23 protein-coding genes are annotated in these 44,242 nt (G+C 60.4%); 6 read left to right on the top strand and 17 right to left on the bottom strand.

What is annotated here, in order from left to right; all coding sequences use genetic code 11:
- From K2Z83_RS02640 to K2Z83_RS29715, 4 genes are all read right to left on the bottom strand, one after another.
- Positions 1–867, bottom strand: an 867-nt coding sequence (locus K2Z83_RS02640; RefSeq protein WP_220593640.1) for an NAD(P)H-dependent oxidoreductase subunit E, incomplete at its 3' end; no start/stop codon positions are given.
- 6 nt (positions 868–873) lie between these two features.
- Positions 874–1,401, bottom strand: a complete 528-nt coding sequence (gene hoxE / locus K2Z83_RS02635; RefSeq protein WP_220593639.1) for a bidirectional hydrogenase complex protein HoxE — start codon at positions 1,399–1,401, stop codon at positions 874–876.
- A gap of 1,104 nt (positions 1,402–2,505) precedes the next feature.
- Positions 2,506–6,372 (bottom strand): substrate-binding domain-containing protein, encoded by a 3,867-nt coding sequence (locus K2Z83_RS29720; protein ID WP_220593638.1) that lies wholly within the window; start codon positions 6,370–6,372, stop codon positions 2,506–2,508.
- A gap of 45 nt (positions 6,373–6,417) precedes the next feature.
- Positions 6,418–7,923: an RRXRR domain-containing protein gene (locus K2Z83_RS29715; protein WP_220593637.1), complete on the bottom strand. Its 1,506-nt coding sequence runs from the start codon at positions 7,921–7,923 to the stop codon at positions 6,418–6,420.
- A 265-nt stretch (positions 7,924–8,188) separates the two neighbouring features.
- Here K2Z83_RS29715 and K2Z83_RS02620 point away from each other — a divergent pair, with 265 nt between their 5' ends.
- Positions 8,189–8,677: a helix-turn-helix domain-containing protein gene (locus K2Z83_RS02620; RefSeq protein ID WP_220593636.1), complete on the top strand. Its 489-nt coding sequence runs from the start codon at positions 8,189–8,191 to the stop codon at positions 8,675–8,677.
- A 616-nt stretch (positions 8,678–9,293) separates the two neighbouring features.
- Here the strand turns inward: K2Z83_RS02620 and K2Z83_RS02615 are convergent.
- The 5 genes from K2Z83_RS02615 to K2Z83_RS02595 all read right to left on the bottom strand — a co-directional run bounded on the left by K2Z83_RS02615 (position 9,294) and on the right by K2Z83_RS02595 (position 24,533).
- The gene (locus K2Z83_RS02615) at positions 9,294–12,206 is read right to left on the bottom strand and encodes an NACHT domain-containing NTPase (protein WP_220593635.1); all 2,913 of its coding nucleotides are present in this window, start codon (positions 12,204–12,206) and stop codon (positions 9,294–9,296) included.
- A gap of 50 nt (positions 12,207–12,256) precedes the next feature.
- Positions 12,257–18,760: a CHAT domain-containing protein gene (locus K2Z83_RS02610; RefSeq protein ID WP_220593634.1), complete on the bottom strand. Its 6,504-nt coding sequence runs from the start codon at positions 18,758–18,760 to the stop codon at positions 12,257–12,259.
- Positions 18,761–18,769: 9 nt separating this feature from the next.
- A complete protein-coding gene (locus tag K2Z83_RS02605; RefSeq protein ID WP_220593633.1) occupies positions 18,770–19,978 on the bottom strand; it encodes a restriction endonuclease subunit S in 1,209 nt (402 codons plus the stop codon).
- A complete protein-coding gene (locus K2Z83_RS02600) occupies positions 19,975–21,678 on the bottom strand; it encodes a class I SAM-dependent DNA methyltransferase (protein WP_220593632.1) in 1,704 nt (567 codons plus the stop codon). The genes K2Z83_RS02605 and K2Z83_RS02600 overlap by 4 nt, the downstream gene beginning before the upstream one ends.
- Positions 21,679–21,761: 83 nt before the next feature.
- The gene (locus tag K2Z83_RS02595) at positions 21,762–24,533 is read right to left on the bottom strand and encodes a DEAD/DEAH box helicase family protein (protein ID WP_220593631.1); all 2,772 of its coding nucleotides are present in this window, start codon (positions 24,531–24,533) and stop codon (positions 21,762–21,764) included.
- A gap of 377 nt (positions 24,534–24,910) precedes the next feature.
- Between K2Z83_RS02595 and tcmP the strand changes: the two genes are divergently transcribed.
- Positions 24,911–26,092 carry a three-Cys-motif partner protein TcmP gene (gene tcmP / locus K2Z83_RS02590; protein WP_220593630.1) on the top strand — a complete coding sequence of 394 codons (1,182 nt, stop codon included), beginning with the start codon at positions 24,911–24,913 and terminating at the stop codon, positions 26,090–26,092.
- Between the two features lies 1 nt (position 26,093).
- Here the strand turns inward: tcmP and K2Z83_RS02585 are convergent, their stop codons facing one another.
- Both K2Z83_RS02585 and K2Z83_RS02580 read right to left on the bottom strand, forming a co-directional pair.
- Entirely contained in the window at positions 26,094–27,203 is a 1,110-nt protein-coding gene (locus K2Z83_RS02585) for a spore photoproduct lyase family protein (RefSeq protein ID WP_220593629.1), read from the bottom strand.
- A gap of 143 nt (positions 27,204–27,346) precedes the next feature.
- Entirely contained in the window at positions 27,347–28,327 is a 981-nt protein-coding gene (locus K2Z83_RS02580) for a tyrosine-type recombinase/integrase (RefSeq protein ID WP_220593628.1), read from the bottom strand.
- A 483-nt stretch (positions 28,328–28,810) separates the two neighbouring features.
- Between K2Z83_RS02580 and K2Z83_RS02575 the strand changes: the two genes are divergently transcribed.
- From K2Z83_RS02575 to K2Z83_RS02565, 3 genes are read left to right on the top strand one after another with little or no spacing between them, the layout of a single operon-like run.
- The gene (locus tag K2Z83_RS02575; protein WP_220593627.1) at positions 28,811–31,414 is read left to right on the top strand and encodes a hypothetical protein; all 2,604 of its coding nucleotides are present in this window, start codon (positions 28,811–28,813) and stop codon (positions 31,412–31,414) included.
- Positions 31,392–33,323 (top strand): transposase family protein, encoded by a 1,932-nt coding sequence (locus K2Z83_RS02570; RefSeq protein ID WP_220593626.1) that lies wholly within the window; start codon positions 31,392–31,394, stop codon positions 33,321–33,323. The genes K2Z83_RS02575 and K2Z83_RS02570 overlap by 23 nt, the downstream gene beginning before the upstream one ends.
- Before the next feature lie 50 nt (positions 33,324–33,373).
- Positions 33,374–34,423: an ATP-binding protein gene (locus K2Z83_RS02565; RefSeq protein ID WP_220593625.1), complete on the top strand. Its 1,050-nt coding sequence runs from the start codon at positions 33,374–33,376 to the stop codon at positions 34,421–34,423.
- A 54-nt stretch (positions 34,424–34,477) separates the two neighbouring features.
- Here the strand turns inward: K2Z83_RS02565 and K2Z83_RS02560 are convergent, their stop codons facing one another.
- The 6 genes from K2Z83_RS02560 to K2Z83_RS02535 form a co-directional block, all read right to left on the bottom strand.
- A complete protein-coding gene (locus K2Z83_RS02560) occupies positions 34,478–34,987 on the bottom strand; it encodes an NUDIX domain-containing protein (RefSeq protein WP_220593624.1) in 510 nt (169 codons plus the stop codon).
- Between the two features lie 161 nt (positions 34,988–35,148).
- The gene (ppc, locus tag K2Z83_RS02555; RefSeq protein WP_220593623.1) at positions 35,149–38,004 is read right to left on the bottom strand and encodes a phosphoenolpyruvate carboxylase; all 2,856 of its coding nucleotides are present in this window, start codon (positions 38,002–38,004) and stop codon (positions 35,149–35,151) included.
- 100 nt (positions 38,005–38,104) lie between these two features.
- Entirely contained in the window at positions 38,105–38,734 is a 630-nt protein-coding gene (locus K2Z83_RS02550) for a histidine phosphatase family protein (protein ID WP_220593622.1), read from the bottom strand.
- Between the two features lie 131 nt (positions 38,735–38,865).
- Positions 38,866–40,581: a bifunctional diguanylate cyclase/phosphodiesterase gene (locus tag K2Z83_RS02545; protein WP_220593621.1), complete on the bottom strand. Its 1,716-nt coding sequence runs from the start codon at positions 40,579–40,581 to the stop codon at positions 38,866–38,868.
- A gap of 79 nt (positions 40,582–40,660) precedes the next feature.
- Positions 40,661–41,740 carry a hypothetical protein gene (locus K2Z83_RS02540; RefSeq protein WP_255603174.1) on the bottom strand — a complete coding sequence of 360 codons (1,080 nt, stop codon included), beginning with the start codon at positions 41,738–41,740 and terminating at the stop codon, positions 40,661–40,663.
- 197 nt (positions 41,741–41,937) lie between these two features.
- On the bottom strand, positions 41,938–42,345 hold the full coding sequence (locus tag K2Z83_RS02535; protein WP_255603172.1) for a MarR family winged helix-turn-helix transcriptional regulator: 408 nt from the start codon (positions 42,343–42,345) through the stop codon (positions 41,938–41,940).
- A 353-nt stretch (positions 42,346–42,698) separates the two neighbouring features.
- Here K2Z83_RS02535 and K2Z83_RS02530 point away from each other — a divergent pair.
- The coding region (locus K2Z83_RS02530; protein ID WP_220593619.1) for a helix-turn-helix domain-containing protein at positions 42,699–44,242 on the top strand (1,544 nt) is incomplete at its 3' end.

The raw sequence follows: 44,242 nt of genomic DNA, 5'->3' as shown, positions 1-44,242 counted from the left end.
GGTCTCCTCGCCGCAGACGAAGGCCCCCGCGCCGACGCGGATGTCGACCCGGAAGTCGAAGGCGCTATCGAAGATCTGGCTGCCGAGCAGGCCGAGCTTCTTCGCCTGATTGATCGCCTTCTGGAGGCGCTGGATGGCCAGCGGGTACTCGCCGCGCACGTAGATGTAGCCCTGGTCGGCGCCCACGGCGTAGGCCGCGATGCTCATGCCCTCCAGCACCAGGTGCGGGTCGCTCTCCAGGACGCTGCGGTCCATGAACGCGCCGGGGTCGCCCTCATCGCCGTTGCAGACGACATACTTGCGCTCGCCGCGGCTCTTAGAGACCGTGGCCCACTTCAGGCCGGTGGGGTAGCCGGCGCCGCCGCGCCCGCGCAGGCCGCTGCGGGTGATCTCATCGATCACATCGGCGGGGTCCAGCTCATTGATCGCCCGGTAGAGCGAGCGGTAGCCGCCGGCAGCGATATACTCCTCGATCCGCTCGGGGTCGATCTTGCCGCCGTTCTTGCGGACGATCGCGTACTGGCGGGCGAAGAAGGGGTGGTGCAGGTCGCCGCGCTCGGCGTCGCACACGCCGCCGTTGATCGCGGCCACGATGCCCGGCGCGTGCTCGGGGCGCACGTGCTCGTAGAGCACATCGCCCGGCTCGACCGTGACCATGGGGCCCTGGCCGCAGAAGCCCATGCAGCCGACGCCAGACACCTCGACGTCGCTATCGAGGCCGGCCTCGGCCACGGCCTCGTCCAGACGGCGCTTGATCTCAAGCGCGTCGGAGGCCTGGCATCCCGAGGATGTGCAGCAGTGGATGCGGATGCGCTGGCGCCGCTCGCGCTCGCGGCGTGCGATCTGCTGAAGTTCTTGAAGGTCCATGCGGTGTTAATCCTCTGATGGGGCTGTCAGCAGGGCTGTGAGCCGCGCGGCGAGATCCTCGGGCGAGGCGTGGCCGGCCACCACGCCATCGATGATGATGGCCGGGGCGATTCCGCAGGCGCCGAGGCAGCGGGCGCTGGCCAGCGAGAAGCGGCCGTCGGCGGTGGTCTTCCCCGCGCCCACGCCGGCGGCGGCCTCAGCGGCGGCCATCAGGTCGCCCGCGCCGCGCACATAGCACGCGGTGCCGAGGCAGATCGTGCAGGTGTGCTCGCCCTGGGGGGCCAGCGAGAAGAAGTGGTAGAAGGTGGCCACGCCGTAGACCCGGCTGGGCGGGAGGCGGAGGCTGCGGGCGATCGAGGTGAGCAGGGCCGGTGAGAGGAAGCCGTAGAGCTCCTGGGCCTTGTGCAGCACCTCAATCAGCGCGTCGGGGCGGTACTGGTTTCGCTTCATCGTCGCCTCAAGGATCTTGAGGCGATTATCGCCGCCGTTGGCGGACGCGCCACGCGTGCGCGGCGAGAGAGGGGGTGTAGCCATAGCGATGCCTGCTCCGTTCACAGCGAAGTTTCACCGCAGCTATGGTAGCACCCGGTTACACTTGAGTCGGAAAGGTTTGGCTACACCCTGTGAAGGTGATGCTATTATTCGTGAAAAAGATCTCGATCCACATGACAGGGCGAGCGACAGCGGTCAGCGGCATGCCGAGATCACCTCAGCGGCGCTAGGTCATCGTTGATACAGGTGAGTATTCTTAGACATTTCAGTATTAGTATTTTTAGACATCGCGCTGAAGGTCTTCTGGAAGGCCAATGGCTATTATGCTGACGCTCGTAAGTCTTTACATCTCTGCCTCTGACAGCCTCCGCGTTTTTTCTTTCTGGATGCTGTGATTCTGCATTTTTCTGGATGGCTTGGCAATCACTTAGTCGCTTATTTACACTAAGCTAAGCTAAGCAGAGACAAAGAGACAGCCTGCGGAAGCGCAGGCTGTCTCGAGAAGTTTCCAAGTCTTACTTTCAGTCATGGTCACACACGCTTTGGCGGCTGCAACCGCTGCGGTCGATGGTTTAAATACCCCTCCTCTGCAACCTTCAGTCATCACTACACGCTTTGGCGGCTGCAACCCTGGGATCTCGCCGCATCAGGAAGCCCTAAATGCGTGGCCTCAGGGGCAGAATCCTCGCAAACCGTTCCTTGCTGAGTGAGCTCAGGCTACTTGCGAAGCACGCCTTGTTTGCATGTCATCCGGCCCATGGCCCTGGATGTTCGCAGTCCCTAACCTGCCCGATAGGGATGCACGGAATGGAAGGTTACTCATCCGTGCGTCCAGTATATCTTGCCGAGCCTCCTTTGTGAAGATCTCTGTGTCCTCAATGAAATGAGAACATAAGCACTAAAATCCCTCTAGGGATATTGGGCGACGGCCTCAGTGTGCAGCCTCCAGATGGTCACGTGACAATGCATTTCGGCAGATTTCGACAGCGCCCGACCAGCGCGCGCCTGCCTTGAATATCACGTCGCCCGGCCCATGGCCCTGGGCAGTTATGGCCATTTTTGCCTGCCCTAACGTTCTCGATAGGGAGGCACCCCTGCGGGAGGTACGCACAGGGGGATGCTAAAAGCTCTGTCGATAAAAACAGCTCAGGTGGCTTTCGCCATCTGCTCACGGTATCGGCGTATAAGCTGCTCTCGCCCTAGCCGAGCTACGACCAGTGCCGTGTTGTGAGTGGCGCGCAGGCGTGTCCGGCACCGCCGGCAGTGCATAACAAGCTCCTTCTCCTGACCACACTGCGCCTCTTGTCTATACAAGGGCGGAAGCAGTCCAGCGATTACTGTTGCTGAAAGCTTTGCTTCACGAAACTGCCCTCGCCAAGCGCGGAAACATGCCGAACTGATTGTCGGCCCATTTATCCAGAGGTTGCTGATATAGCGTGGGCTGGCCTTTGCTTCGTCGCTTGTCGTGACCTGAGGCTCTGGCAGATCGTGTCGCCACTGATGCCAGGGAAGTCCATTTGCGGTGATCGCCTCAAGTCGTTTCTGCACCTCCTCCCCGACATGAGTTGTCAGAGGAATATAACTTGCCGGTAGATTCTCTCCACCTGCTACTGCCGTTAGTCCTAAGGCGATCTGTCGCTCGTCATGAGCTCGCCAGAGACTCTGGGGGTTGCATCTGATATAAGCCCAGGTTATGCCAGTGAGCGGGTATACGAGATCGGACTTTATGGGCAAGCTGGGCAATATGAATGCGCGTGTTGCCGCGCTCTGCAGCGTCTCTATCGATGGCTTAACGAAGCGTCCGCTGTCGCTCTGTAGTACGGCAGTTGGCAAATGCGCTGCGCGGGCCGCTGCCAAAGTTACACACGCGATTGTATCCGGCTCACTAAGCACGCGCCCAACGGTCTGGCGCTCCAAGGCCAGGCCTGCGTCAGGTTGGAGCACCAATGCCCCCTGATCGATACGAGCTCGCCAGAGAGGGCCTGCTTCCCGTAGGTAGGCCCGGAGGATATAGGCTGCCCGTTCATCATCAGTCTGGAAGATAACCTTGATTGGCTTGGTGTAACCAGCGAGCCACGGGTTGTCTGCTACGAGTCGCAGGTCATCCCACCACACAATACGGCGAGCGAACATATCGGCTACAACGTCAGGTGTGAGCTGCAATCGTTCTGTACCTGGTAGGTTGTACACCAGCGCAGCAGCGTCGAGCAGGACTGGCACGCCGATAAAGTCGTCTGGGCGGCAATTTGGGCAGGCGTGTTCCTCCTGATGGATCTGAACATCGCCTGATCGGAGGTGATGCCCGCACTCCGCACAGGCATTTGACCATGCCACGCCTCGAGTGATATGCGGTTCGGGTAGACCTGCAAGCATTGCTTTGTCGGTGAGTACCTGCTGAACACGTTTGATTGGCAGCGCAAAGTTTTGCCGGTTCACCTTGCGAGAAGCATCAGCTTCCTGTGTGAGGTAGAACAGATCCTCGATCACAATGAATGCTCGGTGTCGCAATGCGAGCCTTACGAGTATGCTAGCCATCTGGTAGACATATTCGTCGCCGTACTCCGGTTGGTCAGGGTCGATCCGCAGGTTGGTTGGCAACGGTACATCGCCAATCTCAACACCTTCCCCTGCAAAGGTGATAACGGCATAGGACATACTGCCATCCCTTCGCATATGAATGCCGATAATATTTTCTAGGCCATCAATAACCGGGGGAACCTTGTGAGACAGCTGGAGGTGAAGAAACAGCCGTGCATTTTTTCTGCCACCTGGCTGGCTTACCACGTGGGCGTTCGCAATTGCTGCTTTGGGAAGGCATTTATGCAGGGGCTTCTCTGCATAGTGGAAACGAGGTCTACGTTCAAGATGGTCCGGCCCTCGGCGCACACTTTTGCGGCGGTTCTTTTTGCGCGTGCGTGTCCAACGCACTAGCCGGCTACGGTAGGATGATCTGCGACCAGGGGTGCGCCGAGGGGAATTCCACCGCTCGTAGGCCATTTTCTGCGCTGCATACTGTTGAGCTAAAATCTCATTCAGCAACTCTGCAAGACGTGTTCCGCAATCTATAGGGAATACGATATGGGGCAAATTGCTCGAAAGTTCGTAGGACGTATACGGCGCATTCAGATGCTGGAAAGTATGCGCTTTCTCAGGATGGAGAGTGAAATTCGCGTCTGATGGTGATTTGGCCTCCTGACTAGCAACAATATCCGCTGTAGCGACTTGCCGCCGTCGTGGAGGGGTACGGTTATGTGGCTTGTCGAATGCATATCTTCCGTGGAGTGTGATCACCAACTCGTAGCGATATAATCGGCCGCGTTGCATATCGAGGTCGACACGATGCTGGCGGATTGGATCGGGAAGGAAGCTGTAGCGTTTCAGGAGCGCCTGCTCATTTGGTAGCTGCTCGTAGAAAATGATCGAGAAGTCACGTAATTTTGCGCCCGAGTCGCTGCTCGGCTTCATGGCACGTAAGTACGTCAGCGGATGCAATGTGTGCTTACCCTGAAGTTGCGCTGCGCGAAGCCACTTTGCACGAGCGTTTGCCTCAAATTGTAGCAACTCATCAGGCTTATAGTGATGCCAGGTTGCCCAAGGCGCGTTGGTAGGGAAGGGGTCATCAAACCAACCGAGATCGGTGCGATATACGGTTAGTCGCTCTCCTGGGGAGTTGGGTGTTATTCGGGGACGACGTGGAAATCCGGGTGGCTTGAGTCGCAGAAAGGTTTCGATGTCCTTGCGAACGATATCATATTGCTTATGAAGCGCCAGGAGGTCGCTAAGCTCGCGATCAAGCATTGTTAACTCGAAGTCGTCAAGCTCGTGTAACAGGATCGGACGAAACCAGGTAGGGTCAAGCTGGCTGCGTGCCATCACACCAGACCGAACGCGGCGCTCTTTCTGCCGCGTCTGTTGCCGGTAACGTCGTCGTCGTTTCCAGGGATGCTCCAATGCACCGGCCGCCTCAATCTCGCTGGGAAGGAAAGACTTCGGATTAAGCAGCTTTTTTATCGCCTCGCGGACTCGTTCAATCACAGAGCTTGGTGGAATGCGCTTCGCCAATTGCCGGACGGTGGCCTTGCCGACTTGTGCCAGTGTTTTTCCTTCATGAGGCTTGAAAGGCACTACCCGGCTTGATGCCTGCTGATACAAGCTGTCCAGGTATGACCAGAGCTTGATCGTCTCCGTGAGTACTATGTAGTAGTTACGCCCTCGGATGATCGTGTCGTTAACCTCTTGATCCAACATGTCATCTTCGGAACCGTTGCGAGCATCTCCTTCCCCTGGCTCGGATTCGATCTCAGCCGGTTCCTTACATGTAGGCGCACGGTCTTGCGCTCCTGTCAGTGTCTCCTCATAGAGCACGCGGCGGTAAACTATACACAGCCAGGCCCAGTATAGCCCTTGTACTGCCTTGGCCGCAGGCTCAGGGCCATATACTCGACGAGCGTGGCGATCTACGATATAGACAGTGGAGATAATCAGGCGGAGATGTTGAATAGTAAAATCTCTCCAATCTTCTTGTGCCTTTTGCTGCCATTTGTAATGGACAGCCCAGATCCAAAGAAGAATTCCCTTAGCTGCCATGCGCCAGATATCTTCGCGCAAGGTCGCATTTAGCGGAATATTCCGTTCACTAAAGCCCGGTCGCCTGGAGAAGTAGCGCGAGATGAAGTTGGACAGCGTGCGCTGAGGCTTCCCTCGTAGCCATGGGTGATCGCCCTCTTTTTCATATATCTGCTGGACATGGGTAAGGAAGCCGTCTGGCTGTGGCTTTTTGAGGTCAGACCAGATTACTTCCCACGCCGCTCCCGTTCCATTGGTCTTTGTTACCTGTGCCCAGATCGTTTCTGTCTCCTTCTCACGGGAGGCGCGTAGCGCACAACGTTCGGTCAGGTAGAGCTGTTTAGGGCGCCCAAAGCCGGCGATGAAAGCGACGGACTCGGCGCAGAGCTCAGCGCTGATCTCTTGCCAGGGCTGTCCTGATCTGGGCGGCTCTTCTTGTTTTAGCACGAGGTACGCCTTTCGCATGAATATGGGGGAAGGTCTGACAGTGCGTTAAGTAGGGAGAGAACTACTGGCCGATGATGAGTTTGCTGCCTTTTCAGGCGGTCCCGGCAAGAAAATAACCCTGTCGTTAGACAGAACCTGTAGCTCCTGGCGAGGACTCACAACTACGCGCTTCCAGGTGATGCGGTTCGTATCTGCAGCGGCAATTGTGAGCAGAGTAAGCCTGCCCAGAGAATGGACTGCGCTGACGATCCCGACTACGCGCTGGCCAGATCTGCGAGCTGCACAGAGCAGGCCCAGTCGAATGAGGCGGTGTGAGGGGGCGTTAGAGGATATGTTGCTTCCTAGCTCGCCTGCACTGATAACCCGAATGCGTGTGGGCTTTGTAGACGAGATAAGTAGCCCGGTGTTTACTCGGGTTCGCTTTTTGACTACATTGCCGACACGCTCAATACCCTGTCCTAGCGGCGTGTTCTGCGACAGGTTGCGTGCGGTATAGACCTGCTTGCGCTGGCGGCTGATTGGCTTCGCGACAAAGGTTGGAACTCTGCCACTCTTCCCCGTGTTAGGTGTCGGGTTGGGAGTAGTCGCTGTTGGCTCACCCACTGCTACCTGCGCAGGAGCGAGCGCAACATTGTTCAATCGATCGCGGAGAAGGCGGCTTGTCCAGTAAAGGTAAGGGTTAGTGCGGCGAGGGGAGGCAGGTAGGCGGCTAGGATCCCAGATCAAGCGCATCCCTGCCTCTTTGGGTGTGCGGCTGCCTTTACGGCGGTTACAAGATTTGCAGGCGAGAGTGAGGTTTGACCAGGCGTCAGTGCCACCACGGCTTATAGGCAAGATATGATCGACCTCGATGGAACCAGCGCTTGTCCCGCAGTAGCCGCACCGTGGCACGCGCCGGCCTGGGCTTACCTCGTGACCATATGCATTAATGAGAGCCTCTCGCCGCTCGGCAGGCGTCAAGTTGGAGATTCCGCTGAGCCTGCCAATAGTGCGATCTCTGATCTGCACATGGCTAATAGGGATGTAGCGGCGCAGCGCAGCAACAACCCGATCAATGGCTTCAACGCGCCAGCGGATAACAGCTGATGGCTTTGCTGCTGTAGCAGGGCTTTCTTCAGGACGGATCCTCCGATGTATCGCACCCCAGGTAGAGCGGCGCAAGTTGGGCCGACGCAGCCTGTAGGGCAGACCCTGCCGCCGTACTACTCGATAGCGGCCGCGCAGCCGACGGCGGCGGCGATGTGCCGCACGTCGACGCAGCCGCGAGGGTAAGTCCGTTTGGAGATCGACGAGAATGCGAAGGAGCGTATGAGCCTGTTTGGGGCCTACTGTAACCAACAGCAACTCGGCAGTGGCGAGCTGGATGCTGATATCGAGCGTGATCGGGCGGAGATCAGGGGATGCAACGGGCTGGGTAAGCTGGATGACAAAGAACGCGTGATGCGTCACACGACGCGCCTTGCTGCTACGCAGAAGCTTACGAGCGTATGCGGCACCCATTGGCATGAGTGGCCTCCCCTGAGTATCCAGAACAAACACGGGGCTGGACATAGGCACTCCCCGAATGATGGGGCTTGTCCAGCCTCGAAAAGAGGCTACTCTCCGTCAGGAGGTGGGGTGATTGTGAATCGCGGCGTGCGAGGGCGGCTATGCTACAATGCGCCAGCGCTATCAGAAACGCAGCGAGACCTTCCATGAGCTGAGCTGGGGAGCCTGCAGGATGGAAGGTTCTCGGCCACGTGCTGGTTATAACCAACGGTCACAGTATAGCGCACGTCCGTTCACGATGTCAAGTGGCTCCCTCCCTTGGGAGCTTATGCCAGGTCGGTTCGCCGGCAAGCTCACTGCATTGCGTATGCTCCGTGGTCTCAGCAAGTCTGAGCTAGCCCGGCGGCTCGGTCTTGCTTCTCATACGTACATCAGCCATTTAGAGGCGGAACGGAAACCGCCCTCGCTGGAGCTTGTAGTGCTCCTGGCGGCTGTACTTGGCACGACCACAGAGTATCTGCTTCGCGAGCAGACGCCTATTCAGCCACCTGTGCTGGTCGTGCCACTGTCACGAGAGACTGTAGCGCCCTGGGGTGAGGCATTTGCCAATCGAGTGCGTAAGCTGCGCCTGGAGCACGATATGACCCAGGCGGAACTTGCGAGCCGCCTGGGTCTTTCTGCAAACGCCCATATTAGCTTTATTGAGGGGGGGCACAAGACGCCATCGATCGATTTGGTGGTGCGCCTCGCCGATCTGTTTGCTGTAACGACTGACTACCTCTTACACAGCGAAGACTCCGCCGACTTATCGGCGTGAGTGCTCGGAGCGAGTTCGTTGTCGTCGCGATAACGGAAGTAGAGGAATGCTGTGAGGTGATGCACCGATCTCCCTCTGAACGCCGCGGGTGCGGCGCCACCATGAGGGTTGAGGGTACCTCAAAAAGAGGCGCTCTCCGCAGAGGGAGGTTGAAGTTGCGTCTAGGGGATGATTATGGGCCGCACACGCCTGGCGCTGTTTGCCGCTGTTGCCAACGATTTACCTTCCCCTGTGAGGGGCGAGAGTCCTGGCCGCCAAGTTTAGCCGGTTCACGGCTGACGCCGACACCGCGCCTGGCTTTCTGAAGCGTCTCCACAATCGTAGCGCACGAGCGCGGTGCGCTGGCCCGGGTGCCCTGGCGGCGGTACGCCGTCGTGACACAGAGACAGGTTGTGGGCAGAGCGTAGCATTGACGTGCGGCGCTGTCAATTTTGAAGCCGATAATGCTTGCTGATGCGCTGTAACCTGTCTCTTTGGTTACAGGATGAGCTCGGTAGCTATCGGCAGGCGCCAATGTAGGTAGGTTCATTGAGAGGCCCTGATCCGAAATATTGGATCAGGGCCTCTTGCTATACCATTAATCATCCGCTGCGGGTTGAGGTGTTGTCACACCCCATCACGACGACAAGGATAACAAACAGGCAAGACGAAACCCATAACGGCTGGATGCACTAGTAGGATGAATATGAGCACGAAAGGCGCAACAGGCGCGATCAACATCGGTGTTCCACGCGCCACCGCGGAGTACATATAAGCTACTAGTTTGTCTGTTTGCTATATAGATACTTTCCGCGCCCACCTCTTGCTCAATCGGATAGGTCAGCTTCGGGGTGCTGCACCACTCCCAGACATTGCCAGCCAGATCCTCTGCTCCACAAGCCGCCGCACCGTGGGGGAAGATTCCTAGAACAGATGCACCCCTAATCGTGCTTTCTCTGGTATTGGCCGGTGTCCTAGCACTTATTACATGTATCGGTGCTGTCACATTGGGCGAAGTGTCCCAGGGATATAAGCTTCGTCCAGCACGAGTATCCGCCGTGTGTAGCAGCATCGGTGGGTAGGCCGCAGCGCGTTCCCACTCAGCTTCGGTTGGCAGATGCAGTGCCTCTTCTGGCGTGAGCACGCCAAGGGCGTGCAGCCAAGCATCAGCCCACCAGGCGAACGCCGTAGCTGCATACCAGGTCACGCCAACTACCGGATAGTTGCCCTCACCGGTGCGGTAATGCGCACCGGGCCAATAGCGTGGGTGAAAATCTTCTGGCGTTTGTTTATGCTGTTCCATTAACTGTAAGAGCTTTTGAGCCGCTGCTCTGCTCTCGGTAGAACCACGTCCGGCCAGAGCCTCGACAAAGAGCAGATACTGACGGTTGGTCACCGGGAATCGGGCTAGGGCATACGGCTGGGAGATAACGTAGTCAAACTGTGGCTTTTCATCATCCCATTTCCCGTTGTTGTCACCCATACTAAACTTTCCCGGCTCGATCCGGGTTGCCCAATAGTCGGCTCTGGTCAGGTCGAGGCCAGGGCGCTCGTTGTCCGCATTGTGGCGATCGAGCATCGTTGCAGCGCGATTACGCAGCATCGGATCGGGATGGGCTATGCTGGCCCAATCTGTACTCAGGCCAGCGAGATTGCGCAGACGTGCTATGGCTATACGGCGCACTGGTGCCAGATCTGGCACACGACTGGCATCCGCATCGTTGAGCGCATCGCCGACGAGCAACAGGGCGTCGACCTCGTTCGTGTCAAGCAGGCCACGCAGCAATACCCGTGCTTTCTCCGTCACACCGCTCGTAACCCAGTGGCCGATAGCCAGTAGGATCGCCTCTTTCCATCGGGCCTCAGTTCGGAGTGCTAGAAGCTGATCAATACCGTCGGGGCGCTGATCATAGTCACGAGCTGTCAAGTATTCCTGGAGCGTATAGTGTGTAAAACTAAAGCCGGCTTCCCGCCGTTGCAGGATGCCGCTATCGAGTGCCAGTGAGTCGAGCAGCTTTGTCACGTACGCTTGGGACTCCTCGGTGTTCCATTCCATATCCTCGGCATACTGCGGTGCAAGCCAGATGGCGATTTCGTCCTGGGTCGCCTCGCGACGCTGCTCTGTCTGCATTCTGGCAGCGAGTTGCTGTAAGCGGCGCTGTACACTGCTCACGCTCTCGCCAAAAAGCACCGGCCGTGCAGTTTGGCTCTCAGGTAGACGCCCGCCACTCAACTGGAGCACGCGCCAGGTCTCCAGTAGCAAATAGACCAACCGATTGTAGAGCTCAGCGCGCTCACGCGGTAGCCCAACTCCGGTATAGACGAGTAACGCCACGCTGGTGAGCAATAGCGGATTAGTACACATGTCGAACAGGCGCGAATTCTGTTCCAGGATGGCCCAGAGATAGTCGACCTCTTCGCTGACGCTACGTTGGCGGTAGTGGTTAGGGTCATTTTGGTAGGCTGCTCCGAACCACTTACCCAACAATGACTGGATCTCGCTACCATTAAGAGGACTCAGATGACGCTCAGCAAAGCCGGCGATCTGAATACCCTTGAAGGGGCGGGTAGCGACCAGATAGCGGTTGTTGGGACAGGACTGAGCCAAATCAGAGATCCAGCGTTGCATCTCACTGCGGCGTGGTGCGTCACCTGTCTCGTCAAGTCCATCGAGGAGTATTAAGCAGCCGCCAGATCGAATGATTGCTGAGAGTGGTATGGTATCTATCGCTGCCTGCCAGTCAGCTGGTGCTGGTATCACTGGCTCATTGGGAAGGGGAGGTGTGGATTCTGCTGCACGCAAGGTCAGAAATCTCCCAATTTGGGGTACTACCTGGCTATCAAGCCAGTCGAGCATTGGATTAGCTGACGTCGTGAATTGCTGACCATCTTGCTTCTCTCGTAACCACTTCATCACGAAGGTTAGACGAATGTAGATGGGGAAAGGTAGTGGGTCGCTGATAAGGTTAATGCGTTTGCGCACACTAGTAGCGTCATCATGCAGGAGTGCATCAACTAGGGTCAGAGCGCCATAATGCAGTGTCGTCGTCTTTCCACTGCCGGCGTCACCAATCAGTAGCATGCGCTCAATTCGCGACTGTGTAGTGCGACGGATCTTGTATGGAGCAATACTAGATGGAAGATCACTGAAGAAGGTATAAGCCCCTTCACTTCGCATCTTGTATGGAGCAATACTAGATGGAAGATCGCTGAAGAAGGCAAAAGCCCCTTCACTTCGCATATGACGCCCGCGATCAGACTCGAATTCATCCTTTGCTAGCGGCTGAAATGCCTCGATTTGAGCTCGTTCGAGCATGCGCATGCGCATACGATGCTCACGATCAGACCCGAACTCGCCCTTTGTAATACGCTCAAATGCCTCGCTCTGCGTTCTCCCAGTAACGCGTAGTTGCACATAGACATCTTCGAGTGGTAGACGTGCCGTGCGATCTGCCGCCTTAATCGGGATCACTGGTAGTAGCTGAATCTCGCTGCGAAGCCAGGTGAGATAGGCGGTACGAATAATGGTGTTTGCATCTTTCAGCTTCATATGACAGCTCTACCACTGAGCCCTATCAGCTGGGCATCCAGCTACAAGGCTCACTCATCAAGAGGCTCCAGCCGACGCATCAGTCCATTATTGGCGCCCATCTCGCGTAACCGGGTCAGCAGCTGGCGACGCTCCGGTTCTAGCTCAGGCACACGCCCGTCGAGGGCCTCACACAAAGCCTCTGCGGCCAAAATCGTGCTCTCCTCGCCATCGGCCAACAGCCGGGAGAACAGTGGCTTGAGTATACGTGGATTGTTTGTGGCTTGGTAGCCAATTGCCAGCATGATCGTAGTGCGCCAGCCTGCCTCGGCGCGTTTCTCAAAGAGCCGATCAGCCATGTCGGCGGAGTATGCGAGGGCTTGGGCCGCCAGGTAGTCGCGAAAGCCATAGGTAAACCGATAGCGCCCACGATTCTCGGTTAGCAGCCCAGTATGGCGCACGACCGAGCGCAGTAGGCGATCCAGTACATCGGCATCGGGCTTGTCCTGAGGGTCGCGATCAGGCAGGATATCAAGGCATGCTCCACGCACAAAGGCTTCGAGAGTTAGTTCGTCACGTCCCAAGGCCAGCATACAGGCTGCCAGTTCAGCCAACCGGCTAAGGGCAGCACGATGCGGGATTTCAGCAAAGAGGCTGGTGCGATCCTCTACGCGCAAGCGATTGCGGCGCCATTCGAGCAGTAGATCGACAATCTGCTCGTACTTCTGCACGCGCAGGCGGGGCAATCTAAGCTGGGACAGAGCCATACGGGCCATTGCTGTCAGGAAGAGTGGATTGGGCGCCATCGGCGCGAGATCTGGATCGTGCAAGATTGTCGCAAGGAGACTGTCGGCTTGTGCGGCAATCTGGTGTTCGACCTCAGGCAACAGCCGCCCGCGGCCATACTCGGTGCGGTGCCAATGAACCAGAATATTGCGCATCTGGTCGGGCTGGAGTGGCGCCAACTGGCGTTCAACAAAGCCGGCAGCGCTAAGGGAAATGTCCGGCAAAGGGCGGCTCGTCACAAGATACATGTGCTCCGGTCGTTCGTGCTGGAGCGCAACCAGCGCCTGCTGGATATCATGGCGCTCCCGATGATCGTCTATCTCATCGAGCCCGTCGAGCATGAATAGGCAGGGCTGGCCCGAAGTTGCGGCTAGCGAACGGAATAGTGTCGCGGGCAATGGCTCATCATCGCTGGCCAGCCGGCAGAGGTGGTAATCGATGAGGCGCAGTAAGGTGGGCCGCTTATCTGGCTCAGCCCGGTGCAGTTCAGCTCGGCAGCGTGGCAGATCCTGCAGCTGTACATAGATCGGCAGCAGTGGCGCACTGAGATCGAGGCCGAGGTCGTCGCGAAGCTCTGGTGCGATCATCGGCCAGGCGTGAGCCAATACCAGTGCAGCATAACGTAGAGTATGTGACTTACCGCTGCCCGCCTCGCCGACGAGAATCAGGCCAGCGGGTCGCCTCAAGGCATCATGCTCCGTGAGCGCAGCGAAGGCGGGCTCAGCAGCAGCGTCGCTCCTGACTTGCAGTGGCACATAGGCTCGCGTATCAGCCCATGCATAGGCGTTTGGAATGGGCACCACGTCAGTATGCGCCAGTTCGCTCTGTAACCGCGCGAGGTAGGTAGGAACAGCCTGTCGGAGATCTGGCATGGCGGCGGAAACAGTCGGTATTAGCGGGAGGGGCGGAGATTCGTGGATATGAACCACCTGTGCAAAGATCCCCTGGCGCTTGTCAATGTTGCCCTCTGCATAGTCGCCGCCATCTGTTTTGATGATGTGTACAGCTGGCGATACAACGCTGGCAGTCCCTTCCTCCCACACCCTCCCTCGGAGCAGCCGCGTGTAAAGTACCGGCATCCACCAGTCAGGGCAATCCTGTACCGCGAGCCTGGCCACTGCCAGTGCTCGGTCGGCCAATCCATCACGCAGTAGCTCGCTAAAAAAGACAGGCGCAAACCGCTCGACAGTGGCCATTTGCACCTTGCCCTGCATCGCCAGCACTGCCGGCACGCCTGCCTGGGCAAGCAGTGGTCCCAGGGCGGCCAGTGCATCGGCGTAGCTGTTGCCAGCACTCTCACATGAGGCCAGCACGATCAATCGTGGGCGGCGATCATCGAGGTTGCGGATCAGCTCAGCGAGCGTGTTGCCATCTGTCACCACAACTTTGCCGCTGGCGTCTTCCAGGTAGAGATGGGGAACGCCGTGGGTATATGCGCCGTGGGCAACCAGGTAGAGAATATCGTAGCCTGCGCCGACACGCAGCGCGTTGCCGAGGGCATTCAGTATGCTGTCTTTCCCTGTAGCCGGTAATGGATCTACGGCAATATCTTTTAGAGCCACGTTCACGCGTGAAATCTCGGCTGGTGCATCGATTGTCGCAAGGTCGAACTTACCCAGATTCGTCGGGGCGGCGACGGCGATGAGGGCGCGCAGATCGCCACGGGGGCGCAGCCTTACCTCACCTCGCCGCTCGGCACTCACATAGCGCGTGACAAGCAGCCGCGAGTCGAGTGCCAGCGGGCGCTGCGTGGTCGGGTCGTGAAGTAGTTCCCAGCGTAGCGCGTGGAGACCAGGGGCGCTGAGATGCAGCCTCACGCGTAGGTTATAGCCGGCCTCAAGGGCACTGTCGCATCGGCTGATGAATTCCTGGCGGGCTGTCTGGTTGGCAAGGAGTTGTGCCGTTAGCTCGGCGCCGTAGGCTTTGGGATCATTTTCCAGGGCGATCAAGCGTTCCTTGTCCAGGTTTACTGGGAAGGGGCCAGGCAGATCTTCACCTTTGTCGTCCGGACGGCTATAGCGCAGCGTTAACCCGAGCCTGCCGCCTAGCGGGGCGAGGTTTAGCTCCAGGTTGGCCGTAGCGGCAAGATCTTGATTCAGGTAATTAGATAAGTTGTCCTTATCTTTGGCATAGGGTCGGTGTACATCCTGAACAGAGTGCAGGTTGCTGTTCTCTGCCAGCTTAACAATCTCATCCGGCTTAGGAGGAATCCAGGTGCTGCGTTGGGCCTGCTCACGTGCTCCAGCGAGGAGCCGTTGTAGCCAGGTGAGATCAGGAAGTTCTCGTATAACCCGCTGAATCGCTTGTACTGCTGCGGGAGTGCCTCTGGCTTGAAGGTGGGTGAGGAGGCTTTGTTTCCACATCTCAATGTGATCACGATCAGTGAAGTCACGAGGGCCAATAGCAAAAACTTCCTTGTCGTAGGGAAACTGTCGCTCAAGCCAGATAGAGAGGTTGGCCAGTTGCTCTTCAGTGAGTTGGCTTCCGTGAGTCTGCCTGCTTGGTTGTGCGGCAATAAGCGTCACCACCTCCTTACCGAACTCAGGGTCGTGCTGGAATATTGGCCAGAGCATGTCCCAGGCACTATCGTTGGTCTGCTTGAAGAGAAGCCAAGCGGCAAAAATCGCACGCTTGCGTACGATTTGCTCTTCAGGGCTGGGAGTGACGACTAACTTTTCTGCATAAGCACGGGCCTCCGGCGCCTCGTATGTAAAAAGGTGCTCCAGAATGATGCACATGCTCGCGGGTGTCAATGTCTCATCTGCCAGTTTGTCCAACAGCACCTGGGCAAATTGCTCATCCCAACACAAGTCAAAGTTGTTCAGAATGAAAACTGCGCCGTGGATGCGATTTTCGTTGTCAATGGAGTAGAGAAGGTGCTCTATGGTAATCGCAGGTGCATTCTTGTACGCCTGCGCTACAAGTTTCCGATGCAGCTGAGGAGCATCTGAACTATTAGAGTGAGAGTGCATGGCAACAATAATCGGCGCCCAGCGTTGCCAGACATGAGTCGGAAGATTATCGATTTGCTCTGGCATGATGCGCTGGATAAGGCGAAGGGCACGATAGCCAGCGTAGGCAGGTAGCGATATAACAGATTTGCCTAGCCACTCCTCAGGATGAGACTCCTGAGTCTCAAGATATTGGGCAGCAGCCAATATTATTCGTCTGCGCGTGGCTTCGTCACTCCACTGCCAGCCAGGTAGAAGTGTAAGATCCGTTTCATGATCAAAGTGAGTGGGTCTACCGTTAGGGCCACGTCGCATAAGGTCATTGAGGCGCCACCACTCAATAGTTTCACCTGCTTCAATCTTGTCTAGCCAGACCTCTAATCTTTGAACTATGGTCTGACGTTGGACTTCAGGGTCGACTTCTTCCTGGGTTGCTTTGAGCTGTTCTTTATACCCTGCACGCCGGATACGGGCATCCGGCGACGCGAGCAGAGTCGGCTCAAATAGGGACGACCAATAGCTAGCGAGATCGGGAAAACGTTCGGTAGCCGGATAAAGCAGATTAAGGTGCTCTGTGCTTTCGTTGTTGTAAAGCCGCCATATAAGCTTTGCAATGACCCCACGCTCTTCTGGATCAACAGCCCTCTCAAGTTGCGTCAGTAACCACTCAAGGTCATTTGAAGTAAGCAGTGATGGCTGTGAAAAGACAAGCCATACTCCTTCATCTGGTTTACTAACTAGCAGAGGAATGATAGCTTGCACGACTTTACGACGGATTGATACAGCTTTCTCAAAGGCTTGGTGAAAAGCCGTTTTGGCGGTTTGGTCGATACCGATTGCTTCGCCAAAAATCCTGCCCCGCTCACGCGCACGTACTGGAAGCACCCGCGCAAAAGCAGCTAGGGTCGCAGGGTCATCCAGATGTTCCCAGGCTCGGAGAAAGATGTTACCTGCAAGTTGGTCGAATGCCCGCCATTTAGGTTCTTCTGGTTCGAGTGCCTGTTGCTCAACCCAGCCAAGTGCTACTGGGAGATGTTCAGGCCATAAATATTGCGCCAATTCATGTTCAATAAACATCCAATACTGGGTGAGGGCTTCTGGATTCTTTGGTGGCGCTAGAGTAGCGAAAAGATCAGTGGCGCTGATTGAGGCGGGCCATAATCCGCGTAACACGGCGCCCTTTAGTTCATCTGAAGGGTCATCTATACCAGGTGTCAGTATTGCCCTAAGCGCATCCTTGTCATCCGGGCTTCCAATACGCGCTGCCATAGACGCGGCATCGACACGCAGCGGATACGGTTCATCGTTGTTCAAGGCAATGGCGACCAGATCAGAGCCTAATTCCATTAACGCGCATGCTTCGGCAATGTCAGTTGCTAGACGACGAACACTAGTGTTGTTTGTCTCGTTGCGGAAATACGCTTGCAGTTGCTCAGCCAGATCAGGGTGTGTAAGTCTTTTGAGGCTGCCAACGACGATATCGCTGGTCTCCTGGTGCTCGTCACGCTGGAGCGATGCGAGCAGTGCATCAACCAGGTCTTTGCGCTGCTCTGATCTCAAACCAGACAAATCGCTCCGTAGCAATACCTTGGGGTCGTGGCGTAAAACAAACTCGTAGACATCCGGGTTGACGCTACATAGGCGCGCTGTCACTTCCCGAAGTTGCGGCACGATCCTATTTTCGTAGTCGTCACCGCTAGTGATGAGGCTGAGGATTTGGGGTAGTCTTACCTGATGCTCCGTGAGATATTGAACCGCGAGGTACTCAGGGTAGGTCTGATGAGACCAACCGAGACGACCGGGGCCGCGTGACGAGAAGAGTGCAGTCGAGAGCGTTTCTTCGATCAAGGGCTTGGGGAAGGGCGACTGATCATCATCACTTGATATCAGAGACTGGACACTCACATCTTCAGGCATCACATCGCCATGAATGCGATCAGTCCAGATCGTCGCACGCTTTGTGAAGATGGTAATGGCTGCAATACGTTTTGCTGCTGAGAGTCGCTTCTCCGCAGTATAGGAACCCACTCTGCCCATTTCGCGGCGATACGAGTTTTGCTCCTTGCACAGTTCACAGTAGCCCTTTTCATAAAGCTCTGCTTTCGTGTCTGGAAAGTGCCCTCCACCATGCCTGAATGTGTCTAGGAGAAACCTCAGCGTGATCGGCTTAATAGCGAGTGGCACCACATCAGCTTGATCAACTGCTTGCAGGAATGCATCCCTATCAAAGCCGTTTGCCGTAGCTGCTACCGCAACATCAAGACGCCGTAGCGGGGCCAGTTCATAGATGTGAACTGCCTGCTTGCCCCATTGTAGTTTAAGCTGCTCTCCGAGGCTCACTTCTGGCCAGTCTGCACTGCGACAGGCAATCCGCAGGAGAAGGCGTTCGGCTGGATAGTTTTGGAACTCATCGACAAGCATCCTGCCAACCGTAGCGACCGGCATCAGCGTCTCGTCAAGGCTATCGAGGAATAGGTGAAGGCGAAAGCTTTCTTCTTTCCAGCGTTGCAGAATGCGATTATCGAAAAGTTTATGGTAGAGGGTATTGTCGGTTGGACAATCTGCTAGGTTTACAAGCAGCAAGCGATCATCTGTCGCTGCAATCTGGCGTTCCGTATGTGCTTGAAAGGCTTTGAGTGCAGTGGACTTGCCAATACCTGGCTCACCAAGCAGCACGAGGCATGGCACGTCGAAGAGCGCCTCTGAGGGCACGGGCTGTGGGGCATAGCTAAGTGGCCTGGATATATCAGGGTCACGCAGATACCCGCCGTCTGAAATATCGACGGGTTCACCCTGGGGATACCAGAAGCGTTTCCATTGATAGGCTGGCTTGCTCAAAAGCGATACCTACATTCTTACTGCCAAGCTTTCTATCGCCCCCGCCGCCTCGCCCAGCTCCCCCCGGAACGCCTGGCCCAGCAGCGCGTCGAAGAGCTGCTCCGCCTGGCGCAGCGCCTCCCGCTGCTGCCCGCGCAGCCGCTCGTGCCGCCGCGCGATGGCCGCGAAGCGCTCCTGGAGGGCGAGGGGAGGGAGAGGTACCTGCAATCCAGATATCTGCTCAGCATTTACATTGAACTGCACAGCAGTACGACGAGCTTGGCGCATAAAGCGCGCTCTGCCGCCATCGGTACGCAAGAATGTGGCGAGGTAAAGATTGATCAGACGAGAACTATCTGTCCGTAAACGCATCACATGCGAGTCGAAAATCACATCTTCTAATATCTGGGGTACTAGAGACAGCTTTCCAAGATGATCTTCGCTGGCAATCGCTCTTGCTAACAGGATGTCACCTGGTAAGGCTTGGAACCTCCGTAGCTCGCGTCCTTGAAGCGAAACGAACTGACATTTTTCAAGCTCTACAAACCAAGATCCAAGCTCGCCAACTCGTATGCAGCGTTGTAAACCGGTGTCCTGTGCTGGCTCAATCGTTCCAATATGTGGCTCTAGGGCAAGTGCATCACCAAGAGATACATCTGACCAATTCTTGGGATTGGTGAAGGGCTCCCCAAACATCTCCACGAACACCGCCTGGAGGTAGCCCGCGCTGAGCTCCAGCGCGTAGCGCCGCAGCCGCCGCGGCCGGTCGGCGCGGGCCAGCACCGCCGCGATGCGCCGCTGCTCGGCGAGGGGGGGCAGGGGAATAGGATGATCTGCCAGGAGCTTGGGGTCAATACGAGGCAGGTTGGCACCAGAGACGCTCTCAGAAGCCCAACTTACAAATTCAGGCGAGAGCAGATATGCCCACAGGTAGGCTCTATCTAGCTTTCGCTCATTCGGCAAGATCGGCAAAATCTCTGTTGTACACACACCGTCAAATGAGGGCAGCAGAACTTTGTTCAGGTAGGGCCTGAGCTTGCCATAGAGCACATGCTTGGGCGTGAACCGGAACTTGGTTGCCAGCAAAGCTTCAGGTCGAGGCTCATACCCAGCGGCAAAATGTCCTGTATCTTTCTCAATATGCTCCAGGCCAATATATGGCAGCTCGGCGCACTCTTTAGCGCTCGCCGCCGAGCGGTCAATCTTCGCGACTTCGCCTAGCTCGATATAGTCGATCACAGGAGTCCCTCAAGGGCAATCATCTCTTCCCCCATCGCCCGCTCTAGCTCGCGCAGCCGCTCCAGCGTGAGCTGGGGCGACGCCTGGTAGGGCTCGTCGCGCTCGACCTGGCGGTAGCGGCTGGCCGAGAGGTCGTAGCGGTTCGCCGCCACCTGGGCCTTCTCGACCCAGAACTGCCGGCTCAGCCGGTTGATCTGGCTCTGCAGCGGGGCCAGCCGCGCCCGCAGCGCGTCAATCTCGGCCTGGGCGCGCTCCAGCGCGGTGCCCGCCGTCGCGTCGCCCTCGGGGGCCACCGCCCGCGCGAACTTCAGGCGATCCAGCTCGGCCTCCAGGCGCAGCCGCTCGACCTTCAGCGGCGCGGCCTCGGCCCGCAGCCCGGCCAGCTCGGCCTGCCGCGCGGTGTCGAAGGCAGTGTCCTTGCGGCTGGCCCAGCAGGCCAGCAGGTCGGCGATATCGTTCTCCGCCGTCGGCAGGCGCTTGTCGTCCAGCGTAAAGCCGTCGTGCTCCATGTCGTAGTACCAGATCCGCCCGGTCGTCGCGCCCCTGGTGAAGAGCAGCACCGCCGTCGAGACCCCGGCGTAGGGCTTGAACACGCCGCCCGGCATCGAGACCACCCCGTCGAGCCGGTGCGACTCGACCAGCAGCTTGCGCAGGGCCACGTGCGCGCCGCTGGAGCCGAAGAGCACGCCGTCGGGCACGATCACCGCGCAGCGCCCGCCCTGGTCGAGCGCGCGCAGGATCAGGTGCAGGAACAGCAGCTCCGACTTGGTCGTCGTGCTCGGCAGGGTCGGGCTGACATCGCCCTTGTCCACCGCGCCCTTGAAGGGCGGGTTCATCAGGATGACATCGTAGTCGCTCGCCTCGCGGAACTCCTTGCCCAGCGTGTCGAAGTAGAAGAAGCGCGGCGACTCGATCCCGTGCAGCATCAGGTTCATCGAGCCGATCCGCAGCATGGTCATGCCCGAGTCATTGTCGTAGCCACGGAACGCCTGCTCCTGGAGGAAGCGGCGCTGCTCGTCGGTGAGCAGCTCGCCGGTCGCCCCGTGCGCCCAGCCCTCCTCGTCGTACTGCAGCTGCGCTTGCGGGGTGGCCTGCTCCAGCAGGTGCTGGTAGGCCCCGACCAGGAAGCCGCCCGTGCCCGCCGCCAGATCGCCGATCCGCTCGCCCGGCTTCGGGTTGAGCATCTTGACCATCATGCGGATGATATGGCGCGGCGTGCGGAACTGACCGTTGCGCCCGGCGGTGTTCAGCTTGCTCAGCAGATACTCGTAGAGGTCGCCCTGCACATCCTGGTTCTGCTCGGAGATGCGCATGGCGTCGATCGCATTCACCGCCTCGACCAGCAGGCTGGGCTTGTTGATCTTGAACTCGGCGCTCTGCATATAGCGCTCGAAGGAGCTGCCCGAGACGCCGAGGGTGCGGAACCAGGGGAAGACCTGATCACGCACGTGCGCAAGCATCACGCCGGCCTGGTACTTATTCCAGGCGTCCCAGCGCATCGGCTCGGGGATACGCGGCGTGAAGCTCTGCTTGCGCATCGTGGCCAGGCGCTGGCGGCGCTGCTCGGCCTCGTCGAGCTGCTTAAGGAAGAGCAGGTAGGAGAACTGCTCGATCGCGTCGAGCGGATTGGTCAGCCCGCCAGACCAAAACTTCTCCCAGAGCTGGTCCACCTGCGAGCGGAGCCGGGGGTCGGTGAGCATCAGTGTATTTCCTGGCCCTCACCCCCAGCCCCCTCTCCCACAAGCGGGAGAGGGGGAGCCGCGTCAGCGGCGGGGGTGAGGGTCTATAAAACAGTCAGCGTCTCAACAAAGGCCAGCAGATCCGCGCGCTGCGCGGGGTCGAACCAGCGGTCGGCGGCGTCGGCGCCAAACTGGGTGAAGGGCGACTCGTACAGCTCGGCGGGCGCGATCCGCCGCCGGTTGAGGAACACGCTCTGGAGGGCGCGCAGGAAGCGGATCTGGTCGGCATTGAAGGGGTGTGCGGTGATATAGGTCTCGAACTGGCGCTGCACGATCTCGGCGTAGGCCGGGATGCCGCCGATGCCGAAGAGCTGGCGCATAAACTCCAGCAGGCTGCCGACCTTCCAGCCGTAGGCCTTGCGCACATTCGACTCGTCCAGCTCCAGGCCGACGCCGCCAAGCTCGCGGCGCAGCAGCCGCTCGATCGCGAGCAGTTCCTCGTCGTCCAGGTTCGCCCCGGCGGCGATCCGGCCCACCGCCGGGTCGGCGTCGATGAGGGATAATACCCGCTCGTCCACCCGCCGCTTGTACTCCTCGATGTAGATCCGCTCGGTGCCGCCCTTGAGCAGGATGTAGCCGCGCAGCTCCACAAAGTCGGGCAGGTCAAGGGTCAGGAAGCTATTCTCGTGCGCGCGCCGCCGGCGCATCGCGGGGGCCAGCGTGTCGGCCACCTGGTCAAGCTCGGATGGCGTGGCCTGCTGCAGCCGCGTCGGCGGCAGACAGATCGCGACCGCCGCCCGGCTGGCCGGGTCGTCGGCCGCGTCACTCGGCAGCCGGCTGACATCCTCGGCAATCGACTCAGCGGCGGCGTGCGTGTCGGTGCCCGAGGCCAGCTGGAGCTTGAGCCGCTCGATCTTGCTGGTGAAGGTGGCCGCCGCCACATCGACGCCGGGCACATAGCGCAGCAGCGGGCCGACCTTCGTGCGCAGAAAGTCGAGCTTGTTCGCCGTCAGGTAGCTCCAGAAGCTGTCCGCAAAGGCCGACTGGATATCGGGCAGCAGGCGGCGCACCGAGAACGAGTCGACCGGGATCTCGGCGATCTGCGCCCGCAGCTGGGTGACCAGGCGCAGTGCCTGCTCGCCGCTCTGCTGCTGGAGCTCCAGGGCCAGCAGACGCAGCCGCGTGTTGAAGATCGTCACCAGTACCGGCAGGCTCTGGCGCTGCTCCTCGGCCGCGTCGCGGCTAAAGTCATTCTCCCAGAAGTCGAGGATATAGAACTCGGTCTTGCGCGCATTCGGCAGCCACTGGCGAAAGTGACAGGCCGCATCGCTGCGCGTGCCCCGCCCGATCATCTGCTCCAGCTTGATCCGCGACTGCACCGGCTTCATAAAGACCAGATTGACCACCTCGGGCACATCCACCCCGGTCTCCAGCAGGTCGACCGTGATTGCGATGCGCGGCTGGTCCTGCTTCTTGAACTCATCGATCAGCGTACCGCGATAGTTCGACTCCGCGGTAATCACCTGCACCGTCTCAGGGAACTGCGGGAACATCTCGCCAAACACCTCGGCCAGGCGCAGCGCGTGCTTCTGGGTCATCGCGAAGACGATCGTCTTGCCCGGCTGCTGGCCCGACTCATCCTTCAGGCAGGCGTCCCAGATCTCCTGCCACTGCTTGCGGATCGTGTCGGTATTGCTGACCCGCCGCTCCAGGTCGGTGCCGGAATAGTCCAATTCATCGGGGTCGATGCCCTGCGCGATCAGCGCATTGCGATCCTCCTCGGCCAGGTCGACCCCACGGATGCCACGGCGCTGGAACTTCGTCTGCATCCGATAGAGCGCATAGTCAACCAGATACTTCTCGGCCACCGCCTGCGGGTAGGCGTAGAGGAAGGTCGGGATGCCCTCGGTGCAGTCGAAACTGAGGAAGGTATTGCGCTCGATAAAGTCGGCCGGGGTGGCGGTCAGCCCGATCTGGCGCGCATCGAAGTACTGCAGCGGCTCGCTCCACTGGTTGAAGATCGAGCGATGCACCTCATCGAAGATAATCAGGTCGAAGAAGCCCGGCGAGAAGCGCTCGAAGCAGAGGCTGAGCGTCTGCAGCGTCACCGCATAGAGCCGACTATCGGTGGCGATGTGCTGGCTGAAGATGCGCGTGCAGGGCTCATCGGGCAGATGCTTGCGGAAGCCATCATCGAGCGCCTGCTTCACCAGTTCATCGCGGTCGGCCACAAAGAGCACCCGGCGGGCCTGATCAGCGCGAAAAAACAGGTCGATCAGCGCCATCGCCGTGCGGGTCTTGCCCGTGCCGGTGGCCATCGTCAGCAGCGCCTTACGCTTGCCGGCGTCGAAGGCCTCACAGACCCGCCGGATAGCCTCGTGCTGATAAGGCCGGTCGGCGATCCGCGTCGCGATCGTCATCGGAGCGAGGGGCTTCCCGCTCTGGCGCAGGAACAGCAGGTTCTCCAGGTCGGCCGGCGAGAAGAAGCCGAACACCTCGCGCTTATGCGCCATCCCGGCGTCGAGGAAATAGATCACCTCGCCGTTGGTCATAAAGGCAAAGGGCCGGAAGCTCTGGCGCTGGGCGATCTGATCGACATAGAACTCCGCCTGGGCCTGAGCCAGCCGGGGGTCGACGCTGGTCTTCTTCGCCTCGACCACCGCGATCACCTCGCCGTTGGGCCGGTAGAGCACATAGTCGCTGATCCCGGCGGGCAGCGGTGTCTCTGCGATACGGTGCTGGCCGCGCAGGCGGTTCAGCTCAGCCTGGAGCCGCTGCCAGGCGGCGGGGTCAGTTCCATCGACCGGGATCTCCAGGCCGACCTTCGCCGGGTCGCGCACATCCCAGCCGGCGTGGAGCAGCGCGGGGTCGATCAACTCCGCGCGGGTGCGCGCCTCGGGGCGAGGTGAGGATGGCCTAGGAGATGAGCGGCGGCGGGGCGGCATAGGTGTACCTGAGCCCGGCTGCGCCCGCGCACGCCCCTTGCCAGCGGCACAGGGGAGATGCTACAATAGCGGCGCAGCACAATTCAATGATCGTAAAAACCAAGGCCCACTCTTCTGCTTGCCGGCGGGGAGTGGGTTTTGCGTTACCTGCGCCAGTATAGCACGCACAGCGGCATGCTGAACCGAAATAAACAAGATTTCACCCAACGACCTGGGCATCCGTAGTACTATAATCCAGTCGCTTCTTTGGATATGTGGCACCACGAGTGCATACCTATAGACATATCTCCTGCTGTTGGAGATGAGCGATGCTCACTACCATCTACCCTGATCCTGAGGGCACACCCATGACCCACCAACACTTTGACTACCGACGCGAATGGTCTGCCCGGAAACACGCCGTACTTCAGCACTATCTCCCAGCCTTCTGCACCGCGCTTTCACGCACTTCGGAGACGATCTGGTATGTCGATGGCTTCGCCGGCGCGGGGCGGTACGATGATGGTGCAACCGGGTCGCCGCTGCTTGCAGTTGAAGCCATTCAGGGCTTACCCTATGACATCCGCTGCTTGAATGTGGAGAAGGATCCGGACTGCTACGCCATCCTGGAGCGCGAGACTACCAGTTACCCCAGAGTCACAAATATCCAGGGCGACTTTAGCCAGGTCATCGATCAAGTCCTGTTAACAGTTCAGCGTTGCCCGGCCTTCTTCTTTCTCGATCCGTTTGGGATGCGGAACCTCCACATGGTGCAGCTGATCGAGCGGATTGCGATGCGGCGACTTCCTACCGACATCCTGCTGCGCTACGACACCGAGGGAATCCGGCGCGTCGTCGGCGCATACGAATGCACCGATGACCCACGCAGCGTCGCCCACGGCCAGAACCTCGACCAGATCTTTCGAGGCCAGGTCTGGCGAGATATCGTGGCAACGATTTCCAGAGGGCCGGATCGCGATGACGCACTGCTCAATCATTACCTGGAGCAGCTGGTTCACATCCCATCAGGTCGCTTTCGCTTTGCTGCTGCGTATCCGATACGGACAATCGACGAGCGCCTCAAATATCACCTAGTCTTTGCGACCGGTGATAAGCTCGGCTTCAAGATCATGAGCGACGTGCTCCTCCGCGCCGAAGCGAGCTACCGCGATGATCAGGAGACACGTCGCCAGCAGGCTCTGGCAGCACAGACAGCGATCCAGATGGGGCTCTTCGGTGATGAGAAACAAGAGCCTGACCCGGAGCAGTTGCACCAGGCCCACATCGCAGCAGTCCAGGCGAGTCTACACGAGGTAGGCCAGCAGAAAAAGCGCACATGGGAATTTGAGGAGCTGTTCTACAAGCTCCTGCGTAGCCACAACTGGTTTGCGCGCCTGAGCGAGAAGGACTACCGCGCAGCGTGCAAAGGGTTGGCAGCGAGCGGGAGCATCGAGCGTATCAGCGATGGGCGGGCCTGGCGCAAAGGCACCGAGTTTCGCATCGTCGGATGACCTACACCAGGCAGTTGCAGTCAGCCTTACAGGCGTGCGGCATTGCCTTGCGCACCGTGTGGGTCTCCTTACAGAGGTTGACCCGCGCCTTGGAGAATACTGCCCGGATGTGCTTGGTCACGGTTGTATAGATCGCGATCCGCCGCTCTTCCGACAGGTGGCGATGGGTGCCGTCCTGCACGAGGTCAGCCTCATCGGGCTGCCAGTCCATCGCCGGCAAACCCCAGCGCTGCGCCCAGGAGAGCAGTTGTGCATTCTTCTCTCGGTAGGTGCCGAGCGTCCAATAGCGGAACTGCACCCCAGCACGCTGCACCTGGCGGACGAAATCGGCGTAGGCATCCTCCCAGCCTGCCGGCGTCAGGATGGGATCGACTCGCACGCGAACCTCGTAGCCGAGCTCCTGCGCATATCGGGCCGCCTCCAGGCGCCGCTCGACTGAGGGCGGGATTGGGCTGCCATCCTCCCACACCCCCTCCCAGCAATCGGCGATCATCTGGGGGTTGAGCGAGAACGAGACGACAACCTGCTTCCGATCGGCCTCAGCAATCTCGCTGAGATAGTGCGTATTCGCTGACTTGGTAAGCAGGATGAGCTTACAGCGCTGTGGGTTCGCCTTCGCCGAGGCAAACAGCGGCGCGAGCTGGCGCACGTGCCCGGTGATGCCCTCGTAAAGCAGCGAGTCGCTCCGGTCGATCCCGACCCCCAGCGTATGCTGCCAACGACGGTCGGGCACCTGCAGCCAGCGCTCGGCGGCACGGACGAAATCGTCCACATTGTCATAGAGCAGATGGCGCATCGGATCGCGCCGAATGCGATGCGTGAGCATCAGGAAGCATGCCCGACACCCTAGGCCACACGCTCCCGAGCCAATCGCCAGATCCCACCACATTGGCGGGCAAAACGTCTGCGCATCGCCGTGCCAGTCGTAGGCGATCAGGTTCGTGCGTCGCGGCGCCCGAAAGACCGTTATCGGCCGGGCCAAGCCGGATATCTGAGGGGGAACAAGTTCTTCGCGCCAGGTTCCTGACTGTGCCTGCTCATCGACATACCAGGTGAGCGGGCGTCCAGCCCCAGTGAGCGCAATCGCCCGTTCGTCGATAGGAGTGGTCATACTAGCCCTCTGGTGAGAACAAAAGTTCTTTATGTAAATAAGTGTACCATGTTGCCAAGGATATTTCAACCTCTGTGTAGGCAAAAAGCAGCGTGAAACGCTGCCCAATTACCCAACAATGCCTGACACTTACATGGCATCAACTATGAGCGCCTGAGCGTATCGTACGCGTTCAGCGGTAGGTTTTCCACCCGATCCGCCAGCTCATCAGCCGTGGGCTGCGTATAGATCGCTGTCGTGTCGAGCGAGCTGTGGCCCAGCAGCCGGGCCAGGGCGACGAGATCGCCGGGGTGCTCATCGAGGTAGTGCTGGGCGAAGGTGTGGCGCAGGTCGTGTGGGGTCGTCTCGGCGGGAACCAAGCCACGCGCCGCGCAGTTGCGTACCAAACCCGTGATCACCCGCCAGATCCCCGAATCGGTGAGGTGCTTGCCCATCTGGCTCCGCCACACATGTTCGGAGGCATGAGCACCCTGGAGCTGTGGCCACGCCTGCGCCACTGCGCGTAGGGTCAGCTCAACCTCCAGGATTGGCCCGACGTAACTGGCCAGCGCGGTGCGCGCCGAGCCGTTGAGCGGCACCGTGCGCGCCTTGTTGCCCTTGCCAGCCCGCACCAGCAGGCTCCCGCTCTTCTCGCCGAAGGTGATGTCTCGCCAGCAGAGCGCGGCGCACTCCCCGATGCGGATGCCAGTCTGGAGCATCACCTGAACCAGCGCGTAGTCGCGGGCCGGGTGCCGCGATCGCTGGGCCTCACGCAGCAGCGCATTAACCGCTGTGTCGCTCAGCCCGCTCGGGGCATCGGGCGCGGTGGTGCGCACCAGCCGCAGATGCGTGGCCGGGTTTGTATCGAGGTGGCCCTGCGCCGTCAGCCAACCGCACCAGGCCCGCAGGGCGCAGGTGTGGATATTCACCGTGCTCGTCGCCGCGGTCTTCTGGAGCGCGCGCCGGTAGCCCTGTAAGGCAATCGGCGTCACGTCACCGAGATCGAGCGGTCGGCGCTCCTCCGCCTCGTACCATGCCAGAAACCGACTGACCGCCGCGCGGTAGCGGGTGACTGTGCGCGGCGAGCGGTCGCGGCTGCCGAGGTCGCTGAGCCAGGGACTCACAAGGTTCGCAAGTTCTGCCATTTTGTCCTTCTCCAAGCCCTGATGTATTCTCTTGCGCTTTTTTGCGGGCATCCCGTACCGTAAACAGGCGGTTTCTGGAGATATTGTACCACAAAGGGCAAGAGAATGTACCTTCTCTTGCCCTACTTCCTTTGGCCGATATGGTAGCGATGGCGTACGTCATCTGGCTTCGCATACCGAGTTGCGCGAGTGCATTCTTGTAACCAGAGAGACAGGTTCTCAAGGATGGGGATGAGAAACTCTCCTTCAGGTTTTAAGCCCAAACCCTATCTCAGTGTCCTCAGCTGCCAACAGCCTTGTGAGCCAGATCTACAGCTCATATAAATGGCATATAACCTCTTGTCACGGCTGTACAGACGTGCTACTATATTCATATCAACCTGCTCTACACAAAGCTATTCAGGCTACCTCTTAACGTCCCTGACGGCATGCTGGCACAGAACGCCAATATCTGCTCAAAGATAGCGGCATCGTGGGTCAACAATGACACGTCTTCCCGTACCCCATGTTTTGGGCCTGCCAACAGGTGCGCATGCGATCATCGCAGAGCGTTGGCGCATTATTATGCGCCATGCGCGCCTCGTGCTTGCTAAACATGATATGTGGGATAGCAAGCTTTCTCACCCATCCCAGTCCCAGGAAGTAGCACGCTGGTTGAGGATATTAGAAGCCCAAGTTACCCACGCGAACTCGGAATCATACGAAGATCAGGAGAACGGCTGGAATACCTTGATGCGGGAGACATTACTCCCGCTTGCCCATGACCTGCGCGTGTGGAAGTACATCCACGAGCAGGTATGGACCAAGGAATTTACCTCGTGTTACAAGCACAACCTGTTCGCAAAACCTCGCTCTTCTCACAAGCCTCATCGCCTCACCTCTCCAGCCTATGAGCAATGCCTTCGTCAGGTTCAAGGCATCTTTCAGCAGGAAACGACAGCGAAGAGTCAGATCAAGGCGCTCCTCGATCAGCAAATCTGCCAGGATAAGTCGCTGGCAGCAAGCGTTGTTAAGCAACTTGGCCATGTTGATCGTGATGCGGCTATCGAAGCTTGGGCGATCATGCTTGCAGGTCTGGAGCAGCATCCGGTTCACTTGCTGCTCCGCTCGAACTGCCCATTTGCAAGCGACATCATTTTTGTGGAGCGCTACGCCGCAACCGTCGCCCTCATGACCGACAAAGCCGAAGAGGCGATGGGTCAGATTCGTCGGATAGTCATTGCTCTCCGTGAAGTACTCACCTCCCGGCCGGTCATTGAGTCAGTCCTATCCGAACACAAGCTTCCTACCTCTTCACCTGATGTGCCTCTGGAGCAATTGTCACGAGATGAGCGGCGCAAGGTACGGGAGGCCCAGAGGATTATGGCGGTAGGACTCTGGCGCCAAGATCTGCTTCATCGACCGCCATTTGACGAGGCCAGGAGAATCTACCGAGAGCATATTACGCCAGCGATTAACTCCCTTGTCATGAAAGGGCTACAGGAGCGCCTGGGTTGTGAGTCTGATGGTCAGGTTTTCGAGCAATACATGACGCGGGGGCTAGCGGCCATCGCTGATCATCTACTTTCCCCTACAGGGACGGGACAGACTTTCACAATGCAACATATACGGATCGCACTCAATGTGCATCTCGAATGGCTGGCAGATGCTGAGCGCATTGAGATTGAGCGCCTGCTCATCGCACTACAGGAGGTGCTAGAATCACTTGAAATTCCGATCTCGCTTTTTCCGCTAGCTGATACCTATCCAGGTAACTCCTGCCGTAAGGGGTTCAAGAAACGATTGAAGGAAGACCCGCGGATTATCTCTGAGTTTTGTCGTCAAGGCCGCTTACCCAATAATAAAGAGTCGTCAGGCCGGCTTTATGGCTTGGCAACGTATGGCGCTTTAGGCCTCAGGCGTATGACTCAGGAGCGGCTGCGAACAATAGTTCCCGATCTGATCACACACTATATCCACTTCCTCAAGCTTGGTCACACTGAGGGAGCGCTATCGCCGCGCGATGTGCGTGAGCGTGTCGGGGAGCTGTGCCGCCTGAATGATCTCCCACAATTCTCGCCACAAGTTATCCTGGCCTTATTTAACCGCTTAAAGAAAGCGCCTTTCTGGAACAGCGGTGTGGGGATGCAGACCGATCATCTCCACAAGCGCGTCTCGATCTACCTCCCCAAGGCGCCGCTGATCCACCGAGCATGGGTGTTAGTACCGGTCAAGATAGCTGTCCCTGTACTTAACGAGCGAACGTCGCGGATCGAACAACAGGCCCATCTGATGCTGGTCTTCGATCACGATAGTGTGCTGCCAATAAGTTGTTGGCCCTCGCTTCATTTGCCCCATGCTCAGGAACTGGGGCTGGCAATCTACCAGGCACTTTTCCATCCCGGCGTAGTCTGGTGGCCGTTACGAGGAATCCCTCGCAGTATCCATGTGCCCATGCGCTCCCTCAATCTTGATGACGATGACTTGGGAGATCTTCGGCAGGCCGCATACTGGCTGGCTTCCGAGATCCAGCCAAATCCTCGTGAGCTTCACTGGCAGAAGCAACGATTGGTTAATGAAGTGTGTAAGGTGCTGCCAGAGGAGGTTCGACGCCGTACCGGCAATGGCTACGTGAGTCTTCCAGAGCTACAACGCATTGCGCTCTCCTGGCTGTATCACGCGCGTCGTCAAAACACCACACCGGTTGAAGGTGGCGAGCAGCGTGCGGAATACGATGAACGCCTCTCAAATCAGGTTTCCGTGCCGGCTGAGGGCGATGCTCGGCGCGCTGGATACGCTGTGCCTGGCTTCACCAGCCCTGCAGCCGGGTGGTTACTTCCACGTGAGGGCCGCGCAGAGTTGACCGAGCTAGGTGTCGTGTTGAAGGGAAATGTGTATACATCCTCCTTCGCACGCCTAGGTGGCCTAACCCGTGAGATTCCCTATCGAGCATACCCATACCGGACCAGCCTGCCCGAGCAGGGAATCTTTGTGGAGATCGACGAACGGTTGGTCTACTTGTCGCGTAGCAACAATAGGTTGGCCATTGACCCCCAACCTTCTTTAGACACGGAGGAGGATCCTAATGGAGCAGCAGACGTTGCCTGATGCTAGCAAGCTCAACGTCTTTAGCAGAGAAGATTACGATGAGGCGAAGCGCCGCTTCAATCGGATGTCGCCTGAAGTGCAGATGGAGAGGATCCACTTTGCAGGTCTAGTTCGCAAATATGCCGACATGCTTTATGGATCTGTTGGGCCGATTGACGAGAAACGACGTTTACCTGACGGTGCTCGCGCGACCGCTATAGCAGAATTGAAGGTCAAGAGCGCCCAATCTGTTGAGAACAAGGCTCGTAACCTACAGCGCTTCCGCTTGGGAATACCAGAAGACCCCAATGCGTATATCTACAGCGTGGTGAGCCTAGCAGGGCAACCGCCAATGGAGCTTTCTAAAGACCAGCAGGCAATTGTGACAGGAGCCTATTTGTTCGGTGACTGGGAGGCTGTGCTACCTAATGGCCTGACCGTTCGTACACGAGAGCGGGTCAAGATAGGTTTTATTTTTGACATGTTCCGTCAAATGTTTCCCAACGCCCAGCACCGGGGCCGCTTGATAACACTTGATATGATCAAGCGTTGCCTGCGTGATCAGCAAAAGCGCCAGCCCGCGCTGTTCAAAATGGGCCGTGAAGGTGCTCGCGAGGTATGGGTGAAGTGGATGCCCAAGCTGCCTAACGACTTTCGTGCCCCGAATGAGTGCTGGATTATGGATGCCCGAACGCTGCCTTTTTACATCCGCCATGGGAAGAGGCGTTGTACCGTCACGCTGCTCTGTATTATCGACGCGTACAGCGGCTTTATCATCGCATCACATCTTGTCGTCCGTGCAGTTGACGACAACGATGGCGAGGCGCGCCGGGTTGATTTCACAGCCGATGATGTACGCCTGTTGTTGCTCTATGCCATCTTGATTCATAGGGTGCGCCCACAAGTTATCTACACTGACAAAGGTTCGCAGTTCAGGTTTCTTGAGGGCTTTCTTCCGCTACTTTCGACAAGTCCGGCCGATGAGATTGTACACATGTTTGGCTTTCCTGGTCATCCATGGGGCCGTGGCGGGGTCGAGGTTACGCAGCGTGAGTACGACAAGGCCCTCCTAAAATATGCTGGGGTCGTACGCGATGAAAATGATCTCGAGTCCTGGCGTAGGGCCAAAAAAGCTGCGAAGCTTTCCCTCAGCGACCTACGCGCTGTGGCGTCTGCGCATGAGGAGAGATGGAATGCTTCGGCTGTGACGGGTAAAAAGCGAACGCGCCGTGACCATTTTGAGAATGACAATCCGCTCCTGTTACCTATTCCTTCCTTCGACCGAATGCTGTATCTAGGCAGTGCTGGCCTCTGTGGCCAGGCTCTTATCCATGGCAATGAGACGCGGATTTATGACAGGGGAATCCATATCCCAAAGCGAGGGAAATATAAGCCAACCAACCTGTCCGACTACCGACCTTGGCTTGATGCTGCCGCACGTGGGATAGTGCGTTATGCCATCATCCCCTCAAGCAAAGGGGAGCAGATATATGCATGTCTGGACGGGACGAAGTGGAGTCGGCTAATCCCTGTCGGCGATGATCCTCCGAGCCGCCAAACCCATATTGAGCAGCAGTGGGCCGCAGTGCGCGCGCTGCGCGCTGAAGTCTTTGAATTCCGACGGAGATTCCTTGAGGTGCTTGCTGATTACAGCTGCTCGCTCCCACGAATTAGCGATGATGATAAGGCGCTTTTCGAGGAGCTTTTGACCGATGCTCCGCAGCTGGTCGAAAATGGCAAGGGAAGCGCTGGCGAAGCTCAGAATGATCAGGACACAACAGCTTCTGATCACACAACTAAGCCATCACAGCCACGTCGTAAACAGTCGAACCGCACGGCGCAGGATACACAGGTGAATCCACAGCAGGAGATGCGCGATGCACTCATCGCTCAATTCCTTGCAGAGGATGCAGCTAGGATCGCCAGTTAGGAGTTGTCGCCCCCAAAGTGCTTCCGGCCTGGTTCTGTGTAGGTGGTACCATGCTCACGCTTCCCTTCATCAGGTTGTCTCTATACACCTCCCTCTTCGCGCAGCTGAACCACGCGCTCCAGGTCGGCAGATTTACGGTGATGGCGGGAGGTGGTGGTACTGGTAAGAGTCGTTTGCTCAGACAGTTTGTGCTGACTGAGCTTACCTCCGCCGAGTTCGATCAGGTTGCTGGAGTGCGTCTCTCGCGCCCCAAGAAGCCGGATACCGGGCGTTTTACCAGCACCGTCACACTCGATCTGTTCACCAAACTTCTGACAGATCTACGCCTCCTCTTTGCTGTCCCGCGTAGTGAGGAGCGAGATCTCTTACGCGATAAGCTGCAGCAAGATCCGCATCGTCGAAGGTACTCCGATGACAGATGGCACGACCTATCCTTCAGCGTTGCTGACGCGATGAAAAAGGTACGATGCTTCATCATTGACGATGCGCAATATATTGACGAGATTACCCTCTGGCGCATTGTAGAGCTTTGGGAAACATGTAATCGCCAATTTGCTGTGGTGCTCTGTGGTAGTCAGGCGACGAATGTCTCGATTGAGGAGTTCACACAGCGGCTTATCGGAACCGTGACGCCCGTACAGAATTCAGTGACGGATATGCTTTCAGTGCCAACAATGAGCATCAGTGCGTTTCGCAACGAACTGCTCGATCATTGGCTCAACGGGCTTGACGCCAAGCGCGCAAAAGGGCTAGCCGAGGGTAAAGGTAAGGCTACCTTCGATACTGATGCCTGGCTTGCGACTACGGGCAATTGGGATAGGATCACGACCCTCACATCAGAGTTCAAGGTAGAACTCGATCGCCAGAATCGTCATCCACGGCTCATCACGGAGGAGATGGCCGAGAGAATCTTCCTCCGTCGGCGGACGATTCTCAAAACCTTCGATAGTAAAAGCACAGGTAGCGCTAGTCGCCCCCAGGTCAACCAGGAACCTGCAGGTACAAATAGCCCACCGCCACCTGAGGAGGCCACAACGCCGCCGGGAGCCTCAGAGGAGACTCCTGCAGCGGGCGGAGTAATAGGGGAAGAAGATGTCTAAAGATACTTCTCGATGTCTAAAAATAAGCACCCCGAGATGTCTAAAAATACTATCCTAGGTCATCGTCCGCCACTGGCTGCGGCGGGCGAAGAACCGGGCGACCGCCTCGGTGTGCAGGGGGAAGGCCAGCTCGGCGGGGGCGGCGATGAGCACGCGGGCGCCGGCCTCCTTGTTGGGCACGAAGGGCGGCAGGTCAACCTCGCGCAGCTGCGGGCCGAGGGCGAACACCAGCAGGTAGCCATCGTGGGTGCTGCGCACGCCGAAGTCATCGACCTGCTCGGACGAGATATGGATGCCGGCCTCCTCGTAGAGTTCGCGGGCGGCGGCCTGCTGCCAGCTCTCATTCACCTCGATGAAGCCGCCGGGGAGGGCGAGCTGGCCCTGGCGCGGGGCGGCGCCCCGGCGGATCAGGAGCAGCCCGTCGTCGACAGGCAAGAGGACGATCACGACAGGGAGCGGGTTGCGGTAGGTGGTGCTGCCGCAGGATGTGCAGACCCGCGGCCAGCGATGGCCGTCGCTGAAGGTGTTGCCGCAGAATGAGCAGTGGCTGTGCTGGCGATACATGAAATGAAGATCTCCGCTGAGGGCGTATGGCCGGCAAATAATACCACACCTCGCCCCGGGGGGATTGCAGATTGCAGATTGCAGATTGCAGATTGTAGATTGTAGAGCGCAGAGCATCGCCGCACCCAATCTGCAATCTGCAATCTACAATCTACAATCCACTACCCGGTGTTCTTCAGGCCGGCGGCGATGCCGTTGATCGACATCAGCACCGCCGTCTCAATCCGCTCCTGCTCATCGGGCTCGACCTCGCCGCGCAGGCGCTGGAGCAGCTCCAGCTGGATGTAGCTCAGCGGGTCCACGTAGGGGTTGCGCTGGTGGATGGCCCGCTGGAGCACCGGCGCCGCGCCGAGGATCTCGTCCACCTGGGCCACGGCGCAGATCATGCGCCGGGTGCGCGCGAACTCGGCCTCGATCTGGGCGAAGACCCGCCCGGCCAGCTCCTGGTCGTCCACGAGGCCGGCGTACTGGCGGGCGATGCCCATATCGGCCTTGGCCATGATCATCTGGGCGTTGTCGAGCAGGGTGGTGAAGAAGGGCCACTGGCGGTACATGGTGCGCAGTAATTGCAGATTGCAGATTGCAGATTGCAGATTGTGTGCATCGGCTGCGGCCTCAATCTGCAATCTAAAATCTGCAATCTGCAATTCGTTGCCGACGAAGTCGGCCAGGGCGCTGCCGAGGCCGAACCAGCCGGGGATGGTGTGGCGGCTCTGCATCCAGCTGAAGACCCAGGGGATGGCCCGCAGATCCTCAATGCGGGCGCTGTTGCGGCGGCTGGCCGGGCGCGAGCCGATGCGCAGGCGGCTGATCTCGGTGACCGGGGTGGCCTCGCGGAAGTAGGTGAGGAACTCGGGGTTGTCGTAGATCAGGCCGCGGTAGGCGGCGCGCGCGGTGGCGGCGATCTGCTCCATGGCCGCCGTCCAGGATGGGTCGGGCAGCTTGAGCGTCTCGGGGAATCCGGCGCGCAGCACGGCGTTGACCACCTGCTCCAGGTGGCGGTGGGCGGTGCGCGGGTCGAGGTAGCGGTCAGAGATCATCTCGCCCTGGTCGGTCATCTTGATCTGGCCGTTGAGGGTGCCGGGGGGCTGCGAGAGGATGGCCTCGCCGGCCGGGCCGCCGCCGCGGCCCACCGCGCCGCCGCGGCCGTGGAAGAGGCGCAGCCGCACCCCGTGGCGCTCGGCCACCGCGTCCAGCTCGACCTGCGCCCGGTAGAGCGCCCAGTTGGCCGAGGCGAAGCCGCCCTCCTTGTTGCTGTCCGAGTAGCCGAGCATGATCTCCTGCACGTCGCCGCGCAGCCGCAGGTGCTCGCGGTAGGCCGGCATCGAGAGACATGCCTCCATGAGCAGCGGCGCGTGTGCCAGGTCCTCGCCAGTCTCGAAGAGCGGCACCACGTTCAGCAGGCTGAGCTGGCCCGGCTCGTACATGCCCACCTCGCGGCAGAGCAGCAGCACGGCCAGCATATCGCTGACGCTCGTGGTCATGCTGATGATGTAGTTCTCGATCAGCTGCGGGTCGATCTGCTCGAGCAGGGCCGCCACCGCCCGGAAGGTCTGGACGGTCTCGGCGGTCTCCTGGCTGTAGTTCGAGAGCCGGGTCTCGCAGAGCGGGCGCGGGCTGGAGATCTCGGCGCTGAGCAGGGCGATCCGCGCGGGCTCATCCAGGCCGGCGTAGTCGGCGCAGACGCCCGCGGCGGCGAGCAGCTCGGCGAGGGCGCTCAGGTGGCGTCCGCTGTGCTGGCGGATGTCGAGGGTGGCCGTGTTCAGCCGGAAGATCGCCACCTTGGAGATCAGATCGCGCAGCAGGCCGTCGGCCACCAGGGCGCCGCCGCCGAGCAGCAGGCTCTCGCGCATGAGCTGCAGGTCGGCCAGCAGCTCCTCGCTGCGGAAGTAGACATCCGGCTGCGGGAGGGGTGGCGGGTCCTGGCCCCAGCGCAGCTCGTGGTGCAGGGTGTGGTGGAGGGTGCGCTCCAGGCGGGCGCGGATGAGCTGGACGAGGCGGCGGTAGGGCTCGCGGGCGTGGTGCTTGCTGATCGCGGCGGCGGCCTCGGGGAACATGGCGCTGTAGTGCTCGATGCGCGCCAGCAGCGCAGCGCTCACCGGCACCTGCTGCCGCGACTGGCTGAGGTCGGTGTGCAGTCCGGCCATGCTCTCGATCAGGTGGCGCAGCATGGTGGCGCGCATCAGCCGCACGGTGTCCACTGTCACCTCGGGGGTGACGAAGGGGTTGCCGTCGCGGTCGCCGCCCATCCAGCTGCCGAAGCGCAGCAGGGGCGACATGCGCCAGGAGTGCTCGGGGTAGTGCTCGGCGAGGGCCATCTCCAGCTCGCGGTCGATCTGGGGCAGCAGGTCCCAGAGTACACGCTGGAAGTAGAAGAGCCCGTTCTCGACCTCGTCCAGCACCGAGGGCTTCTCGATGCGGACATCGTCGCTCTGCCAGAGGCCAACGATCTCGCGCTCGATCTGGGTGATCGCGGCCACCTGCTCGTGGGGCAGCATGGGCGCGGTGCGCATCGTCAGCTCGATCAGCGTGTCGAAGATCCGGCGCAGCTTGTTGAGGCTGGTGCGCCGCCGCGACTCGGTGGGGTGGGCGGTGAGCACCGGCATGATCAGGGCGTGGTCGAGCCAGGCCTGGATATCCTCGGCGGCCACGGCGTGGCTGCGCAGGGCGGCCACCGCCTCGGCGATGCCCTCGGTGCGCGGGGCCGGGTAGCGCTGGCGGTCGCGCACGCTGAGCACGCGCAGGCGCTCGACGCCCTCGGCCAGGTTGACCAGGCCGAAGTAGAGGGTGAAGGCCTTGACGAGGCCGTGCAGCTCGCCCACGGGCAGGCCGGCGATCATGGCGGCGAGCCGGGCGGCCAGCGCGTCCGAGGGGCTGGCGCGCAGCTCCTTGGCGATGCGGCGCACCTCCTCCTCAAGCTCAAGGGCGCGCGCGCCGCTCTGGTCGGTCATCACCCGGCCCAGGGTGCTGCCCAGGGCGCGGATATTCGTCGAGAGCGGGTCTCGCTCTGTGGTCATGCCATTGTCTCCGGTGTGCCCGTAGGGCCGAAGCATTCGCCCCATATCGATGCGGCTTCTCTTGACGCATCTGGGGCGAATGCTTCGGCCCTACATGAATTTACTCTCCGCCCTCGGCGACCATGCCCTCCAGGTGGGCGGCGTCGTTGAGGCGCACCAGGCGCCAGCCGTGGCTGCCGTAGCGGATCTCGGTGAGCGAGCCGTTGTCGAGCCACATCTTGCCGAAGTTGGCCAGCTCCAGGCCGATCACGTGGCAGAGCAGGGCGCGGATGGTGCCGCCGTGGGAGACGGCCACGATCACGTCGCCGGGCTGGTGCGCGTCGTAGATCCGGCCCAGGGCCACCAGGGCGCGGGCCTGGAGCTGGGCGTAGCTCTCGCCGCCGAGCCGCACGGTGCGGGCCGGGTCGCGCTCATACTCAGCCATGTGGTCGGGGAAGCGCCGGTAGAGCTGCTCGGGGGTGAGACCCTCCCACTGGCCGACGTCGATCTCGCGTAGCTCGGGCATGGGCGCGGGCGTGCGGCCGAGGGCGGACCCAATGATCGCGGCCGTCTCGGCGGCGCGGGCGGTGTCGCTGGTGTACAGCGCGTCGGCGCCGAGCCTGGCCAGCCGCTCGGCGGTGTGGCGGGCCTGGGCCCGCCCGCGGTCATTCAGGGGCACATTGACCTGCCCCTGGTACTGCAGGGTGACATTCCACGGCGTCTCACCGTGGCGCACGAGGATGAGTCGCATAGTTTCTTTGTGGTGGTGAGGGCGGGTGGTCGGGGCGGCGCTGCCGGGGTTATTATAGGCCGGTTTGGGGGATCGTGCGAATGATCAGCACTGAGGGTCTGCGGGAGAGCTTCGCTCTCCCGCAGACCCGCTCATGAACCCTCGATCTTCGCGATCACATCCCAGAGGGCGTCGGCGCTGGTGGGGCGGGCGTAGAAGAAGCCCTGGACCTCGTCGCAGCGCAGGCCGGCGAGGAACTGGTGCTGCCCGGCGCTCTCCACGCCCTCGGCGACAATCTTGAGGCGCAGGCTGTGGGCCATGGCCGTGATCGCCCGCAGCAGAGCCGCCGCGCTGCTCTCGGGGTCGGGCTCGGAGCCGAGCGCCCAGATGAAGGAGCGGTCGATCTTGAGCCGCTCGACGGGGAAGCGCTGGAGGTAGGCCAGCGAGGAGTAGCCGGTGCCGAAGTCGTCGATCGCCACCCGCACGCCGAGCACGTGCAGCCGCCGGATCCGCACCGCGCTGCCCTCGGGGTCGCGCATGAGCATGCTCTCGGTGATCTCCAGCTCGAGCCAGCGCGGGTCGAGCCCGCTCACGAGCAGGGCCTCGGCCACACGTTCCACCAGGTCGGCGCGCTCAAACTGGCGGGCCGAGATGTTCACCGCCATGCGCAGCGGGCGTCTGCCGGCGCGCTGCCACACCACCGCTCGCCGGCAGGCCTCGACGAGCCCCCAGCTAAACAGGTGCTCGATCAGGTTGGTCTCCTCTGCCACGCTGATGAAGTCGCCGGGCATGATCACCCCCTGGTCGGGGTGACGCCAGCGGATCAGCGACTCGACGGCCACCACCTTGCGGCTCGGCAGGTCGAGCAGTGGCTGGAAATGCAGCTCGAACTGGTCCAGGCTGAGCGCCCGGCGCATCTGCTGCTCGATGTCCAGGCGCCACCGGGCGGCCGCGCCGATCGATGGCTCGAAGATGCCGACCTCGCTGCGCCCAGTGGCCTTCACCCGGTACATTGCGCTGTCGGCGTGCTTGAGCAGAGTCATGGCGTCCTGTCCATCGCGGGGGAAGAGGCTGACGCCAATGCTGGCGCTGATGAAGAGCTCCTGGCCACGGACGGGGAAGGGCTGCTCCAGGACGGCGAGGATGCGCCCGGCGCGTGCGATGGCCTCCTCGGGCGACTGGATCTGGCGCAGGATGAGGGTGAACTCGTCGCCGCCCATGCGCGCCAGCAGGGCGTGGCTTCCGACCAGGCTGCGCAGTCGTAGGGCGACGAAGGCCAGCACCTCGTCGCCGATCGCGTGGCCGAGGGCGTCGTTGATCTGATTGAAGCGGTCGAGGTCGATCACGCAGAGGGCGAAACTGTCGGCGGCGGCGCGGGCCGCGATCACCTCCTGGTCGAGCCGGTTGTGGAAGAGGTAGCGGTTGGGCAGCCCAGTCACCACATCGTAGTGGGTCTGGTAGGCCAGCATCTGCTCGGTGTGCTTCTGCACGCTGATGTCCCGGCCGATGCCGTAGCCCAGTCCGTTCTGCGGGTCACGCGTGATCTGCCAGGCGTACCAGTGCTGCTCACCATCGCGGCCGATCAGACGGCAGTCAAAGCGCACGCTTGGCGTGCCGGCGTCGAGCTGCGCCAGCGCGTCCGCCACGGCCAGCCGGTCCTCTGTCCAGCAGAGGTCGATGAACAACGAGCTGCCCAGCTCCTCAGTCGGGTAGCCCAGGGCATCGAGCCACACCCGGTTGGTCTGGATGATCGCGTCATCCTCGTCGATGATGCAGAGCAGGTCGAGCGAGAGGCTGGCGAATCGCCCGTCGTGCGTCGGGGGCGACGCGGGCGGGCCTGTGCCCTCTGGTGGTATACGTAGTGGCATAGGTGCTGCTCTGTTGGGAGTCGGGGGGCAGGGGTCAGGAGTCGGTGTTCCGGCCCCGGCGCGGGGTCAGTGGTTGGGGTCAGGCTTCGGGAGGCTGCGCTCCGGCCCCCGCCTCCCGCTTCCCGCCTCCTGCCTCCTGTCGGTCGATCGCCTCGAAGGCTGCGCTGATAACCCCCTCCGCGCTGATCGCGAAGCTGCGGTAGAGCGCGGCCCGCTCGCCCGACTGGCCGAAGCCGTCCACGCCGAGGGCAGTGACGGGCGCGCCATGGACGCCGCCGAGCCAGGCCAGGGCGTGGGACGCCGCGTCGTGGACGGTGATGATCGGGGCGCGGCGCTCGTCGGGCGGGATCAGCCAGGCCAGGTCGTCGCCGCCGCGCCACGCCTCGTACAGCCGGCGCGGGCTGGTCAGGCAGAGGACATTCACCGCCACGCCCTCGCGGCGCAGGTAGCCCGCCGCGAGGGCCGCCTCGGGCACCATGGCCCCGGCGACGGCGATCTGCACGACCGGCGCGGCGGGGTGGTCATCGTGGTCGCGGCGGTCGATCAGGCGGTAGCCACCGCGCAGCACCTGGCGGCGCAGCTCGTCCGGGCCGAGGCGGCGCAGGGCTGGGGCCAGCAGCCCCTGGTCGATCGCGCGGGTGGAGAGGCGCAGGTAGGTGCTGCGGCCGCCCTCCCGGTCGCGGCACTGGCGCAGGGCCTCGGGCATGATCCAGGCCAGCTCCTGGGCGAAGCAGGGCTCGAAGCTGTCCAGGCTGGGCAGCTCCATGCCCAGGGAGGCGGTGACGGTGGACTGGTGGGCGCCGCCCTCGGGCGAGAGGGTGATGCCGGAGGGCGTGCCGGCGACAATGAAGCGGGCACCGGAGTAGAGCCCGTAGATCATCGCGTCGAGCCCGCGGCAGACGAAGGGGTCGTACACGGTGCCGATCGGGATGATCTGCTCGCCCAGCAGGTCGGCGGAGAGCCCGAAGACGCCCAGCAGCATGAACAGGTTCATCTCGGAGATGCCCAGCTCGATGTGCTGGCCGCGCAGGTTGTCGGGGGCGAACATGCCGACCTTGGCGAGCCAGCCGGAGAGGTTGGTGGAGACGGCGACATCGGGCGAGGCGGTGACGATCAACAGCGTGAGGAACGCCATCAGCGAAAGGTTGAACCGCTTCATGGGTAGTGTTGCTCCTTAGCGATGATCATAATGGCCAACGTTGGCCCGCGCACGAGAACCTGGGGAACCTGTACAGACTCAGAAGAAATGGTCGGGATAGAGGCTGAGAACCACCCCCTTTCGGAAAGGTTTATGTTGGTGCGCAGCAGCAGAGACACCTGTTCTATATTGCTCATGGATCGGCCGCTGCTGCGCCCTTACGGAATCAGATCAGATCTCAGGCCGACATAGAGCTTATCAAGGAGTGCATAGAGCTGCCGCTGCTCATCATCGGTCAGCGTGTGCATGCGGCGTACGAGGGAGCGTATGTAGGTGGCGGAGGAGGCGTCGCGGACGGACGACCCATGAGGTGTGAGGACGACCCGCAGGACGCGCCGATCGAGCGGGTCGGGGAGACGCCGCACAAGATCGAGCCGCTCAAGGCGGTCGATCATGCGTGTCACCGTGCTCTTGTCGAGCAGTAGACGCTCGCCGATGTCGGTCAGGCGCAGCCCCTCAGCCTCGTCGAGGAGGCGCAGGGCGGCGTACTGCGAGGTGCTCAGGTCGAACGCACGCAGCAGATGACGGTCGCCGTCATCAAGCATGACGTAAATATCGTGGATCATACGATACTGCTGCTCGGCGAGCGGTGACATACGGCGTAGCTCAACTTCATCGTTGTTTATGCAATTATTGTTTCTGCAACAGTTGTATGGGGAGGAGTTTACTACGCTTTCCGCAAATCGTCAAGGAGGTGTATATAGGAGTGTGCTGGCCCTTTCATTATACTGCAATCTGTGCGCCAGGCGAGATTTCAGATTGTAGATTGCAGATTGCAGATTTGGTGCAATAGAATGCCGTTCACGGCATCGAACTGTAAAGCAACCTGAAGCCTTGTCTCCCAGAGGAATATCCAGGCGCGGACACAGCCATGCTATAATTCTTCTCGCGGCTAAGGAATACGAAGTGCGACACTATCATGCCCTCTGTCACCGTGCGCGATGTTCTTCGCCTAGCGCTGCCACTCGGGACACAGATCGCCGCAGGGTCCGCTGGGCTGGGCCGCCAAGTGACATGGGTCGCCACGCTGCGCGCCACCCTGCCCGCCTTCGCCGAGCTGCGCGGCGGCGAGCTGGCCCTGCTCTCAGTCGACGCCGTCCGCGAGCTCGACTCACGGCTGAGCCTGGCGGTGCTGGTGCGGCGCCTGGCCCAGGCCCCGGTGCCGGTGGCCGGCGTGGTCGCCCTCGGGGCGATCACCGCCGAGGACGCCGCCGCCGCCGAGGAGGGCCGCCTGCCCCTGCTCCAGCTGCCCGGCGGCGTCGATCTGCGCGAGGTTGAGCGCGAGATCACGCGCCTGATCGCCGACTACGAGGCGCAGTTCGAGCGGCGCAGCGCCCAGCTCTACGACCTGCTCACCCAGCGGTCGATCTCGGGCCAGGGCCTGCCCGGCCTGCTCGACGCCCTGGCCGAGCGCACCGGCCAGAGCGTGGCCTGCTACGCGCCCAACGGCGAGCTGCGCAGCCAGCGCAGCAAGGGCTCGGCCCGCATCGCGCTCCAGGCGCTCCGGCCCACTAGCAAGGGCGACTCCAGCATGCTCAACCAGCAGGTCTGGATCGAGCCGATCGGCCCCAGCGACTACCCGGCCGGCTACCTGGCCCTCGCCGGCAGCGGGCTAGACGCGTGGGACCGCGAGGCCGCCCTGCGCGGCGCCGCCGCCCTGGCCCTGGAGCTCGCCAAGGAGCAGGCCGTCCAGGCCGCCGAGGATCGCCTGCGCGGCGACTTCCTCTCGAACATCCTCGCCGGCCCGCCATCCGACATGGCCGCCGCCATCCAGCGCGGCCAGGAGCTCGGGTACAGCCTCACGCTGCCGCACATGGCGGTGCTTGTCAACCTTGAGGATGGCGGCCCCGCCGCCCTCGGCCGCATCGCCAGCGGCGTGCAGAGCGAGCTCAGCCGCCGCGGGATCACCGCGCCGATCTCGCGCCGCGACAGCAGCATCCTCACGATGATCCCGATCGGCGGGAGCTCCCGCCCGCGCGAGCTCGTCGAGCAGCTGCGCGAGCGTATGGCCGCCGACTACCCCAGTATCGCCGTCGCCATCGGCGGCCAGGTCACGGCGCTGACCGAATGGCGTCGCACCGTGGAGGAGGCCGAGCAGGCGCTCATCCTGGGCCGCCAGCTCTTCGGCACCGCCCGCGTCCTCGCCTTCAGCGACCTGGGCGTCTACCGGCTGCTAGTGCGCCTGCGCGAGACGCCTGAGCTCTGGACCTTCTACCGCGAGACGCTCTCCAAGCTGTCCGACTACGACACCCGCCAGCGCGCCGACCTGATCAAGACCCTGGAGGCCTACTTCGCCCACCTGGGCAACCTGCGCGCCACCTCCGAGGCGCTCCACGTCCACCGCAACACGCTGCTCTACCGCATCGAGCGGATCAAGGAGATCAGCGGGATGGATCTGGACAACTCCGAGGAGCACTTCGCGCTCTGGCTGGCCCTGCGCGCCCACCGCGTGCTCTCGACCTT

This window comes from Oscillochloris sp. ZM17-4 (assembly GCF_019599295.1).
Classification (GTDB): Bacteria; Chloroflexota; Chloroflexia; order Chloroflexales; family Chloroflexaceae; genus Oscillochloris.
The sequence above is the reverse complement of the archived record's forward strand: the minus strand, read 5'-3'. Positions and strand labels throughout refer to the sequence as shown.

Coding starts and splice junctions, on each gene's coding strand:
- K2Z83_RS02545 (WP_220593621.1), bottom strand. CDS start 40,581: ATGCCACTACGTATACCACCAGAGGGCACAGGCCCGCCCGCGTCGCCC.
- tcmP (WP_220593630.1), top strand. CDS start 24,911: ATGCTCACTACCATCTACCCTGATCCTGAGGGCACACCCATGACCCAC.
- K2Z83_RS02540 (WP_255603174.1), bottom strand. CDS start 41,740: ATGAAGCGGTTCAACCTTTCGCTGATGGCGTTCCTCACGCTGTTGATC.
- K2Z83_RS02575 (WP_220593627.1), top strand. CDS start 28,811: ATGACACGTCTTCCCGTACCCCATGTTTTGGGCCTGCCAACAGGTGCG.
- K2Z83_RS02615 (WP_220593635.1), bottom strand. CDS start 12,206: ATGAAGCTGAAAGATGCAAACACCATTATTCGTACCGCCTATCTCACC.
- K2Z83_RS02535 (WP_255603172.1), bottom strand. CDS start 42,345: ATGATCCACGATATTTACGTCATGCTTGATGACGGCGACCGTCATCTG.
- hoxE (WP_220593639.1), bottom strand. CDS start 1,401: ATGGCTACACCCCCTCTCTCGCCGCGCACGCGTGGCGCGTCCGCCAAC.
- K2Z83_RS02550 (WP_220593622.1), bottom strand. CDS start 38,734: ATGCGACTCATCCTCGTGCGCCACGGTGAGACGCCGTGGAATGTCACC.
- K2Z83_RS02600 (WP_220593632.1), bottom strand. CDS start 21,678: ATGCTCACCGACCCCCGGCTCCGCTCGCAGGTGGACCAGCTCTGGGAG.
- K2Z83_RS02585 (WP_220593629.1), bottom strand. CDS start 27,203: ATGACCACTCCTATCGACGAACGGGCGATTGCGCTCACTGGGGCTGGA.
- K2Z83_RS02560 (WP_220593624.1), bottom strand. CDS start 34,987: ATGTATCGCCAGCACAGCCACTGCTCATTCTGCGGCAACACCTTCAGC.
- K2Z83_RS02620 (WP_220593636.1), top strand. CDS start 8,189: ATGCCAGGTCGGTTCGCCGGCAAGCTCACTGCATTGCGTATGCTCCGT.
- K2Z83_RS02565 (WP_220593625.1), top strand. CDS start 33,374: ATGCTCACGCTTCCCTTCATCAGGTTGTCTCTATACACCTCCCTCTTC.
- K2Z83_RS02570 (WP_220593626.1), top strand. CDS start 31,392: ATGGAGCAGCAGACGTTGCCTGATGCTAGCAAGCTCAACGTCTTTAGC.
- K2Z83_RS29715 (WP_220593637.1), bottom strand. CDS start 7,923: ATGTCCAGCCCCGTGTTTGTTCTGGATACTCAGGGGAGGCCACTCATG.
- K2Z83_RS02580 (WP_220593628.1), bottom strand. CDS start 28,327: ATGGCAGAACTTGCGAACCTTGTGAGTCCCTGGCTCAGCGACCTCGGC.
- ppc (WP_220593623.1), bottom strand. CDS start 38,004: ATGACCACAGAGCGAGACCCGCTCTCGACGAATATCCGCGCCCTGGGC.